At 32.5% G+C, this 57,671-nt stretch carries 60 protein-coding genes (2 of these 60 running past the window's edge); 16 read left to right on the plus strand and 44 right to left on the minus strand.

The window, feature by feature from the left end:
* A protein-coding gene (locus LQ622_RS06540; RefSeq protein ID WP_037588709.1) for a peptide MFS transporter crosses the window boundary here: on the plus strand, positions 1 to 114 show its final stretch. Its footprint begins 1,389 nt before the window's first position; the window shows 114 of its 1,503 coding nt (coding positions 1,390-1,503); the start codon falls outside the window, past its left edge; its stop codon occupies positions 112 to 114.
* A gap of 39 nt (positions 115 to 153) precedes the next feature.
* Here LQ622_RS06540 and LQ622_RS06545 read toward each other — a convergent pair whose 3' ends face one another.
* From LQ622_RS06545 to LQ622_RS06570, 6 genes are all read right to left on the minus strand, one after another.
* Positions 154 to 735 (minus strand): 5' nucleotidase, NT5C type, encoded by a 582-nt coding sequence (locus tag LQ622_RS06545; protein ID WP_025905408.1) that lies wholly within the window; start codon positions 733 to 735, stop codon positions 154 to 156.
* 64 nt (positions 736 to 799) lie between these two features.
* Positions 800 to 1,867, minus strand: coding sequence for a histidinol-phosphate transaminase (hisC, locus tag LQ622_RS06550; protein WP_126476671.1), 1,068 nt, complete (start codon positions 1,865 to 1,867; stop codon positions 800 to 802).
* Positions 1,868 to 1,969: 102 nt separating this feature from the next.
* Entirely contained in the window at positions 1,970 to 3,484 is a 1,515-nt protein-coding gene (locus tag LQ622_RS06555) for an ABC transporter permease/substrate-binding protein (protein WP_037588706.1), read from the minus strand.
* Positions 3,481 to 4,443 carry an ABC transporter ATP-binding protein gene (locus LQ622_RS06560; protein WP_191836349.1) on the minus strand — a complete coding sequence of 321 codons (963 nt, stop codon included), beginning with the start codon at positions 4,441 to 4,443 and terminating at the stop codon, positions 3,481 to 3,483. Before LQ622_RS06560 ends, LQ622_RS06555 begins: the two co-directional genes overlap by 4 nt.
* 88 nt (positions 4,444 to 4,531) lie before the next feature.
* Positions 4,532 to 6,310 (minus strand): DNA helicase RecQ, encoded by a 1,779-nt coding sequence (gene recQ, locus LQ622_RS06565; RefSeq protein WP_239774827.1) that lies wholly within the window; start codon positions 6,308 to 6,310, stop codon positions 4,532 to 4,534.
* 22 nt (positions 6,311 to 6,332) lie between these two features.
* Positions 6,333 to 8,204 carry an ABC-F family ATP-binding cassette domain-containing protein gene (locus LQ622_RS06570; RefSeq protein WP_107576943.1) on the minus strand — a complete coding sequence of 624 codons (1,872 nt, stop codon included), beginning with the start codon at positions 8,202 to 8,204 and terminating at the stop codon, positions 6,333 to 6,335.
* 85 nt (positions 8,205 to 8,289) lie between these two features.
* Between LQ622_RS06570 and LQ622_RS06575 the strand changes: the two genes are divergently transcribed.
* Positions 8,290 to 9,105 carry a ZIP family metal transporter gene (locus LQ622_RS06575; RefSeq protein ID WP_037588700.1) on the plus strand — a complete coding sequence of 272 codons (816 nt, stop codon included), beginning with the start codon at positions 8,290 to 8,292 and terminating at the stop codon, positions 9,103 to 9,105.
* 664 nt (positions 9,106 to 9,769) lie between these two features.
* On the opposite strand, the gene ltaS is transcribed toward LQ622_RS06575, so the two are convergent.
* From ltaS to LQ622_RS06605, 6 genes are all read right to left on the minus strand, one after another.
* Positions 9,770 to 11,710, minus strand: coding sequence for a polyglycerol-phosphate lipoteichoic acid synthase LtaS (gene ltaS / locus LQ622_RS06580; protein WP_025904763.1), 1,941 nt, complete (start codon positions 11,708 to 11,710; stop codon positions 9,770 to 9,772).
* Between the two features lie 200 nt (positions 11,711 to 11,910).
* Complete coding sequence (locus LQ622_RS06585) at positions 11,911 to 12,915, minus strand: 5-oxoprolinase subunit C family protein (RefSeq protein ID WP_239762206.1); 1,005 nt, start codon at positions 12,913 to 12,915, stop codon at positions 11,911 to 11,913.
* A complete protein-coding gene (locus LQ622_RS06590; protein WP_239762205.1) occupies positions 12,906 to 13,607 on the minus strand; it encodes a carboxyltransferase domain-containing protein in 702 nt (233 codons plus the stop codon). The genes LQ622_RS06585 and LQ622_RS06590 overlap by 10 nt, the downstream gene beginning before the upstream one ends.
* A 40-nt stretch (positions 13,608 to 13,647) precedes the next feature.
* A complete protein-coding gene (locus tag LQ622_RS06595; protein ID WP_025904760.1) occupies positions 13,648 to 13,860 on the minus strand; it encodes a hypothetical protein in 213 nt (70 codons plus the stop codon).
* A gap of 61 nt (positions 13,861 to 13,921) precedes the next feature.
* On the minus strand, positions 13,922 to 15,670 hold the full coding sequence (locus LQ622_RS06600; protein ID WP_239762204.1) for a bifunctional chorismate-binding protein/class IV aminotransferase: 1,749 nt from the start codon (positions 15,668 to 15,670) through the stop codon (positions 13,922 to 13,924).
* The gene (locus tag LQ622_RS06605; protein WP_204173358.1) at positions 15,648 to 16,250 is read right to left on the minus strand and encodes an anthranilate synthase component II; all 603 of its coding nucleotides are present in this window, start codon (positions 16,248 to 16,250) and stop codon (positions 15,648 to 15,650) included. The genes LQ622_RS06600 and LQ622_RS06605 overlap by 23 nt, the downstream gene beginning before the upstream one ends.
* A 203-nt stretch (positions 16,251 to 16,453) precedes the next feature.
* Between LQ622_RS06605 and queC the strand changes: the two genes are divergently transcribed.
* The 3 genes from queC to queE are packed head-to-tail and all read left to right on the plus strand — an operon-like array spanning position 16,454 to position 18,256.
* On the plus strand, positions 16,454 to 17,122 hold the full coding sequence (queC, locus tag LQ622_RS06610) for a 7-cyano-7-deazaguanine synthase QueC (RefSeq protein WP_239762203.1): 669 nt from the start codon (positions 16,454 to 16,456) through the stop codon (positions 17,120 to 17,122).
* Entirely contained in the window at positions 17,122 to 17,553 is a 432-nt protein-coding gene (gene queD / locus LQ622_RS06615; RefSeq protein WP_048539957.1) for a 6-carboxytetrahydropterin synthase QueD, read from the plus strand. The genes queC and queD overlap by 1 nt, the downstream gene beginning before the upstream one ends.
* Positions 17,546 to 18,256 (plus strand): 7-carboxy-7-deazaguanine synthase QueE, encoded by a 711-nt coding sequence (gene queE / locus LQ622_RS06620; RefSeq protein WP_119493789.1) that lies wholly within the window; start codon positions 17,546 to 17,548, stop codon positions 18,254 to 18,256. Before queD ends, queE begins: the two co-directional genes overlap by 8 nt.
* A gap of 96 nt (positions 18,257 to 18,352) precedes the next feature.
* Here queE and LQ622_RS06625 read toward each other — a convergent pair whose 3' ends face one another.
* Both LQ622_RS06625 and LQ622_RS06630 read right to left on the minus strand, forming a co-directional pair.
* Complete coding sequence (locus tag LQ622_RS06625; protein ID WP_185805776.1) at positions 18,353 to 19,021, minus strand: DUF1129 family protein; 669 nt, start codon at positions 19,019 to 19,021, stop codon at positions 18,353 to 18,355.
* Complete coding sequence (locus LQ622_RS06630; RefSeq protein ID WP_025904753.1) at positions 19,014 to 19,352, minus strand: PadR family transcriptional regulator; 339 nt, start codon at positions 19,350 to 19,352, stop codon at positions 19,014 to 19,016. The genes LQ622_RS06625 and LQ622_RS06630 overlap by 8 nt, the downstream gene beginning before the upstream one ends.
* A gap of 184 nt (positions 19,353 to 19,536) precedes the next feature.
* Between LQ622_RS06630 and LQ622_RS06635 the strand changes: the two genes are divergently transcribed.
* A complete protein-coding gene (locus LQ622_RS06635; RefSeq protein WP_037589261.1) occupies positions 19,537 to 20,178 on the plus strand; it encodes a hypothetical protein in 642 nt (213 codons plus the stop codon).
* Positions 20,179 to 20,229: 51 nt separating this feature from the next.
* The gene (locus LQ622_RS06640) at positions 20,230 to 20,478 is read left to right on the plus strand and encodes a GlsB/YeaQ/YmgE family stress response membrane protein (RefSeq protein WP_025904751.1); all 249 of its coding nucleotides are present in this window, start codon (positions 20,230 to 20,232) and stop codon (positions 20,476 to 20,478) included.
* Positions 20,479 to 20,533: 55 nt separating this feature from the next.
* Here LQ622_RS06640 and LQ622_RS06645 read toward each other — a convergent pair whose 3' ends face one another.
* The 9 genes from LQ622_RS06645 to LQ622_RS06685 form a co-directional block, all read right to left on the minus strand.
* Positions 20,534 to 21,256: a YwiC-like family protein gene (locus tag LQ622_RS06645; RefSeq protein ID WP_239774829.1), complete on the minus strand. Its 723-nt coding sequence runs from the start codon at positions 21,254 to 21,256 to the stop codon at positions 20,534 to 20,536.
* Positions 21,257 to 21,341: 85 nt separating this feature from the next.
* On the minus strand, positions 21,342 to 22,169 hold the full coding sequence (locus LQ622_RS06650; RefSeq protein ID WP_107596457.1) for an aldo/keto reductase: 828 nt from the start codon (positions 22,167 to 22,169) through the stop codon (positions 21,342 to 21,344).
* A 13-nt stretch (positions 22,170 to 22,182) separates the two neighbouring features.
* Positions 22,183 to 22,905: a pseudouridine synthase gene (locus LQ622_RS06655; protein WP_239774831.1), complete on the minus strand. Its 723-nt coding sequence runs from the start codon at positions 22,903 to 22,905 to the stop codon at positions 22,183 to 22,185.
* A 245-nt stretch (positions 22,906 to 23,150) separates the two neighbouring features.
* Positions 23,151 to 23,468 (minus strand): DUF3817 domain-containing protein, encoded by a 318-nt coding sequence (locus LQ622_RS06660; protein ID WP_025904747.1) that lies wholly within the window; start codon positions 23,466 to 23,468, stop codon positions 23,151 to 23,153.
* 3 nt (positions 23,469 to 23,471) lie between these two features.
* A complete protein-coding gene (locus LQ622_RS06665) occupies positions 23,472 to 24,818 on the minus strand; it encodes a hemolysin family protein (RefSeq protein WP_025904746.1) in 1,347 nt (448 codons plus the stop codon).
* Between the two features lie 234 nt (positions 24,819 to 25,052).
* Positions 25,053 to 25,841, minus strand: a complete 789-nt coding sequence (locus LQ622_RS06670) for an alpha/beta fold hydrolase (protein WP_239762201.1) — start codon at positions 25,839 to 25,841, stop codon at positions 25,053 to 25,055.
* Between the two features lie 203 nt (positions 25,842 to 26,044).
* Complete coding sequence (locus LQ622_RS06675) at positions 26,045 to 27,976, minus strand: PTS fructose transporter subunit IIABC (RefSeq protein WP_037589266.1); 1,932 nt, start codon at positions 27,974 to 27,976, stop codon at positions 26,045 to 26,047.
* A gap of 18 nt (positions 27,977 to 27,994) precedes the next feature.
* Positions 27,995 to 28,906, minus strand: coding sequence for a 1-phosphofructokinase (gene pfkB, locus LQ622_RS06680; RefSeq protein WP_204258764.1), 912 nt, complete (start codon positions 28,904 to 28,906; stop codon positions 27,995 to 27,997).
* Entirely contained in the window at positions 28,903 to 29,664 is a 762-nt protein-coding gene (locus tag LQ622_RS06685) for a DeoR/GlpR family DNA-binding transcription regulator (protein ID WP_126476684.1), read from the minus strand. The genes pfkB and LQ622_RS06685 overlap by 4 nt, the downstream gene beginning before the upstream one ends.
* A gap of 173 nt (positions 29,665 to 29,837) precedes the next feature.
* Between LQ622_RS06685 and LQ622_RS06690 the strand changes: the two genes are divergently transcribed.
* Complete coding sequence (locus tag LQ622_RS06690) at positions 29,838 to 31,031, plus strand: M20 metallopeptidase family protein (RefSeq protein ID WP_232193858.1); 1,194 nt, start codon at positions 29,838 to 29,840, stop codon at positions 31,029 to 31,031.
* Between the two features lie 70 nt (positions 31,032 to 31,101).
* Here the strand turns inward: LQ622_RS06690 and LQ622_RS06695 are convergent, their stop codons facing one another.
* A complete protein-coding gene (locus LQ622_RS06695; protein WP_025904740.1) occupies positions 31,102 to 32,010 on the minus strand; it encodes an aldo/keto reductase in 909 nt (302 codons plus the stop codon).
* An 11-nt stretch (positions 32,011 to 32,021) separates the two neighbouring features.
* A complete protein-coding gene (locus LQ622_RS06700; RefSeq protein ID WP_239740032.1) occupies positions 32,022 to 32,951 on the minus strand; it encodes a CobW family GTP-binding protein in 930 nt (309 codons plus the stop codon).
* A 201-nt stretch (positions 32,952 to 33,152) separates the two neighbouring features.
* On the opposite strand from LQ622_RS06700, the gene LQ622_RS06705 reads away from it, so the two are divergent.
* The gene (locus LQ622_RS06705) at positions 33,153 to 33,599 is read left to right on the plus strand and encodes a MarR family winged helix-turn-helix transcriptional regulator (protein ID WP_025904738.1); all 447 of its coding nucleotides are present in this window, start codon (positions 33,153 to 33,155) and stop codon (positions 33,597 to 33,599) included.
* 95 nt (positions 33,600 to 33,694) lie between these two features.
* Here the strand turns inward: LQ622_RS06705 and cydC are convergent, their stop codons facing one another.
* Positions 33,695 to 35,362 carry a thiol reductant ABC exporter subunit CydC gene (gene cydC, locus LQ622_RS06710; protein ID WP_239762200.1) on the minus strand — a complete coding sequence of 556 codons (1,668 nt, stop codon included), beginning with the start codon at positions 35,360 to 35,362 and terminating at the stop codon, positions 33,695 to 33,697.
* Entirely contained in the window at positions 35,359 to 36,972 is a 1,614-nt protein-coding gene (locus LQ622_RS06715; protein ID WP_239774834.1) for an ABC transporter ATP-binding protein/permease, read from the minus strand. The genes cydC and LQ622_RS06715 overlap by 4 nt, the downstream gene beginning before the upstream one ends.
* A gap of 160 nt (positions 36,973 to 37,132) precedes the next feature.
* Here LQ622_RS06715 and LQ622_RS06720 point away from each other — a divergent pair, with 160 nt between their 5' ends.
* From LQ622_RS06720 to LQ622_RS06730, 3 genes are all read left to right on the plus strand, one after another.
* The gene (locus LQ622_RS06720; RefSeq protein ID WP_025904735.1) at positions 37,133 to 37,978 is read left to right on the plus strand and encodes an undecaprenyl-diphosphate phosphatase; all 846 of its coding nucleotides are present in this window, start codon (positions 37,133 to 37,135) and stop codon (positions 37,976 to 37,978) included.
* An 84-nt stretch (positions 37,979 to 38,062) separates the two neighbouring features.
* Entirely contained in the window at positions 38,063 to 38,899 is an 837-nt protein-coding gene (locus tag LQ622_RS06725) for a hypothetical protein (protein WP_239762194.1), read from the plus strand.
* Positions 38,899 to 39,354 (plus strand): YaiI/YqxD family protein, encoded by a 456-nt coding sequence (locus tag LQ622_RS06730; RefSeq protein WP_239762241.1) that lies wholly within the window; start codon positions 38,899 to 38,901, stop codon positions 39,352 to 39,354. The genes LQ622_RS06725 and LQ622_RS06730 overlap by 1 nt, the downstream gene beginning before the upstream one ends.
* A gap of 18 nt (positions 39,355 to 39,372) precedes the next feature.
* Here LQ622_RS06730 and LQ622_RS06735 read toward each other — a convergent pair whose 3' ends face one another.
* Entirely contained in the window at positions 39,373 to 39,624 is a 252-nt protein-coding gene (locus LQ622_RS06735; protein ID WP_078099953.1) for a hypothetical protein, read from the minus strand.
* A gap of 74 nt (positions 39,625 to 39,698) precedes the next feature.
* On the opposite strand from LQ622_RS06735, the gene LQ622_RS06740 reads away from it, so the two are divergent.
* Complete coding sequence (locus LQ622_RS06740; protein ID WP_107576896.1) at positions 39,699 to 40,268, plus strand: LOG family protein; 570 nt, start codon at positions 39,699 to 39,701, stop codon at positions 40,266 to 40,268.
* Here LQ622_RS06740 and LQ622_RS06745 read toward each other — a convergent pair.
* The 10 genes from LQ622_RS06745 to LQ622_RS06790 form a co-directional block, all read right to left on the minus strand.
* Positions 40,243 to 40,713 carry a 2-thiouracil desulfurase family protein gene (locus LQ622_RS06745; protein WP_126476690.1) on the minus strand — a complete coding sequence of 157 codons (471 nt, stop codon included), beginning with the start codon at positions 40,711 to 40,713 and terminating at the stop codon, positions 40,243 to 40,245. The genes LQ622_RS06740 and LQ622_RS06745 overlap by 26 nt on opposite strands.
* A 12-nt stretch (positions 40,714 to 40,725) precedes the next feature.
* On the minus strand, positions 40,726 to 41,265 hold the full coding sequence (locus LQ622_RS06750) for a GNAT family N-acetyltransferase (RefSeq protein WP_037589273.1): 540 nt from the start codon (positions 41,263 to 41,265) through the stop codon (positions 40,726 to 40,728).
* A gap of 68 nt (positions 41,266 to 41,333) precedes the next feature.
* The gene (locus tag LQ622_RS06755) at positions 41,334 to 41,666 is read right to left on the minus strand and encodes a DUF779 domain-containing protein (protein ID WP_025904728.1); all 333 of its coding nucleotides are present in this window, start codon (positions 41,664 to 41,666) and stop codon (positions 41,334 to 41,336) included.
* Positions 41,667 to 43,187 carry an acetaldehyde dehydrogenase ExaC gene (gene exaC, locus LQ622_RS06760; RefSeq protein ID WP_103362177.1) on the minus strand — a complete coding sequence of 507 codons (1,521 nt, stop codon included), beginning with the start codon at positions 43,185 to 43,187 and terminating at the stop codon, positions 41,667 to 41,669.
* Between the two features lie 783 nt (positions 43,188 to 43,970).
* Complete coding sequence (locus tag LQ622_RS06765) at positions 43,971 to 45,542, minus strand: GldG family protein (protein ID WP_239762192.1); 1,572 nt, start codon at positions 45,540 to 45,542, stop codon at positions 43,971 to 43,973.
* Positions 45,543 to 45,628: 86 nt separating this feature from the next.
* Positions 45,629 to 45,922: a hypothetical protein gene (locus tag LQ622_RS06770; RefSeq protein WP_037589276.1), complete on the minus strand. Its 294-nt coding sequence runs from the start codon at positions 45,920 to 45,922 to the stop codon at positions 45,629 to 45,631.
* Between the two features lie 68 nt (positions 45,923 to 45,990).
* A complete protein-coding gene (locus tag LQ622_RS06775; RefSeq protein WP_239774835.1) occupies positions 45,991 to 46,842 on the minus strand; it encodes an SA0632 family lipoprotein in 852 nt (283 codons plus the stop codon).
* Between the two features lie 70 nt (positions 46,843 to 46,912).
* On the minus strand, positions 46,913 to 48,955 hold the full coding sequence (locus tag LQ622_RS06780) for a cation:proton antiporter (protein ID WP_037589278.1): 2,043 nt from the start codon (positions 48,953 to 48,955) through the stop codon (positions 46,913 to 46,915).
* Positions 48,956 to 48,973: 18 nt separating this feature from the next.
* Positions 48,974 to 49,411, minus strand: a complete 438-nt coding sequence (locus LQ622_RS06785; protein ID WP_037589279.1) for a GNAT family N-acetyltransferase — start codon at positions 49,409 to 49,411, stop codon at positions 48,974 to 48,976.
* Positions 49,412 to 49,422: 11 nt separating this feature from the next.
* Positions 49,423 to 50,175, minus strand: a complete 753-nt coding sequence (locus LQ622_RS06790) for a sulfite exporter TauE/SafE family protein (RefSeq protein ID WP_224658829.1) — start codon at positions 50,173 to 50,175, stop codon at positions 49,423 to 49,425.
* 144 nt (positions 50,176 to 50,319) lie between these two features.
* Here LQ622_RS06790 and LQ622_RS06795 point away from each other — a divergent pair, with 144 nt between their 5' ends.
* On the plus strand, positions 50,320 to 51,003 hold the full coding sequence (locus LQ622_RS06795; RefSeq protein ID WP_037589281.1) for a DUF1129 family protein: 684 nt from the start codon (positions 50,320 to 50,322) through the stop codon (positions 51,001 to 51,003).
* Between the two features lie 715 nt (positions 51,004 to 51,718).
* Here LQ622_RS06795 and LQ622_RS06800 read toward each other — a convergent pair.
* The 6 genes from LQ622_RS06800 to LQ622_RS06825 form a co-directional block, all read right to left on the minus strand.
* On the minus strand, positions 51,719 to 52,276 hold the full coding sequence (locus LQ622_RS06800) for a hypothetical protein (protein ID WP_239774837.1): 558 nt from the start codon (positions 52,274 to 52,276) through the stop codon (positions 51,719 to 51,721).
* Between the two features lie 15 nt (positions 52,277 to 52,291).
* Entirely contained in the window at positions 52,292 to 52,819 is a 528-nt protein-coding gene (locus tag LQ622_RS06805) for a GNAT family N-acetyltransferase (protein ID WP_239762188.1), read from the minus strand.
* A 115-nt stretch (positions 52,820 to 52,934) separates the two neighbouring features.
* On the minus strand, positions 52,935 to 53,639 hold the full coding sequence (locus LQ622_RS06810) for an amino acid ABC transporter permease (protein WP_235906933.1): 705 nt from the start codon (positions 53,637 to 53,639) through the stop codon (positions 52,935 to 52,937).
* 5 nt (positions 53,640 to 53,644) lie between these two features.
* Positions 53,645 to 54,340, minus strand: coding sequence for an amino acid ABC transporter permease (locus LQ622_RS06815; RefSeq protein WP_037589283.1), 696 nt, complete (start codon positions 54,338 to 54,340; stop codon positions 53,645 to 53,647).
* Between the two features lie 11 nt (positions 54,341 to 54,351).
* The gene (locus tag LQ622_RS06820) at positions 54,352 to 55,179 is read right to left on the minus strand and encodes a transporter substrate-binding domain-containing protein (RefSeq protein WP_103362169.1); all 828 of its coding nucleotides are present in this window, start codon (positions 55,177 to 55,179) and stop codon (positions 54,352 to 54,354) included.
* A 10-nt stretch (positions 55,180 to 55,189) separates the two neighbouring features.
* Positions 55,190 to 55,933 carry an amino acid ABC transporter ATP-binding protein gene (locus LQ622_RS06825; protein WP_239762187.1) on the minus strand — a complete coding sequence of 248 codons (744 nt, stop codon included), beginning with the start codon at positions 55,931 to 55,933 and terminating at the stop codon, positions 55,190 to 55,192.
* A gap of 190 nt (positions 55,934 to 56,123) precedes the next feature.
* Between LQ622_RS06825 and LQ622_RS06830 the strand changes: the two genes are divergently transcribed.
* Both LQ622_RS06830 and nfsA read left to right on the plus strand, forming a co-directional pair.
* Positions 56,124 to 57,407 carry a homocysteine synthase gene (locus tag LQ622_RS06830; protein WP_239762185.1) on the plus strand — a complete coding sequence of 428 codons (1,284 nt, stop codon included), beginning with the start codon at positions 56,124 to 56,126 and terminating at the stop codon, positions 57,405 to 57,407.
* 138 nt (positions 57,408 to 57,545) lie between these two features.
* On the plus strand, positions 57,546 to 57,671 hold the beginning of the coding sequence (gene nfsA / locus LQ622_RS06835) for an oxygen-insensitive NADPH nitroreductase (protein ID WP_239762184.1). Its footprint extends 630 nt past the window's final position; the window shows 126 of its 756 coding nt (coding positions 1-126); its start codon is at positions 57,546 to 57,548; the stop codon falls past the right edge of the window.

Here is a 57,671-nt window from a genome sequence, read left to right on the forward strand (position 1 = left end):
CCGTTAGGACAACAGAACTACTTTGGCTTAATCGGCGCAATCGCTATTGTGGTTTCACTTATTGTATTATCAATGACGCCAAAAATTAAAAAACTTATGCAAGGCATACATTAAAGTAAAAGACATCAGCTTCCCAAGCTGATGTCTTTTACTTTATTTATATGATTCTGATAAAGATTCTTGTTGTTTATTATATTCCCCGTTTTCACCTAAGAAATATGCTTCTACTTCTTTCCAGTTTTGAACTTTTGGCCATTTATCAATATCAATATTATGATCTGCTGCATACATAATTGAATGATTATTGAAGCTTTCAAGTTGTTTAGGATTATCATCAATTAAATAATCTGTATTGACGATACCTTTATCTCCACAAAATACAAAGTGTTGAGGGTCTAAGAATGGCATATGTTCTCTTAGCCAAGCGTATTTATCAGCAAATGATGTTGGTACGTCCATCGCTGCTGTAACAATATAAACGTCATAGTATTCATTTAACTTCTGTACAACTTCTACAGCGTCTGGAAATACTTCTAAGTCTCTAAAAAATCCATCTTCTCTTAAAATACTTGTCAAAATACCTTGATGTTCAGGCATCATATTACGGATTTTAGTACCTTTAAGTTCTTCCATAGTAACATTAGAAGAAGTTTCTTCATTGTAACGTCTTAAAAGTTTTTTTATTGTGTCAGCTAGCACTTCATCCATATCGATACCAATTGTTTGCTTCGTCATTATACCTTCTCCTTTATATATCAATGTCTACTAGTATACCAAAGAACGTACTGCCTTTCCTTTATTACGAACTGTGTGTTTTAAAGAATTCTTCTAATACTTGTATCATCTTATCGTTATGTTCACTAAAGCCCATCGTAATACGTACACCATTTGGGAATGGTCTCGTAATAAAGCCTTCTTTTATTAAATAATCATATAATACTTGAGGTTCGTTTGTATTAACGTATATAAAGTTCGTTTGGCTATCATAAATATGTTCTTTAAAAGATGCATTTAAGAATTTTTCAATTTCATGACGATTCTTTGTTGTAATGTCTTTTAAGTAAGCTTGATCTTTAATTGCGGCATCTGCTGCAACAGCTGAAAGTGACGTTACATTGAATGGTAATCTGACAATATCTAATTGGTCTAATAATGATTCATTAGCGATTGCATAACCAATACGTTGTGCTGCTAATCCATACGCTTTAGAAAGAGTACGTAAGACAACGACTTGATTATATTTTGAAAGTAATTCTAAACTATTTGGCATGTCTTCAGCAACAGCAAATTCTATATATGCTTCATCTATTAAAACGATAATATCATCTGGTACTTTTTGAATAAATGCTTCTATAGCATCATGAGGCAAATATGTACCTGTTGGGTTATTCGGATTACAAATCCAAATCAGTTTCGTTTTATCTGTAATTTGTTCATACATTGCATCTAAATCAAAATATCCATCTTTAATTGGTGTTGTTTTAACTTGGGCACTTTCAATAATAGCATGATGTCTATACTGTCCAAATGTCATGTCACTCGTTAAGATTTCATCATCTTTTTCAAGAACTGCTCTTGAAATAATCATAATCACTTCATCTAAACCTGAGCCAAAGAATATTTGTTCTTTCTTCACATTGAGAAATGTACTTAATGTTTCTTTCACTTCAAATTGTTTCACTTCTGGATAGTAGAATAATTCGTCTAAATTAGCTTTGATTGCTTCTTTAACATTTGGTGAAGGACCATACAAATTCTCATTTGAAGCAAGTTTGACCATGTCTCCATCTATGCCGTACTTTTCTTTTAATTGTCTCGGAGATAACCCCGGTTGGTATGCTTGTAATTCACTTAATTGTTGCTTCATTTTTAGACCTCCAAGTTGAAATATAAAAACGGTAAATCGAAATTTACCGTTTGTTAATTTATTAGTATTATAGACCTAATCATTTTCATAAATCAATGGTATTTAATCAATCAAGTCATTCTTCTGTAAATATTCTTTCGCGACTTGATAAGCATCTTCATCCTTGATTGTAACTCTATAATTCATTTCTTGCATTTCTTCATCAGATATTTTGCCTTTTAATTTATTCATAGCTTTCACCACATCTGGATGCTCTTTAATTGTTTCTTTTTTCATAAGTGGTGCACCTTGGTATGGTGGGAATAATTTTTTGTCATCTTCTAAGACAACCATGCCATATTCTTTAAGCTCTGCATCTGTTGAATATGCATCGATTAAATCAATATCATTACTTTCAAGCGCTTGATATCTTAATTTAGGTTCCATTGTTTTAACATCTTTAAAGTTTAAATCATATTTCTTTTGAATACCTTTGTAACCATCTTCACGGTCATTAAACTCTAAAGTGAAACCAGGTCGTATTTCATCTTCAACCTTACTTAAATCTGAAATAGTTTTAATATTATGCTTTTCAGCATATTCTTTTTTAACTGCTAAAGCATACGTATTATTATATTTCATCGGTTCAAGTAATTGCATATCAAACTTTTTATCAAGGCTATTATTAGCTTGATTATATACTTCTTTCTCAGTTGTTGATTTAGGTGTTTCTTTCGTTAACTCACCTAGAACTGTACCTGTGAATTCTAAATATCCATCTATTTCGTCAGACTTTAATGCATTAAATAGGAAGGAAGTCTTACCCATACCTGCTTTAACTTCAACAGTGTTGTCAGTTTCTTCTTCAATTAAAATCTTATACATATTAGTGATAACTTCTGGTTCAGATCCTAACTTACCTGCTAAAGTAATTTTATCACCTTTTTGAGCAAATAAAGGTATCGTCACAGATAATAAGAATATGACTAATATTGTTCCAAGTATAATTAAAGATTTTTTGTATGAAATTCTTTCTAAAATTCTTAAAAATACATCAAAGAAAATTGCTAAAATAGCTGCAGGAATTGCGCCTAGTAATATAAGAGATGTATTATTTCGATCAATACCTAATAATATTAAATCCCCTAGACCACCAGCACCTATTAAAGCCGCTAATGTTGCTGTACCAATAATTAATACCATAGCTGTTCGAATACCAGCCATCATAACTGGCATTGCAAGTGGTAACTCAACTTTAGACAATCTTCTACCAGTCTTCATACCTATACCACGTGCCGCTTCAATCAATGAAGGGTCTACTTCTTTAATACCGGTATATGTATTCCTTAATATCGGTAATAACGCGTATATAACAAGTGCAATAATTGCCGGTATACGCCCTATACCAAATAACGGAATCATTAAACCTAGTAAAGCAAGAGATGGTATTGTTTGTAATACAGCTGCAATGTTAATAATAACTTCGGCTAGCTTTTTAGTCTTTGTCAGCAATATACCTAACGGAACTGCGATTACGACTGCGATTAAAAGTGCAATAAATGATAATTGAATATGTTCAATTAACGTTTCTAAAAGTTGCCCTTTACGGCTTGAAAGTGTTTCGATTAAGGCATTCATGAAGAAACACCTCTATTCTTTTCTGCTAAATAACTAAACACATATTGTCTTGTCACAATATGGCTTGGTGCTGCATTTTCTGAATCCATCACAATCGCTTCGTGTTCTGCTAATAATCCATATATATCGTCAATCGTTTGATCTGGTGATACTTTAGGATATTGATCAATAGATTGCGTATTTACTTCTGAAATTGGTTGCGCAATATCACCTAACTTCACTTGTTTCAATACATGCGCATCCACATTACCAATAAATGATTTTACGAAATCATTCTTAGGGCGATGAATAAAGTCTTCTGTCGTTCCAATTTGCTCCACATGTCCTTGGTTCAATAAGCAAATACGGTCTCCCATTTTCATGGCTTCTTCAATATCATGCGTTACAAAGACGATTGTTTTTTTAATTTGCGATTGAAGTTCAAGTAAATCATCTTGTAGATTCTTTCTACTAATTGGATCTAGTGCACTAAATGGTTCATCCATTAAGACAACTGGCGGATCGGAAGCAAGTGCTCGAATAACGCCAATACGTTGTTGTTGTCCTCCAGATAGCTCACTTGGATATCTATCCCGATATGTTTCAGGATCTAAACCAACCATAGTAAGTAATTCATCTACTCTATTTGCAATATCTTTCTTTTTCCATTTCTTCATCTCTGGTACTTGCGCAATATTTTCTTTAATCGTCATATGCGGGAAAAGTGCGATTTGTTGAAGAACATACCCAATATCCCATCGCATCTCCGCAACATCATAATCACTTATTGGTTTATCGTTAAAATATATAAATCCTTCTGATAAAGGTATTAACCTGTTGATCATTTTAAGTGTTGTAGTCTTTCCGCACCCAGAAGGTCCTATAAGTACAAAAAATTCACCTTCATTAATATTAAAACTTACATTATCTACTGCTTTCTTATCCCCGTATATCTTTGAAACAGCTTCAAACTTAATCATTAATAGACACCACATTCCTCTTTTTTATCAGTGCTAGAATTTCTTCTATATTATTTACCCTAATTTCACAATAAAATGCCTATTCTTCTTAAATGGGTTGTTTATAATTTTTAATGGTTTCAATAAATATCGGACAATAGTGTTTCAATTTATAACTTCCAATACCGTCTATTAAAATCATTTCTTTTTTAGATTCAGGTAATCGTTTAGCAAATTGCTCTAAAATTTGGTCAGAAAATATAGAAAGTGGTGAAACTTCTAATTCTTTACTTAAATCTTTTCTAACTTCTATTAATCGATCAAATAAAGATCTATCAACATCTATAATCGTTTGGATATCAACTATTTCTTTCGGCTTAGATTTAAATGGCGTTGTCATAATTTCAACTTTTCCACGCAATACATCCATTGCATCTTGGTCAACACTTAATATTTCTTTATGTTCATTTAAATAGCCTTTATAACGCAATTCATCTAGTAAATGATGACATTCATTCGTCGTATAATCTTTTAAAATGCCATAAGTACTGAGTTCATCATATCCTAAAGATGTTATTTGAGGTGTTTGTTCCCCTCTTAATACTTGAATAATCATATTACGTTTTTCTTTTTGTTTTAACCTTGCGATACAACTTAATATTTTTTGTGCTTCAGTTGTCATGTTATAGGATTTTTCTGATTGTAAACAACTAGAACATCTGCCACACTCTTCTAATTTTTCATCAGGATTAAAGTAATGAATCATCATCGCTTCTAAACATTTAGTCGTCTTCGTATATTGAATCATTTGTCGAAGCTTTTCGCCTTGCTTTTCTTTGTATTCATCGTCTGCCGAACTTGAAGAAATGAAGAATTTTTGAAGGTCTATATCACGGTCTGAGAATAATAAGATACATTCACTGTCTAACTGATCACGACCAGCACGACCAGCCTCTTGATAATATGATTCGATATCTTGAGGCATATTATAATGAATCACGAATCTAACGTTTGATTTATCAATCCCCATACCAAAAGCATTTGTTGCAATTGCTAATTTGATATCATCTTCAATGAATTTACGTTGTGCACGTTCTCTTTCATCTTTTGGTAATCCTGCATGATACATCACATTTTTAATTTCTAAATCATCAAATGTTTCACTTAATTGTTCAACTTGTTTTCTAGTAGAACAATAAATAATTCCTGATTGATGAATATTTTTCTTCACATAATCTTTAACAAAATTAAGTCTCTGATATGTATTGTTCACTTTAAACGTTAAGTTCTCACGTTTAATAGACGTTTCAACAATATCACTTTCAGCAATTCCTAATTTTTGAGAAATATCTTCTTGTACTTCTTTAGTAGCTGTTGCTGTTAATGCCACCAATCTAAAATGATGAGGCAAGCTCATAACATGTGTGATCACTTCTTGATAACTTGGTCTAAAATCATGTCCCCACTTCGAAATACAATGTGCTTCATCAAATGCGATGAGCTGTACATTACATTTGTTCAACATTTGTATAAACTGTGGTTGATTAAATCTTTCAGGTGCAATATATAGAAATTTCAACTGTCCTGAGACAAGTTCATTCTCTACTCTTTTTTTCTCTTTGGCTGTTAAAGTACTGTTTAAAAATTCAGCTTTGATACCCATCGATCTCAAGCTATCAACTTGGTCTTTCATTAATGAAATCAATGGACTAATCACAATCGTTAATCCATCTAAATATAGACCTGGTACTTGATAACAAATCGATTTACCGCCACCTGTTGGCATAACACCTAAAGTGGGACGATGATCAATAACTTTATCAATAATTTCTTTCTGTCCATCTCTAAATTGTTGATATCCGAAATACTCTTTTAAAATATTTTGCATCTATATATACACCTCTATACGCTTATAATCTGTCTGATAAGGATGACCAACGCATATAATCTTCTTCATATTGCGTTTCAATTGATGTCTTTTCATTTGCGAGTTCATTTAATTTTTCATAATTTGTAGCATGTTCAACCATTTCTTGGTCAATTTCTTCTAATCTTGTTTCTATATATTCGATATTTTTCTCGAGTTGTTCTAGTTCACGCTTTTCTTTGAACGATAATCTAGCAGAAGTCTTAGGTTTCGTTTCTGTTTTTTGAACTTCTTTATGTTGTTGTGTTGCTTTTTTCTCAAGCTCTCTTTTATATTCTAAATAGTCTTCAAATGTACCTAGCATAGGTTCGATTTGTTGATCATGGATATACCAATATTTATTGGCCACTTTATTTAAGAAGTATCTATCGTGACTTACCGTTATAACTGTTCCACCGAACTCATTAATATAAGCTTCTAATATTGTTAAAGTTTCAGTATCTAAATCGTTTGTTGGCTCATCAAGAATTAATACATTTGGTTCGTGAACTAATAGTTTTAATAAATATAAACGTTTTTGTTCTCCACCTGATAATTTATTAATTTGAGTGCCATGCGTTTGACTTGGGAATAGAAATCTTTCTAACAACTGCGTAACAGATACAACTGTGCCATCTTTTTCTTTAGCAACCTCACTTTCTTCTCTTAGATAATCAATCATTCTCTTATCTGAAGTTAAACTTTCATCTTGCTGTTTAAAATAAGCAATTTTTACAGTTTGACCAGTAATGAGATTACCTTCAAAAGTTTGATCTAACCCACTAATAATATTGAGTAATGTTGTTTTACCTGCACCGTTTTCTCCAACAATACCAATTCTATCGCCTTTTTGAATAATCGTTGTAAAGTGTTCAAATAACTTTCTATCTCCAACAGATTTAGAAATATCGTCTAACTCAAATACTTGTTTACCAAGGCGTGAATGGGCTAAATTTAAACTTGCTTCACCTTGTGTTTTTCTATTTGATAAATCTTCTTCTAACGTATTAAACCTTTGAATTCTCGCTTGTTGTTTCGTTGATCTAGCTTTAGCACCTTGTCTCATCCAATGCAATTCTTGTTTATACAGCGCTTTCTTTTTAACATGTTGTTGTGCTTCAATTTCTTCTTTTTCAGCTCTTGCTTCAATATACGCTTCATAATTACCTGGATAACTTGTGAGTTTACCATTTGAAAGTTCAACAATTCTTGTAGAAACTTGATTTAAGAAATGACGATCATGTGTAACAAACATGATTGTATGGGGATATTGTTTAATATAGTTAACAAGCCATTCAATTCCTTCAATGTCTAAATGGTTTGTCGGTTCATCTAATAATAATAAATCTGGTTTACGTATTAATTCTTTTGCTAGTGCAACTCTTTTTTTCTGTCCACCACTTAATGTAGCTATTTTTTTAAGATAGTCATTTATACCTAGTTTTGATAGAATAGTTTTAACGTCTGCACTGTAATCCCATGCATTTAATCTATCCATATCAGATTGATATTTCATCATAAGATCTAAATCTTTAGATTCACCAGTCTGTTGATATTGATTTAAAGCATTTTCATATTTAGAAATCACTTTCGTCATTTCAGTTTCGTTATTTAATACTTCATCGATTACAGTTAAAGATTCATCAAGTTCAGGCTTTTGGCTTGCATATGCAATTTGATATTGGTTAGGATAAGATGTCTTCGCATCATAATCATCATCAATATTTGCAATAACTTTAAGCAAAGTACTTTTCCCTGTTCCATTGATTCCAACTAAACCAATGCGTTCTTTGTAAGAAATGGATAAATCTAAATCATCAAAAATAATTTTGTCACCATATTGCTTATTAAGTTTTTCAATTTTATATGCTTCCATGAATTAACATCCTTTAGTATTCTCAGTTTTCAATTAATATATTATACACTTTTTTTCACACAAAAGATATGAAGGAGCAAAAACTATGCAACAGATTTTTACAGAACTACCACCATACTTGCAAGCATTATTCGCAGGTATCATCACATGGCTGTTAACAGCATTCGGTGCATCGTTCGTTTACTTGTTCAAAAATATAGACACAAAAGTTATCAATACAATGCAAGGATTTGCTGCAGGTGTCATGATTGCAGCTAGTTTTTGGTCTTTATTACAACCTTCTATAGAACAAAGTTCACATTCAGCAATGCCTTGGTTACCAGCAGCAATCGGCTTTCTTTTAGGCGGATTGTTTATTAGACTATTAGACTTTGTCATACCTCACGCACACCAAAATGCAGTTGATAAAAGTCAGCGAGTAGAAGGACCAGATACTAAATTAGGAAAAAACACTTTGCTGTTTTTAGCAATCACATTGCATAACATTCCAGAAGGTATGGCTATCGGTGTTGCTTTCGGAGGTGTTGCAACTGGAAATGAAGGCGCAACATTATTAGGCGCACTTGGATTAGCAATCGGTATCGGTATACAAAACATTCCAGAAGGCGCAGCACTCTCGATGCCAATCCGTGCATCAGGTTTATCAAGATGGAAGTCATTTAACTATGGTCAAGCTTCCGCTTTAGTAGAACCTGTATTCGCAATGTTAGGTGCATTACTAGTTGTCATTGCAACACCAGTATTACCATATGCATTAGCATTCGCAGCCGGCGCAATGATATTTGTCGTTGTAGAAGAACTCATCCCCGAATCACAGTCAGGTAATAACACTGACTTAGCAACATTAGGATTAATGGGTGGATTCACAATAATGATGATACTAGACGTCGCTTTAGGTTAGATAGAATAGAAATCCCAATCGTGAGGACGATTGGGATTTTTTCATTGTTTAATGTGTTGGTGTGCGAGTGTTGTGGGATATGTGGGGGTTGTGGATATGTGGGGGTTGTGGATATTGGATAAATTGGAGCTGTTGATGATTTTGGAGATGTCGATGTTGGGAATCTCTTGGCTTAAGTTGGAGTTAAGCTACGACTTGGGCTATCTCTTGGCTTTATTAGAAAGTTAAGCTACGACTTGGACCATCTCTTGGCTTAAGTTAGGCGTTAAGCCATGACTTGCGCTATCTCTTGGCTTTATTAGGAAGTTAAGCTACGACTTAGGCTATCTCTTGGCTTTATTAGGAAGTTAAGCTACGACTTGGGCTATCTCTTGGCTTTATTCAGGCGTTAAGCTATGACTTGGAGTTTTTTAAATAATCAAAAGTGTTCATTTCTATATAATCATTTTATATTTTTGAAAAGATGTGGGTTTACTACCTCTTAAACTCACATCTCCTACTAAATCATACTTCTCCACCCTATATCCTGTATCGCCCACATCATCTTCTATCTCATAATCCATATTAAAAAGTACTTTTCCCAGTCACCACCCCACAACCCCCATTTCCAACACAAAAAAGTACCACAAAATCTCATGATTTTGTGGTACTCATATACTCATAATTATTTTTCTTGATAGCCGTTACCGGATTTGTATTCATAGTTTGATGGCTTAACTTTCTTGAAGTCAGGGTTATCATAGAATCTGAATAAGTCTCCGTGTAATAACTGATCTGATAATTCGAGTTCTTTTTCGACGTTATTTTTATTTTCTTCTAAATCTTTAGGTTTCGTCTTCATAGGTTTATTAGTCTTATTATCGTACACAGTGCTACCGATTGATTTATATTCTGGCGTTATAAAATCACCATTTCTAAATGCAACTGTTTGATCGTGTCCTTTAGCTAATAAGTCTGTACCAAACATAATGTAGTTGTTTGATTTAATACCTAATACATCTAATAGTGTAGGCATTACATCAGTTTGGCCACCGTATGTTTCATCGACGCCACCTTTAAGACCTGGCACTTTCATAAAGAATGGTGTTCTGTTTAAGTCCATGAATTTAGCTGGTGTGATTTCATCTTCACCAAGTAAATTAGCCATTGCTTTATTATGGTTTTCAGAAATACCATAGTGGTCTCCGTAAATGATGATTACTGAATCATCATATAAACCTTCTTTTTTAAGTTCTGTCATGAATTTTTCTAATGATTCATCTAAATAACGAGCTGTTTGAATGTATCCATCTAGAGTTGCACTACCTGTATCTGGTTTCTCTATCGTTGCGTCTTCTTTACTCAATGTGAATGGGTAATGGTTAGTCAACGTAATTAAATGAGAATAGAATGGTTCTTTTTGTTCTTTTAGATGTGCAATGGATTCATCAAAGAATACTTCATCTTTTAAGCCTAAGTTTTCAAGATTTTTTTGTTGCATATCATAATAAGTTGCATCATAGAACTTATCTACACCAAAATGCTTGTACACTTGATCTCTGTTCCAGAATGTTTTGTAATCACCATGCATAACTGATGTTTCATAGCCGCCTTGTTGATTTAAAATTGCTGGTAGTGATTGATAAGTGTTGTCACCTTTTAACGAGAATGCTGAACCTTGTGGTAAACCGAAAATACTATTATCCATCGTTAATTCTGAATCGGCTGTTTTACCTTGTCCCGTTTGATGGAAGAAGTTTGGATAGTATTTGTAACCTTTATCACCTTTAGCTAAAGAGTTTAAATAAGGCGTTACTTCTTCACCATTAACTTTGAAGTCAATTAAGAAAGATTGGAAACTTTCTAAGTGAATTTTAATAACGTTCTTGTCTTTAGCGATACCAAATGTTTCTTTGTTAGGTTCTTGATACTTCTGTTTTGTATAATTTTTAACTTGTGTTAAATCATCTTCACTTGCTAATGCTTTTTGTGAATTATTTTGAATCGTTTTAACCCCGTCGTAAACTGTAAAGTTATATGGTCCTAAATATTTAACTAAATATTTATGGTCAAATGTACGTGTTAATAATTCTGGTCTATCTGATTCAGCAAATGCTAAGTTTAAGAAAAACAGTGCTACAGCTACACCCATAACAACTGGGACAAATTTCTTAGGAAATGCTTTAACTGATAAATTATTTCTCTTAAAGATCAACACAAATAAGAAAATAATCGTATCTGTGAAATATATAAAATCGTACCAAGAGAATGAACTATATACTGCACCAGACATTGATTCTACGTTACTTACTTGATTCAAAGTACTAAATGTTAAGAAATCTGAAAAGAATCTAAAGTACACGACGTTCGCATATAGTAAGAACGATAGTACAAATCCAGCGATAAAAATAAACCAGAACGACTTTCTTCCCTTAAAGAATAAGAATACGCTCAATATTAGCGCAATCAAGCTGTATGGGTTCATTAATAAAATTAAATTCTGTACGAGTCCCTTAACCCCGAGTGACAAATCTACATAATAGGCAAAATAAGTCTTTAGTGAAATTGCTAAAATCGTTAGCAAGAAGAATGTAAAGACGCCTATCTTCCTATTTTTAGTTTTCATACTGTTCCTCCGTATCTCAACTCATATCAATTTTCATTATTATTTCATTACATATTATTGAAGGTTGTAATATTCTTGTAATATTTAATGTACAGTATTATAATTTATACTATTTTACAATAAATTTCAACTAAAAACCTAAAATAGAAATAAGAAATGTGTAAAAAGTGCACACAATAGACACAATTCACACATGTAATTTATTTGTTTAATTCTTCATTTAATTTATATCTAATGCCGGTTTTTATTTGTTTAACGAATTGAGCATGTTTTCTCATATTGCGTTCCGCTTCTTGTATTGTTAATTTCTTAAAGATGAGTTTTGAACCTTGCTTTTTTTGTGCTAATTTATCGATATGATAAGAAGCAATTGTTCCAATTTGAGGATAGCTCGATAATGATTGATGATCATTCAACATTACGACCGGTTGATTCCCTTCATTTAATAGAACAGTACCTTTTTTAACACTTAAAAATGATTGATCGACGATTCTACGATTAATAACGGAGTTCCCTTCTAATGTTAATCCTGTTCGGTTAAAGCGATTAGATACTTTATAAACTTGACTCTCTAGATGTTTGATTTCCGCTTCATTAAAGTGTGTCATACCTTCTCCCGATATAACATGGAATATATCTGTTAAATAATTTAACGCTAATGTATATTGGTCAACGCCCCATGAAGCTGTTTTGCTATCTTCTAGATTTTCAAATAGCTTTTTTTGTAAAGGTGTGTAGTTACGGCACATTTCAATTTCATCGCCTGCTTGTAAAGTACGACCGTGGTAGCCACCCATTTCTAAACGGATACTTGTAGATTTTGAACCTAACCATTCTTCAGCAACAATACCACCTGCAATTGCTAAATAACCTCTCGTACCTTTTGAAGCTTCAGCAAACTTTAATACTTCACCTTTATCCAGCAAATGAATTTTATATGGTGCTATTTTCTTACCATCTACAAATGCTGGGAAGTTAGCTCCTGTAAATGCGATTAAAGTTGGTTCTGTAAATTGGATAGACGGCAACTTAATCGTCATTTCGATTAAAGCTTCGCCTTCTTCATTACCTACAAGCATATTAGCGAGTCTATGGTTTAATTGATCGATTGAACCATTTTTAACAATGCCAATATGTTGTTGTTTTTGCCTTCCTAAATCTTGAATCGAAGAGTATAGTCCAGCTTCTCGAATAATTAATGACATGGCTTATACCCTCCATCCTTGCTTTGTAGTTGATCTACAATATTTAAGATGACATCATCACCAAAATTAAGCTTACAAATATTATTTTGTCTATCGTATATTTCAACATTCGTCCAACCAATGACTGGCCACTCACCACTTGTATCAGTTGTCGTAATAAATAATTTATCTCTTTCAATACACAATGATCCTTTAGGGATAAATTGTTTGAACTGTGCATTACCTGAATGCAATCGATGACTTAAACCAGATAAATAAGGACATCCTGGAGTATGACCTATCATTGAAACAAAATACGTTCTAGATTCTAACACTTGTCTTTGTTCTTCTTCAGACAAGTCCGTTAACGTATCAAAATCCGGACCATATTCGCCACCTACAATGACATCTATCATAATCGATTCCTTTGTAACTTCTCTATCATTAATGTCTTGCTTTTTCTGATAAATAATACGTTCTACAAATTCAGTCATATATTTAAATGGCTCATTGATATCATGGTTCATCATCATGCTATAAGGATGATACACAACCATTAAACTATTTTCACTAGGTATAACCTCATCTATAAAAGGCATATCTTGACCCAATATTTCTAATCTAAATTCATTAATTTCATGCGTTAACTGTCTCGAAGGTTCACGATCGCTCATTACAGTTAATGCAGAATCGCCCTTAGGATATATGCGCATTTAAGACACCTCATTCTATTCTGCTATATATAAAGCATCATTATTTACGATAAAATACATCTGTTAAATCAATAAATACATGTGTTAATTGATTTACAAATAAGCCTACAAAAACAATTGCAACGGCAAATCCAATATATAAATACGCAAAACTTTGCTTATTTTTTTCTTTTCTCAATTCACTTAAAACGATGCGCTTTAAGTAGAATGCAATAACAATCACTATTACTAAATATAATAATGTTAAGAACATCTATTTTCACCCGTCCTTATATGATGTTTACTATTTTACTATTTGTATCTTTATATTACCATCATAATTTTAAATCTATTTTTGTCCATTCTCGCAAACTATTAATCATGTATATTTCACAATTTGAATTTTCGATATCTTTGATTAACTTTTCCACAGTAATATTTTTTTCTTCGATAAGGTTATCTTCTAATAACGCTTGCCTCATACAACCATTTAAAAATTGTCCATGATATGGAGGTGTGATATATGCATCACCTATTTTAATAACGACATTACCAATATCAAATTCTGTTATTTCATTCTCTCCATTATAATACAATATGACATCTGTATCATGATTATGTTGAAAATGATGACGTTCAGTTGTTTTGTGTATCGTATAAATAGAAGAAACTGGTGTACTCGGTAACAACTGAGCTGTTAAAGATTGAGTTGAATCGACTATTGGTGAAGTTTCAGCATTAAATGTACCATCCGAATTTAATTCAACTCTTAATTTATATGTGCCATCCACATAAGTATTAACCATGTCGTTAAGCATAGTTTCCCATTCGTCTTTATTAAATCGAATATTTAACGCTTTAGCACTCGTAGAAATTCTGTGCGTATGTTCGTGACGTCTTTGGACTTTTCCATTTTCTAATCTCATCGTTTCAATAAGATTTACATGTCTGCTTTCTAATATTTTAGATTTCATTTTGAATTCCTCAATTTCAGCTTCAGCATTTGAATCTATTGTGATACCAGCTCCAACGCCATAAACTGCTCTTTCTGAATTTGAATGTATCGTTCTGATTGGAACATTAAAAATCATTCTGTTATCAGGTAACAACAAACCTATCGTTCCACAATATATGCCTCTTGGTCTATTCTCTAGTCGTTTGATAATGGCCATCGTTGATTCTTTTGGAGCACCTGTTATCGAACCACATGGGAACAATGCTTGAAGTATATGAAATAATGATTGTTGTGATTTCAATTGACTTCGAATCGTGCTAGTCATTTGATATACCGTTTGATAAGGTTCGATTTTAAATAAATCAATGGCATTAACCGTACCAACTTCAGAAATTTTACTCAAATCATTTCTAAGTAAATCTACAATCATGACATTTTCTGCTCTATCTTTTTGAGAATGCTTTAGTCGTTCATAATTTGCTTGATCTTCTGCTTTATGATTCCCTCTCGAAATTGTACCTTTCATAGGTTTCGTTAATACTATATTTGGCATCTGTTGATAAGGACCATATTGAAAGAAAAGTTCTGGTGAAATGGATATAATCGTTTCATCTTCAAGTTCAATATATGCTTGATAATCTCCATTAGCATCCTCTGTAAGTGATTGGTAATATTCATATCCATGACGAATCGGTTCTGATTCAAGTTGTGTCGTATAATTAACTTGATACGTATTTCCTAGTCTAATTTCATCTTGAATAGCATGTATATTGTTTGCTAAACGTTCATCTGAATCTGTTCTTCGCCATTCAATATGTTCATTTATATATGTATGTTGCGTTTTATCATTAAAGTGTGAGACAGGTTGTTCGAATACTTGAATATTTCCATAATGATGTAACGCTTTATAAACATTTAACGCTGAATCAAAAGCTGCTGCACTTTCATATGGTAAAGTCATGACAACATAGTATCCTTCTTTTTGATAGCGCTCCGCTTCATGCACAAGCTCTGATACTTCTTCAATCGTTCTTGCATATTTAATGACAATTGGATTCTCAAATTTATAATCTAATTTCTCTTCTTTTTGACTGTCTGAAATATACTTAAATTGTATATGTGTCTTCAATCTCTACACCTGCCTTTACTAAGAAATTCGCAATTTGTTCTAATCCATATTCACTTAATATTGCTTCCGGATGATACTGAACCGCTTCAATAGGTAAATGTTGATGTCGTATAGCCATTGGAATACCTTCTTCTAACCATGCTGAAACCGTAAACCCTTCAGGTATATGGTGTTTATCTGCTATTAAAGAATGATATCTTGCCACTTCAAATGATTCAGGCAATCCTTCAAAAATACCTTTCCCATCATGTTTAATCGTTGCTGTATGCCCATGAACAGGACGTGGACCTTTTACGACTTTGCCACCAAAAGTAGATATCAATAATTGAAAGCCAAGACATACACCTAATATGGGTATATCTGTATAAATAGATTGAAGAAACGCCTTTAACTGTACATAATCATCTGGATGACCAGGGCCAGGTGAAATGATCATAGCATCTGGATTGATTGCACGTACAACATCACAATTTGCCTCTTCAGATTTCAATATTTTTATTTGTTCATTTTTTGTCAGTATATTAATATACTCGATAATGTTATATGTAAAAGAATCGTGGTTATCTATCATTATAATCATATGTTTATTCGCTCTTCTTTCGTTAATTTCATGTCAATCATACCATATACTAAACTTGCTTTTACAATTTGATTATATTATCATTTGTATATTCAATAAACTAAGAGGTTACTAGCTTACACCCTCTATAAAAAACTAGACACCTACGTCTACCTTTTTATAGAAGGCAGGCTTTTTTTATGCCTTTATAAAGGAGAAACACTATGTCAGAAACATTAAAGAATGAAAAAGCAGTTGTTGTGTTCAGTGGCGGACAAGATAGTACAACATGCTTATTCTACGCGAAAGAACATTTTAAAGAAGTAGAATTAGTGACGTTTCAATATGGCCAACGCCATGATTTAGAAATTAAAGTTGCTGAAGATATCGCTAAAGAACAAGGATTAAAGCATCATATTCTAGATATGTCATTACTTTCACAACTATCCCCTAATGCATTAACAGACCATTCAATGCAAATAGAAAATGATGAAAACGGCATACCTAATACATTTGTGCCAGCACGTAATTTACTATTCTTATCATTTGCAGGTGCATTAGCATACCAAATTGGTGCTAAACATATTATTACAGGTGTTTGCGAAACAGACTTTAGCGGGTATCCAGATTGTAGAGATAGCTTTATTAAATCTATGAACTTATCCCTTAACTTATCGATGGACAAAGATTTCGTCATTCATACACCGCTCATGTGGATGAATAAAAAAGAAACTTGGGCACTAAGTGATCAATTAGGTGCATTAGACTATGTTAGAGAAAAAACATTAACATGTTATAACGGTGTGATGAGTGATGGTTGCGGTGAATGTCCTGCTTGTAAATTAAGAAAACAAGGATTAGACCAATACCTAGAAACGAAAGGAAGTTTATAATGTTACAACAAATCTATCCGAGCGTTCAACACCCTTATGCTTTCGAACTAAATAAAGACTTTAATTTTTCAAGTGCACATTATATTCCACACGAAGAAGCCGGTAAATGTATGAATGTACATGGACACACATATTTTGTTAATTTAACAATTGCTGGAGACGAATTAGATAAAATGGGATTTTTAGTGAACTTTAGCGAATTAAAATCATTAATTCATAAACGTTATGATCATCAACTTTTAAATGACTTTGAAGAATTTAAAGATCATAGTCCTTCAACTGAACAAGTTGCTCAAACTATTTATAATATCGTTCAAGCATCTCTAGATAAACGTGATAATCAACCTAAATGTGTACAAGTATTTGTGAGAGAAACACCTACAAGTTACGTCGTTTATCGTCCAACTAAGAAAGGTGACAACAATGCCTAAAATACCAGTGTTAGAAATCTTCGGTCCAACGATTCAAGGTGAAGGTGCAGTCATTGGTCAAAAAACGATGTTTGTTAGAACAAGTGGTTGTGATTATAGATGTAGTTGGTGCGATTCAAGTTTTACATGGGATGGCTCTGCTAAAGATGATATTCGATTACTTGAACCAGAAGATATTATTTCAGAATTAGATCAACTCGCTCCAAATAAATATCAACACGTTACGATATCAGGTGGTAACCCTGCTCTGATAAAAAATATCGGACCTTTTGTAGAAGCACTTAAAGCAAGAAATATAAAGACCGCACTTGAAACTCAAGGCTCTAAATTCCAAGAATGGATGACACTAATCGATGACTTAACGATTAGTCCTAAGCCACCAAGTTCTGGTATGAAACCTAATTTAACAATACTAGATGAAGTTATCGCACAATGTGTAGAAGAAAGTCTTTCACTCAAAGTTGTGATTTTCGACGAAGCAGACTATCAATTTGCTAAAGATATACACAAACGATATCCTTCTATCCCATTCTATTTACAAGTAGGTAATCCATATCTAGACGATAGCGTTTCAAACCATACTGAAAAATTACTCGAAAAATATGAACAACTGATCGATAAAGTAATGAATGATACTTTAAATGATATTTTTGTTCTACCTCAGCTACATACACTGTTATGGAGCAATAAAAAAGGTGTTTAATATTTCCTAGGAAATAGCATACACAATATAAAATAAGCACATCACTTACTTGAAAATGCTCATTAAGTGATGTGCTTATTTATTTTAGTCTATTATTTATACAGCTTTTGGCTGTCTTTTCATAACTTTATATATAACATAAATCGCAATCCCTAATATAAGGAAGATCCACCAAGGAATATAAACTTTCATCATATCTTTAAATACAAGATTAGGTACTAATATTAGAATTGCTGGTATAACACCAACTAATAGTCCAGCATATGCTGATTCTTTTATTTTCTTATATTTAGATTTATCAAAGATATATCTTTGGATAATATTGAATAATGCTTTAACAATAAAGAATCCACCTATTGGTACAATAAGTAATAGGAAAAGTGTAGATATAAGTGGTGTCTTATAATCAACAAATATACCTACGATACCTGTAATAACAAAATATATACTATAGAAGTAAGCTACACCCATTCCTACCATTTTTAAAATTGCTTTATTAGATTCATTCGGTAGTTCGTTTAATATATCATCGGCATGACCTTTAACATCATGACCGAAAAATTCAATTGCAGTTGTGCCATTTGAAACAGCTTCTAATAAATGATCAAGAACATCCATTAATATGACTTCTGATTCATGTTCATTTACGCGCAAGTCTGTTCTAACATATAACAAGAAATCTTCATAAACTTCTAAATCCGTTTCATTTAGCTGCTTTCTCTTCTCGTTGTTTTCTTTGATGAGTTGTTTAGTAGTTCTAGACATCTTCATTGCTCCCTTTTAACAATTTAGTAATAGGATCCTTAATTTCAAGCCATTCTTTTCGTACGATTTCTAATTCTTCGCGACCTTTATCTGTAATATAATAATATTTTCTTTTAGGTCCTTGTTCACTATGCTTAAACTCACTATAAATAAAATCCTTCTTCAATAATCTAAGTAAAATAGGATATATCGTTCCTTCACTTACATCGGTAAATTGATGTTCATTTAATTTGCGAGATAATTCATAACCATATACTGGTTGAGATTGTATGATAGATAAAATACAAGCATCTAATAACCCTTTTCTCATCTGTGTCTTAATTGTCGACATCTTAATAACCTCTTCCAATTTTTACAGCTATTTTGTATTACAAGATAGCTTACTTTTATACTATTAAAGTTTCATTCATTTGTCAAAGGGTCTTTAATTTTTTCACAAAACATATATTTAGTGATTATATGTTTAGAAATTGTTATAATTCTTAGATGAGACTATTTTAAGGCAGGAGACAGATATGGCATTCCTCGTTTCAATTAATATCATTCTGTGTATCGTCTTGATGTCATATAACTTTGTAGTAATGAATAAGAAATCGCGTATCAATCATTACGCTATTTCAATCACAATTGCTTTGAATGGTTTAATATCCTTTATAATCATCAAAGAAATCAACTTCATCACGATTGCAGTAACGACTATGTTACTTATATGGGCATTTTTACATACATGGATTCAAATTAAATACGTTCCAAACTACATTGAAAATCAATATTTCGTACTTTATATCATTACGATTGTATTTAGTATGTCTTTAAACATTGTTTATTTAGATAGTACACTTTCAATTTATCAATCTGTACCTTATTTAGGTGTCAGTTTATTTATATTTGGCCAAATCATTGCTTATTTATCGTTATTCACAGAACCTATTGAATCAGACGGTAAAAGGCTCGCAAAAATTTACCAAAATGGTATATATCGATACTTTATTCATCCACGTTTAGTTGGTGAGATATTATCGATTGTGGCGTTAATATGTATGATTGTCCTTACGCCCCATTGGTTTCTATTAATACCAGTGTTCCTTTTTTATATTATGTTTATTTTATGGCAAAAGTTATTCAAAACTTCTTATTATGTTTCACATAGTGAATAACAGGGTACTTAAATATAGAAATAAGAAATATAAATAAGGAGGTACACTCAAATGGGCTTTATATTAATGTTAATCGTAGGTGGCCTAATAGGTTGGCTAGCAGGTGTTATATTAGGTAAAGATATACCTGGCGGCATAGTCGGTAATATTATTGCCGGTTTAATTGGTTCAGCGATTGGTGGTTCTTTACTAGGAGATTTAGGTCCAGTATGGGGTGGCGTCGCAATCATACCAGCACTAATCGGTTCAATTATTTTAATTCTTGTATTATCATTTATTTTGAAATTAATCAAAAAATAATTAATCTTCAATTAATAGATAAAGTTAAAGCAACCATCCGCGGATGGTTGCTTTTTTAATGTAAAAATATCGATCCAACTACTAATACAAATACTGAATTAGCTATTTCAATTAAACCTACATGCATAATTTTTATTTTCTTACCATATAGAACGACTGATCGTATTAAACTCGGTATATACATCAACATAACTAATGGATGTATAAAGAATCCTACAACAACTATACATAAATGATAAATCCAAGATGACCATTTATATTTTACGGATTTTTTCTCTCTAATCATCGTCTTAACGTATAAAATTGTACCAAAGAAATATAAGAAACTTAAAATAAAGACTGGTAACCAAGATTGTACATCTGTTATAGATACATTTAATAAAGCGCTGATCACACCAAATAAACAGAATATCAAGACAGCTATTAAATCATTAGTAAATGCTCTTTCATTTTTCTTTTTAGCAAAATAGGCATTTAATAGTGATAAAGGTACCATCAGTAGAAAAATCCATATCGTAACGGGTTTATGTAATACGATTGGTACAAATGATATGACGACAATCAAAGCAAATATGCCTGCCGTATAAATATAACCTATTATTTTCTTCCTTTTCTTTAAGTAGAAGAAAATTTGGTCACTCATGAAATAAGATGCCAGTACACCTAAATACAATAATAAATGAAAGTATGTAAATCCAGTTGCTGCAATTCCGAATGCGATTGGTAGTACAATCATTGACCATACGCCATGTTGATTTGGTTTTTTAAATTTAAACAAATAAAACACCTCCACAGTTTTATTTTACTAAAAGATGCATATGAAATACATCTTAATTCAAACAAATCTGTGAAGGTTCTATATTTTACTTCATATCTCCAATTTTAACTTCATCTGGATCTCTAAATTGTCGTTCATCTGTATTTAATTGGTCGATTTTGGCTAAATCTTCATCACTCAATTCAAAATCAAATACATCAAAATTCTCTCTGATTCTATTATCATTTTGAGATTTTGGAATAACGAGTCTACCTTGTTGTAAATGCCATTTAATAATAACTTGGGCAACAGTCTTGTTATACTGATCTGCTATACTTTGTAAATCTGCGTTATTTAACCATTCCCCACCTCTCATTAGAGGACTCCATGCCATTAATTTAATTCCTTTACTTTCGCAATATGCTTGTAATGCTTTTTGATTAAATAACGGATGAAACTCAACTTGGTTAACTGCAGGGACAACTTCAGTTTCAGCTAATAATTGATCTAAATGATGTTCTTTAAAATTACATACACCAATTGCTTTAATTTTGCCTTCTTTATATAACGTTTCTAATGCTTTATACGTTTCAATAAATAATCCGTCTGCAGGACATGGCCAATGAATTAAATACATATCGATATACGTAAGTTGCAATGATTCTAATGAGTCATTAAACGCTTTAATAGTCGCATCATACCCTTGGAAGTCATTCCATAATTTAGTTGTAATAAATAAATCTTCTCGCTTAATATTAACTGTTTTTAAAGCCTCGCCTAATGCTTTTTCATTTTTATAAAACCAAGCTGTATCTATCGCACGATATCCTGCATCAATTGCAGTGTGGACGACTCTCTCAACATCTGCATCTTCAATTTTGTATACGCCTAAACCTAATTCTGGTATCTCTACATTGTTATTTAATTTAACCATTTTATTATCCCCTTTATTTAGATGTCATACGGTCTCTTTTAGGTGTATAAGCGAGCGAACGTGTCAGTTCTTCAAATTCTTCTTTCGTTAAATCACGCCATTCACCATATTTAATACCATCAAGCTTAATATTCATAATGCGAATTCTTTTTAATTTTTTTACATTATATCCTAACGTTTCACACATACGTCTAATTTGACGATTCAAACCTTGTGTTAAAACAATTTTAAATGTTCTATCATTAATTTGCGATACTTTCGCTGGAAGTGTCTTTTGATTTAAAATTTCAACACCATCAGACATTTGCTTTAAGAAGTCTTTCGTTAAAGGCTTATCTACTGAAACGACATATTCTTTTTCATGATGATTTTCAGCACGCAAGATTTCATTAACGATATCTCCATCACTAGTAAGGAGTAATAATCCTTCTGAATCTTTATCTAATCTACCAATATGAAAAATTCTTTCATGGTGATTGACGTAGTCTACAACATTACCTTTAACATGTCTCTCAGTAGTAGATGTAATACCACGCGGTTTATTGAGTGCTATATAAACATAACCTTTATCAATTGTAATGACTTCACCATCAACCTTCACAACATCCGTACTTTCAACTTGAGACCCTAGTGTCGCATATTCGTCATTAATTTGAACGCGATTAGCACTTATCCATTTATCAGCACCTCTCCTCGAACATACACCAGCTTCACTTAGAAATTTATTAATTCTCATAAAAATGATTCCTCTCTCAATCTATCTACTATATTCCCTATTTTACATGATGATCTTCATTAAAACAAAACAGTGTGTGTCTATTTTGGACTTCTGACGACTTTTGTATAGGCTGTCTTAGTTACACTTCCACCGACTTTTGTTACTAACGGCCTCCTTAGTTACACTTCCGACGACTTTTGTAATTGATACAATAAAAAAAGAGCACAGGATCCAAATGTTTGTCCCATGCTCTTCGTATCAATTTATGATTGCGTTATCTTTTCATAAGATTTGCCATTTATAAAGAAATGATCAAATATAAATGTTCCAAAAGGAATAAAAGCTGTTATAAAAGCAATGACTGGCCACTTTATATGAATTCTAACAATCAGTGCCATTACCAATATCATAATGACATACATTGAAAATAATCCACCATGTATCATGCCTAATACTGAAACTACATTTGGATTACTCAACATATACTTGATAGGCATTGCTATAAATACTAATAACAGTAATGATCCACCTTCTAAATATCCTGTAAACCTAAATAATGATGTTAATGTAGTTTTGCTCACGTTTTAATCCTCGTCTTCTTCGTCTTCGTCAAAGATACTTTTTCTTTCTTTTATAAAATCTTTGTGTAAAGCAACTGTCTTAATTTGGTGATTTTCAACATCAATGACAACCCATTTATCATATTCTGTATCGACATAGTCGTCTTTTTCAATTTCTGGGTTATGTGCTTGTAACCAACCACCGATTGTATCAATATCGTCTGAATCTACAAATTCAATTCCGAATTTTTCTTCTAGTTCTGATAAAGTTACACGTCCATTAATTTGGTAAGTATCTTCACCAGTTTGAATGATATCATTTACTTCATCATCATCAAATTCATCACGAATTTCACCAACGATTTCTTCTAATATATCTTCCATCGTGATGACACCAGCTGTACCACCATATTCATCAATAACTAACGCCATATGAACATGATCTTTTTGCATTTTTACTAATGCATCACTAATTCTTGTAACTTCGTGAATAAGTGGTAAGTCATGTACGTAGTTATTAATTTTAATTTGTTCACCTGAAGCGTATTCTGTTAAAAATTCTTTAACATTGATAAAGCCTTTAATATGGTCTTTATCGCCATCTTCAGTAATTGGGTAACGTGTGTAATGATGTTCATTTATAATTTCTAATAATTCTTCAATATTAAATGGTTCTGTTAATGTAACCATTTGTGTTCTAGGTACCATGATATCTTTTGCTAATCTTTCATCGAATGAGAAAATATTTTGCATATAAGCTAATTCAGTGTGGTTGATTTCACCACTTTGATAGCTTTGAGTCATGATAAGCTTTAATTCTTCTTCTGACATTGCTTGTTCTTCGTTAGTAGGTTGAATACCTATTGCTCTAACTAGAATACGTGCTGCGCCATTCATTGACCAAATTAACGGTTTCATAACGATACCGAAATAATATAATGGTCGGCCGAAGACAAGTGTAAGTCTTTCTGCCTGTTGAATTGCTACCGTTTTTGGTGCTAATTCACCAACTACTACATGGATAAACGTTACAATTAAGAAACTGATCGCTATGGAGAAAGTTGTAGTTAATGCGTCTGGCAAGTTAAAGAAGTCTAATACAGGATGTATTAAAACTTCAAATGTCGGTTCACCAATCCAACCTAATCCAAGTGATGTTACAGTAATACCAAGCTGACATGCAGATAAATAATAATCTAGTTCTTTGATCATTTTATGTACAATTTTAGCTGATTTACTTCCTTCAGAAATTAATTGTTCAATTCTAGTTATACGCACCTTTACAAGCGCGAATTCAGATCCTACAAATACCATTGTAAATGCAATTAATATAAAGAATACAATAAAGTTTATTATGGTCGAAATTTCCAATTAGTTCCCTATTTCTAGGGATTCACCTCCAAATATTTTGCGGTGACGCTATGGCCACCTTTGTATGATTTTGTTCAATAAGTTTATTTATGATATACGTTTTCAAAACTAAATCCTTCCCATTTAGCGTCACCTCCCCCGATATTAGCATATTATTTTTAGTGTACCATATTTTTATCTCAATTTAAATGATATAAGAAAGAATGTAAATGTAGAAGTCTACACATACATTCTTTATATAGTCGTCGTTCCAACGTGTTGCATGATAAATTTAGAACTAATTTTATTAAAAGCTTCTGGTTGATCAATATTACATACGTGACCAGCTTGCTCTATTATTTCTATTGAAAAGTTTTCATTTTCTTTAACGAGTCTTTCTACTGGTGGCATAAATAAATAGTCTTCTTCTCCCATGATAAAGAGCGTTGGAATATCTCTTGTTGCAACTTGTAAATGTGCTAAATAAGGATTCACAAGCTTCGTTAATTTAACCCATTTAATAAATTGTTTTTGAGACACTTTCTTAGCTTCATTCACAAATCTTAATCTTGATTCTTCATGAGCTTTCCTAGGCATAATAATGTATGCAAATAATTTATAAAGCAACATATACGGCACAAAATTCATAATTGTACGGCCGATTGCTAACAAGAATTTAGTCCTTAAATTCACATTAATGATGGCCCCACCTAAAACCAATGTCGTTATTCTCTCCGGATATGATTGCGCCATTGTTTGACCAACAATTGTGCCAAGGCTCATACCAATAATATGTGTCTTGTCTATATTTAAATAATCCAATACATCTACAACTTCTTTTGCTAAATGTTCAAATGAATCATTTTTCTTCCATTCTTTATTCGCAGACTTCCCATGTCCTCTTAAATCTACGAGTAATATATTAAAATGTTTCCTATAATATCTCATTTGTTTAAACCAAATCGAAGAACTACCACCAGCTCCGTGTATCAACGTAACCCATTCTGCGTCATTTGATTTAATAATTGTCTTGTAATATAACATTGTTCACATCTTTCCCTATGTTTACCATTTTCTACATATTATAATAATTTAATTTAATCATATAAAAATTTCCCCAACTTTTCAATTTTAAACATGTTAAATCAGCATCATACTTTTGGCCGAGGATTTAAGGTAATGATTAAAAAAGCTGTCTACAAAGTCACAACTCTGTAGACAGCTTATAATTTAATACGATATATTGATTATTCTACTTCTTCAGCGATTTCAAGTTGCTCTTTCGTTAATTTAGGTTTAATAACACCATAAATAATTGCTGCAACTAATGCACCGATAACTACTGCTAGTAATGTTTGTAATACATGACCGAAGTCAGTTGCAAATATAACAAAGATACCGCCATGTGGTGCTTGAATTCTTGAACCTAATCCTAAAGCTAACGCTCCGCCAATACCTGAACCAACCATCATTGATGGAATGACACGTAATGGATCTGCTGCTGCAAATGGAATAGCACCTTCTGTAATGAATGATAATCCCATCACATAGTTTGGAATAATAGAACCTTTTTGTGCTTTAGTAAATTTCTTTCTAAAGATTAACATCGCTGTTGCAATTGCTATTGGTGGAATCATACCACCAACCATAGCTGCCGTAATTGCTGCTGCATTTCCTTCTGTTAACGCTGCTGTCGCAAATACATATGCCGCTTTATTAAATGGACCACCCATATCTATTGCCATCATTGCACCAATTACTAAACCTAATAACATAATATTAGAACCAGATAAGTTATTTAATCCATCTAATAATAAATTGTTTAACCATGCTGTTGGTGGATTCACCACGTACACCATAAGTAATCCAGTAAGTGATACTGATAAAATTGGATAAATTAATGTAGGTTTTAAACCTTCAAACATTTGAGGTAAGTTCTTAAATACATATTTGATACCTTCTGTTAAATAACCTGCAAGGAAACCAGCGATAATACCACCTAAGAACCCTGAACCACCTGCTACTGCTAACATACCGCCGACTAAACCAGATGCGAAACCAGGTTTATCTGCAATACTTCTAGCGATGAAACCTGCTAAAATAGGCACGATTAATTTAAATGCACTTTCGCTACCAATCGACCATAAATTAGCTGCAAATTCGTTATATTGTCCACTCTTTGGATCAAATGAGTTTTCACCAAATAAGAATACGATTGCCATCAAGATACCACCAGATATAACGAGTGGTAACATATTAGAAACACCATTCATTAAGTGTTTATATATCGTCTTAGATACACTTTGTTTTTCATTGCTAGCAGCACTACTTTGTTTCGTACCTTTAGCTACGAATGGTTTACGTGATGTGTCTTGCGCCATATTGATTAATTCTTCTGGGCGTTTAATACCATCAGCAACCGGAACTTGAATTACATTTTTACCATCGAAACGATCTGTTTCAACATGCACATCCGCAGCTACAATGATACCTGATGCTTTTTCAATTTCTTCATCTGTTAAGTGATTTTTAATACCGCCTGAACCATTTGTTTCAACTTTAATAGGTACACCCATTTTTTTAGCTTGATTTTTCAACGCATCCGCAGCCATATAAGTATGTGCAATACCTGTAGGACATGCTGTTACAGCTAATACAAGTCCTTTTTCTGAATCCGCTTCTGCATTCGTTACAGCTGCTTCTTCTGAAGTTTCATCTGAAGCTTCATCATCATGCTTATTAATGATATTTAATACTTCTTCTTTACTTTTCGCTTGTAATAACTCTGCTCTTACATCTTCATCCATCAAAATACCTGAAAGTTTAGCAAGGGCATCTAAATGTGTTTGTGCACCACCAGCTGGCGCAGCAATCATAAAGAATAAATGAGCTGGTTGCATATCTAATGATTGATAATCTACACCTTCAACAGATTTACCAAAAGCAATCGCTGCAGACTGTACAGCATCTGTTTTAGCATGAGGAATCGCAATCCCTTCACCAATTCCTGTTGTACTTTGTGACTCTCTTGCATGAATCGCTTCTTTAAAAGTTGCTTCATCGCTTAATTTCCCAGCGCTGTTTAATTGTGCAACTAACTCATCAATGACTTGATCTTTACTTGTTGCAGAAAGATCCATTGCAATGGTTTCCTTCGTTAATAGTTCTGTAATTCTCATTTTAATAACCTCCCTATTTTAAACATGTTTAATGATTACTTTAGAAATTATTTTTTCTATATCTTCTTTATTAGCTAAATCCGCATTAAATGCTGTTGCTGTACCACAGCTTACTGCCAATTTAAATGCTGATTCTATGTCTTTGCCGACTTCTAATCCTGCTACCATACCAGCAACAGTACTGTCACCTGAACCAACTGTATTCACAACTTGACCACTTGGTACGATAGCTTTTAATCGTGTTTGTTGATCCACATAAATAGCACCTTCTCCACCGAGTGAAACGATGACTGCTTGAGCACCTTCATTCAATAATTGCTCAGCACATTCAATAACTTCTTGATCTGTTTCAATTTGTTTATCAAATATTTCTTCTAATTCATGTTTATTTGGTTTAACAAATTTCGGATTATACGCTAGTACTGATTTCATCAAATCTTTCTCAGCATCAACGATTAAATTTGCACCAGTTTGTTTAAGTATTTCTGCTACTTCTTGATAGACTGGATTTTGTAATGAACTTGGCACACTGCCCGCAATTATAACCGTATCTTCTGATTGCGTATTTTTCATTTTCGTTAAAAATTCTTCATAGTTATGTGGTTCAATATTTGGTCCCGGACCATTGATTTCAGTTTCTAAACCAGATTTTAATTTCACATTGATTCTTGTATCATCTTTAACCTCTACGAAGTCAGTTAAGATGTTTGCTTGATTAAGTGCATCTTTAATAAAATCTCCAGGAAATCCACCTATAAAACCTGTTGCTGTACTTTTGATATCTAATGTTTGAAGTACTCGAGAAACATTGATACCTTTTCCACCAGCAAACTTGTTTGTTTCATGTGCTCTGTTTAATTCACCTACTTCAAATTGATTGGTAAACATTACATAATCAATTGATGGATTAAACGTAACTGTATATATCATTTTTGTCCTCCGTTAATGTTATATTTTTCTTTAAATTGATTTAAATTATTTAATGTTTGAATCGCTTTTTGTGAAGTTAGTATCTCTATTGATTTATCATATGTTACTTCCGCAAACGATACTTCATTAAATTTAGAATGATCTAACAAGACATATACTTGAGATGCTAAATGAATGGCCGTTTCTTTCATTTCTGATTCGTAAGGGTCTGGTGTCGTTAACCCATAGTTCAAATCAATGCCATTCATACCAATAAAAGCTTTGTCAAAACGATATCTTTCAAGGGATTTAACTGCATTTACGCCTATATTCGCAAATGTCGTTGCCTTTACTTCTCCACCTGTCATATAAACAGAAATGCCTTTTTCTAATAACGGTCTTACATGTGTTAAACCATTTGTCACAACGATAATATCTTGTTGTGTAATGAACGGAATCATTTCTAAAGTAGTTGTCCCAGCATCTAAATATATCGTATCTCCATCTGAAATTTGACTGACAGCTAATCGTGCAATCTCTCGTTTTTCATCTTGATGTCGCGATTCTTTATCTGTCATATTACGCTCTTCATGGCGCTTTGTTATTTGAGTTGCACCACCATGAACTCTTTTGAGCATACCTCTTTCTTCAAGTTGAGATAAATCTCTCCTAATTGTTGATGTACTTGAATTCGTCAAATTAATAAGTTCTTGTAGAGATACTGTTTCCCGTAGATTAATCTCTTCTAATATTAATTGATGTCTTTCAGTCGTTAACATACAATCTCCCCTATTCCTCTACATAATAAAACGTTTTCATTTCATTGTCAATCACTTTCGTTCACAATCAACCAAAATCAACCAAAATTTTTTAGTTGTTTTATAAGTGCAATCATTTTATACAGTAAAAGATTACTGTTATACTTTTCTAGTATAATTTTAGGAGGTAAATCATGAATAATTTAAAAGAAAAGCTTTTTAACCTAATTGAAAAGAAAGAAAGTGCCATGATTGATATTAGAAGGCATTTGCATCAACACCCAGAACTATCATTTGAAGAAACGCAAACTGCTGAATATATTAAATCATTTTACGAAGGCAAAGATGTTAAAGTAACACAACCTTTAGAAAAAGAACATGCTATTATTGTAGAAATTAAAGGTGGTCAAGAAGGTAGAACGATTGGTTTAAGAGCTGACTTTGATGCTTTACCTATAACAGAAGAAACAGATGTTCCTTTCAAATCACAAAATGAAGGTGTTATGCATGCTTGTGGTCATGATGCTCATACTGCTTATTTAATGGGGCTTGCAGATGCACTTATTGAAATTAAAGAAGAATTACCTGGCACAGTTAAAATCATTCATCAACATGCTGAGGAGAAACCTCCTGGTGGTGCTAAAGCACTTGTAGAATCTGGTGTACTTGACGATTTAGATGAAGTTTATGGTATCCACATCGTTCCAGTAGCTGGACCAGAATTTATTGGTTACAATAAAGGACCTTCATTCTCAGGAAGTTCAACATTCAAGTTGACGATTAATGGTTTAGGCGGACATGCAGCAAGTCCACACAAAACACATGACGCATTAGTTGCTGGGACAAACTTTGTAAATGCTATTCAAACGATTGTATCAAGACGTATTGATCCATTAGATATGGGTGTCGTTACGATTGGCGCATTCGAAGCACCAGGTGGATACAACGTTATTCAAGATAGCGTTACAATCAAAGGTACTGCTAGATATTTAAACCCTGAATTAGAAGAAACAATGTATCAAGAAATCAAAAAAATTGCAGATAGTGTTGCAGTGGGCTTCGATATTGAATATGACTTAGATTATCAATTTGGTTATCCTGTACTTTACAACCACCCAGAACAAACTGATAAAGTAGCAGAAATATTATCAAATAGTAAAGGCGACTATTTCCAACAATTAGTTGAAATACCTCAAGTTACAGGTTCAGAAGACTTCGCATACTATCTACAAAAAATTCCTGGTTCATTCTACATTGTAGGAAGTAAACCTGAAGGAGTAACAGAACCATATATGAATCATCACCCTAAATTTGATGTGAATGAAGATTGCTTGCAAGTTGCAGCAAAATCTTTAGGAGAAATTACATTAAACAGACTAGAAAAATAAATATTAATCTAAAAAAATGAGGCTGAAACCTGTATATTGGTTCTAGCCTCATTTTTATATCATTATCATACTATAATATATCTTCACCACGTGATGCGACATAAATATCGAACCACTCTTGATCTGTTAATTGTAATTTCGTAGCATTTACAGCTTCGTCAACTCTTTCTATCTTACTTGAACCTACAATTGGCATTACTTTTGATGGCAATCTGAGTAACCAACTGTAAATCACTGTGCTCACTGATACGTTATATTTTTCTGCTAATGGTTGTATAACTGCCATAATGCGTCTTGCTTTTTCATCATTTTGATCAAATAATTTACCGCCAGCTAATGGACTCCATGCCATTACTTTAACATCATGTTGCAACATTCTATTTAATGTACAATCTTCAATATTTTCGAGTTGATATGGCGATACTTCAACTTGATTGACTGAGATATGCGACATTTCTTTCTTCAAACTCTCATTTAACAATTCATATTGATTACATTTAAAGTTTGAAACACCAAATGCTTTTATTTTTCCTTGCTCAACTAAATGCATCACTGCACGCGTTACTTCATCTGGATCCATTAATGGAGATGGACGATGAATCAGTAGCGTATCGATGTAATCCGTCTTAAGATTTAATAGCGATTTATCAACTGATTCAATAATATGATCATAACTTTGATCATATCGATGACCAGTATTTTTAGCGATTTGATCATTCGGTAAAATAATACCGCATTTTGTGACGATTTCAATTTTCTCTCTTAAATTAGGTGTTAATGCTAATGCATCACCAAATAATGATTCACATGTATAATTACCATATATATCCGCATGATCCATTGTTGTAATGCCTCTATCAACTATTTCATGTATGAAATCATTTAATTGTTGATTGTTATAACCCCATTCATTCAATCTCCAAAAACCATGTACAATTCTAGAATAACTAACATGTTTATTTATACGAATTCTTTCCATCCCATCATCTCCTAAGAAAAATTCAACATATCTAACTTGTTACGAATACTTGCTTTATCTATAGATTCACCTATTATGACAATTGTTAAAGGCATATTCATTATTTCTGGTTCATATTGAGGTACCCCAAATGCATATTGAAATAAATAAGTTTGTTCTGGTTCTTCTCTAAATTTAACAAATCCTTTAATTCTAAGAATCGAATCAGGTAATTGTCTTAAGAAATTCATTAATAATTCCATTTCTATCGGACCACTAAATGTATAATTTATGGATTGAATACCGTGATGATGACTATGTTTAGCTTGAAGTGACAAAGCCTCATTTACAGGTATTTCAACACCATCAATATTTGAAAACTGCGTAAAGTGTAGGATTGGTTGATGCTTAATCGTTTGTAATGACGTTTCTAATGATGCTTTTTCTTCAGTAGATAATTCATCAGACTTATTAATAATAATCAAATGTGAATATAACATTTGTTCTTCCATTAATTGTTTCGTCTGAACGGTATATCTCGATCTTTCTAAATATCTTTTCCCGTCCATTACACCAATAATTGTTGGCATTTCAACTTTATCTACTAATGAAGGGTTTTGACATGCATCCACTACTTCTACAGGATGCGCAATACCAGTTGCTTCAATTAATACAAGATCAGGCTGGTCTTTATGATATAAATTATGTAATACAACTTCAATATCATCTTTCAATGAGCAGCATATACAACCATTTAATAAACTTTGAGTAGAGACATCATCACCTAACAAATTGCTATCAACATCAAAAGAACCAAATTCATTCATAATGATTGCGACCTTCTGGCCAGATTCCTTTGCCTTCATGATGAGTCTTTGAAGTAATGTTGTTTTACCACTACCTAAAAAACCTGTCAAAATTGTTACTGCCATTTTATTTTTATTCTTCATACTTTGACTCATATTCAAACCACCTTTCTGTAATTATATGATATAAGTTCAGAAACTACAAAGACTTAAAGTTTATCTTATAACTTATACTTTAAATATTTATAAATTACACACCACTAAAATATTTACAAAATAAAATTATTCATTATATAATGAATTAGGAGATTTCAAAAAATTAATGAACCATTGCATTTGTAGTTTGGGGGAAAGATTATGCCGGATAAATTAGATATCCAAAACCAATTGTGTTTTAATTTGTATAATGCGCAACGACAAGTTAACCGCTATTATTCAAACAAAATTTTCAAGACGTACAATATTACATATCCACAATATTTAGTATTAACGATTTTATGGGAAACCGCACCGGTCAATGTCAAAAAGCTTGTAACAGACTTAGCCCTAGATACAGGTACTGTATCCCCTTTATTAAAAAGAATGGAAAATTTAGATTTAATTAAACGTGTACGTTCTGAATTAGATCAAAGAGAAGTGTTTGTTCATCTAACAGAAAAAAGTGAACAAATGAAACCACATTTACACCAAGCTTCACATTTAATTCAAGATGTATCAGAGTTAAATGATGAAGAAACTAATCAATTAAACAACTTATTACAAAAATTGATCAATAATGTAGATAAAATCAATCAAGAAAAATAATACAGCAAGCATCTATCATCTTGCTCAAAATAAATAAGCATATCACGCAACTGAATGCTCAGTTTAAAGTGATATGCTTATTTTTTGTTTGTTAGTTATTCTAATTGTTCATTATATTGAATAACTTTATATAAATAACCTTGTTCTTTAATGAGTTGAGAATAACTACCTTGTTCAATGATATGTCCTTCATTCATGACGATTATATGATCGAAGTTTTGTAAATATTTCAAGTTATGCGTCACAATCACAATTGTATCATCTTTATTTAATAAGAGATTCATAACATTTTCTTCATTTTCTTCATCTAATGAAGCTGTTGGTTCATCAAGCAACCATATTTGTGCTTTTCTTAATAATAATCTTGCTAATGATAAACGTTGACGTTCCCCACCTGAAATATTCTCAGCGTTTTTAGTTAGCTGCTGATCTAAGTTTAAATGATTTAAATTTACGGCGGCAAGAACGTTTGTCATCAGCTCATCTTCTACTTCAATTAATAAATTCTCTCTTACTGTGCCTTCGAAATAATGATTATGTTGCAACATTGTATTGATTTCATTCACATAATCTTCTTGAATCACATGAGACAACTGTTCATTTTTATAGGATAAAGTACCCTCGTTCACACTATATAATCCCATTAATATATTAAGCATCGTTGTCTTACCTGAACCTGAAGGACCTATAATAGCTACATGATCCCCTTTATTTATTTCAAAGTTAATTTGAGATAACGTTTCTCTTTCTTGAAAATCATATTTAAACATTACATTCTCTGCTTTATACAATGCATGATTTTGAACTGAACGTTCTTGAGGCAATTCAAATGATTGATTGATGACTTCTTCTATATTTTTAAGACTTCGCTCTGTATCCGCTTTGTAAAAAGCAACATTAGTCATCGGGATAGCTTGTTCAAATAACGTAATTGTAATCATTAATATACTCGCAAAGAATACAGCGTTTAATACACCTTCTTGAATTTGCCAAATACATAAGATCGTCATACACCAAATACTCACCATCGATGATAAATTCAGCATAAAGTCATAAGAACTTAAAAATTTCTGTTCTTTATATTTTTTATCTTCATATTGATATTGTTTATTTAACACTTTCTCTTTAAATGCACGATATTGTTGAAATCTTTTTAATTCTGAACGTCCTTTTTCAAAATCAAAATATTCAGCAACATATGCTTCTTCACTTTGTTGAACAGCTTCAGCCAAACTTTCAGCTCTTTTAGCTGATAAATAAGGGATGATGATGACTGACATCAACATTGAAAGTCCTATAATCACACCTGCATATATATTGAAATTAATCATCACGAGTATTGTTATAAATGTTGTTATAATAATAACAATTGGTGGATAATATACTCTGAGTAAAATATTTTGTAATCGTTCAACGTGGTTTACCATTTGCGTTAATAAATCGCTCGAACGGTATCTTCTAAATACGTTTGGAACGATTGGAATGAGTTGATTAAACAAGCTAACACGTATATCTCTCAACATTGTAAATGTAGAACGATGCGAATATAATCTTTCGAAATATCTAGTTATTGCACGAACAAAACCGAATAACTTAATAGATACAATTAAAATCATTAATGCATATAAAGGTGTTCCAAGCGCACTTTTAGATATCATATATCCACTTAAAGCAAACATTCCAAGTGCAGTTAGCATGCCAAATACGCCTATTACAATAGAAAGATAGAAGTCTTTATCAAATTTAATTTTTAATTTTTTCATGACGTAGCACCACCTTTTTGAGATGCGTCATATGATTGAACTGTTCCATTATGAATTTCTATATAATCAGTGGCATATCTCAACACTTCTTTTCGATGTGCGATTGTGAGAATAGTCTTTTGATGCGCAAATTGGTTAACAGTTTGCACGATAAGTTGTTCGGTTTCAATATCTAATCCAGTTGTCGGTTCATCAAAAATAACCACATCTGGATCAAGTAATAGTAATCTGGCTAGTTCTATTCTTCTCATTTCTCCACCAGACAACATTTCATAACCATCACCAATCATAGTATGCATACCTTTAGATAATTGTTTTACTTTTTCAAGTAAACCCACTTCAGTTAACACTTCACTAACACGATTTTCATCATAATTTTGGAACATCGTGACATTTTCATACAAAGATGCACTGAAAATATAAGGTCTTTGGGATAGATACCCCATTTTGAGTGGTTTTTTATAAATAATCTTACCTTCATTGGGATTCAATTCATTTAACATAAGTTTGATTAATGTCGATTTACCTGCACCACTCGGTCCAATAATTGCAGTATGATGATTTTCTTTTATACTTAAATTGATTTGATCAAATGCAAAATCTTTACGATCTGGGTAAGTGAATGATACATGATCAAATTGAATGATATCTTCATCATTCATATTTGAATCAATATGAATGTTTGAAGCTTGTATAGATGCTTCATTATTCATATCTCCAATCAATTCAATATAACCTTCACTTTGTTTACCCGTATGGAAAGCTTGTCCTAGGTCTTTAATCGCATTATAAAATTCTGGTGCTAATAATAAAGTAATAATGGCAACTACAAAAGATACATCGTGAAATACGATTAATCTCAAGCCCACTTCTAGCGCAACTATACCTATTCCAAGCATCGAGATAAATTCCAACATTAAGCCTGATAAGAAGGCACTTTTCAAAATTTCCATTGTTAAATCTCTAAATGACGTACTAGATTTATAGATTTTTTCAGTCGTTTCATGTGTTCGATTGAAAAGTTTTAACGATACGAGACCTTTTATTAAATCTATAAATTCTGCTGCAAATTGATCTAACGATTGCATTTGGTCTTTCGCTTTATCACGAGTTCTCAGCCCAAATACAATATAGAACAGTGGAATAAACGGCGCTGTAATCATCATAATTAACGCAGCTGGCCAATGAATAAAGAGTAATGTAACGATAATCGATACTGGGATAATGGTTGATTTGAAGACTTGAGGCAAATATGATTCATAAAAAGGATGTATACCCTCAACCACTTCAGTAATCATTGTTATTTTAGTTCTATCTGTTTCATTATTTATCAATTGATGTCTAACATCTCTTTTAACTTTATATGAAAGTTTTTGTCCTGATAATTGATTAAGGTAGTTAAAGCATGCTCTTAAAAGCAATACAATGAGCAAGATTGCTAGCCATAAATAAAGTTGTTGTCCATTTGATTTTACGACGAGCATTTGGTTAATAATTTTTCCTAAATATATATTTTGAAATACGACTGTTAAACTTAATAAAAACGAAGCGAGAAACATAAATATTTGCAACGTTTTATAATGCATACTATACTTTGTTAAATCTTTCACAATCTCACCACCTTGTTCCATTATAACGCCTTTACGAAAAAAATAAACTAAAATGTATTATTAAATATTAGCATATTACAATGTAATATTTGGTACAATGATGATACGGTGATTGTCTCTAGATAACCACAGACTTTCATAAAAACAGAGGAGCAAAGCTATGTTTATATTAGAATTAATAAAAGCCATTATATTAGGTATTGTTGAAGGTTTAACAGAATTCGCACCTGTTTCATCTACAGGTCATCAAATTTTAGTAGATGATATGTGGTTAAAATCTAAAGCCTTTCTTGGAAGCGAATCAGCATTCACATTTAAAGTTGTGATCCAATTAGGTTCGATCCTTGCAGCTGCATGGATATTTAGAAATCGATATTTTGAAATGTTACATATTAAACAAAATGAACAGCAAAAAAGAAAATTAAAATTGTCACATATTATTGTCGGGCTTGTACCAGCTGGTATTCTCGGACTATTATTTGATGATTTCATTGAAGAACATTTATTTAGTGTCCCAACTGTATTAATCGGTTTATTACTTGGAGCTATATATATGATTGGTGCGGATATGTATTCTAAACGCGTCACAAATCCACACAAAGTAGATGATATGAACTATCCAAAAGCATTTGTAATTGGCCTATCTCAAGCAATTGCATTATGGCCAGGATTTAGTCGTTCAGGTTCAACTATTTCAACAGGTGTCTTCTTAAAGTTAGATCACAAGGCAGCTTCTGACTTTACATTTATTATGGCAGTACCTATTATGTTTGCAGCAAGTGCAAAAGCGTTACTTGGAAATCTACAATTTATAACATTAGATCAAATACCTTTCTATATTGTAGGGTTTATCGCATCATTTATATTTGGACTGATTTCAATCAAATTATTCTTAAAACTGATTAATAGAGTAAAATTAATACCTTTTGCGATTTATCGTATTATTTTAGTTATTATTATTGCTATTGCATATTTCGGTTTTGGAATTGGTCAGAATATCGGCTAACACATCGTACCAATCGTTTGAAGATTATGATATAGGGTATTGGAGTAAGATATATTATAAGAAATAACTACGGAGGAATGACTCATGAATGATAAAGTTAAATTAATTGTTAACACATTACCACTTGTATTAGTACCATTAATTAGAGAACGCAAAAAAATAAAAGAACATCCAGATGTTAAACATGTAACTGAGACGACTGTTGATTTTTCACATAAAGTAAAAGATAAAACAATCGAAACGAAAGATAAAGTTGCAGAAAAAACACAACCTGTAAAATCATATGTCGTTCAAAAGAAACGTTTATATGAGTACAACAAACAAATGAAACAACCTTTTAAAGAAGAACAAAAAGAAGCAAAACAACAACAAAAAGAAATTGTTCATTTAGATAAAAAACTTCAAAAAAATATCGATGCTCGTAAAAAAGAAGAAGAAAAAGCACAAAAAGAAAATAAAAAAGCGCGTATTAAAGAACTCACACACTACCAAAAGCTTGAAGAACAACAAGCTAAAAAAGGTGAAAAACTTCAAAAAGAAAACGAAAAAGATGTATCTAAGTTAGATAAAAAGTTACAAAGTAATATCGAAGCACGTGAACAAGAAGAACAAAAATTAGAGCAACAAAACAAAGAAGAACGCATTAAAGAAATAAAGAAATATGAGGGACATCAAATGAACACAGCAACTACACAAAGCAGTCATGCAAAATCAATCAACGACGTAAGCTCTAAACAAGCAAAACCAAACATTCAAGAATTAGTCAATGAAAGAGTTAGAAATGAGAAAGAAGAAAAATCTAGTCATCTTCTATTTAATCAACATAGATCGTCTATGTCTCAACATATCAGTCAATTTCCATATGATGAACATACATCTGAACATAAAAAATCTAAAAAAAGATTTCGTCGCAATAAATGATTAACAGAATTATTATAGATGGAGATGCTTGTCCAGTTACGGATGATATCATTCGCTTAACTCAACATACAGGCATCTCTGTTCTTATTATTAGAAGTGTTAACCATTTTTCACTAACAGAATATCCCGATTATGTTTCAACAATATATGTTGATCATGGTGCTGATAGTGCAGACTTTAGAATTGTCAAATTGACGCAACCAGATGATATCGTTGTAACGCAAGATTACGGACTAGCGAGTCTTCTATTAAATAAAGCCCTTCACGTTATCCACCATAAAGGTTACGAGTATACATCTCAAAATATTGAACAACTGTTAACGCAAAGACATATTTCTGCTAAAGTACGTCAACAAGGTGGTAGAACGAAAGGTCCTAAAAAACTCACACAAGAAGACCATAAAGTTTTTTCAGAATTTCTATCAAAATTAATAAAAAAACATTCTGGACAATGATAATCGTCCAGAATGTTATTATTCTATCATTTGTTTTTTAGCTTTTTCTAAATTAACTTTATCTGTTTCTTTCATTTGTTCTAATTCTAAACGCATCTTATCTGTTTCTAATAAGTAGTTCTCATGCTTTAATTTTTCAAGTTCTAATTCATCTTTAACACGTTGGGATTTAATTTTTTCTATTCTAACCGTTTTACTTTGATGGTTTTTTATAAGACCCGCTACTGATGAAATAAGCACAATAAGCACGACCATTAAAAATATATTCACAGTTATACCCCCTTCTTAAATAATAGAAGTATCTTTTAAGTTATTATACTACATATGTGAGAGGAGTAATATATATGAAGAAAATTGCTGTTTTCTGTGGTGCAAGTAAGGGAAATGACCCAATTTATACAGAACAAGCTTATGCGTTAGGTAAATATTTAGCCGAAAATAAATATGAATTAGTATATGGTGCCGGATCAACTGGCATGATGGGAGCAGTAGCCAATGGTGTCATTGACCATGATGGTATTGCTATTGGCGTAATGCCAAGATTTTTAGGAGAACGTGAAATCGCTCATGAAAATTTATCAGAATATCATGTTGTCGAAACAATGCATGAAAGAAAACAAATGATGTCTGATATGGCTGATGCATTCATTATGTTACCTGGTGGTGCTGGTTCTTTAGAGGAATTCTTTGAAATTTATACATGGTCTCAAATAGGACTACATCATAAACCAATTGGTGCATTAAATACTAAACAATTTTTCAATCCATTAAGTTTAATGATTGATCATTTAATATCGACTGAATTTATCAGTTCAGATTATAAAAATTTAGCGATTATTAAAGAAAATATCGATGATTTATTTAGTGCTATGAAAATGGCACAACCCGTTAAACTTCGTGATTATCAAAAATAGTTAAAAATGTTTTTTCATCATAGACATTAATATCATTTAATGTAAAGAGGGCTGTCGTGACACCGACACCTTCTTTTTTATTTCCCGTAAATGTACCATCGTATATAACAGTACTACCACATGAAGGACTGTCACTTTTCAGAATAACTGTATCGGCATTTAAATCTTTAATAATAGAGAGTGCACGTTTAGCGCCTTCTTTAAATTGTATTGTGACATCACGACCTGTAACAGTCATGACCTTTGCTTGGTCATTCCACACATCATAACCATCTCCTCCGATGATTTCTGCTGGTTCTCTTGGAACTTGTAAGCCACCTAATATTTCAGGACAAATACTAATCGCTTTCTTCTCATCTATTAAATTCTTATAGAATAAATCCAACTTATGGTTGCCATCATACCTTACTTTTTCTCCAACTAAACATGCACTAATAACGATCATATCATCTACTCCTTACAATACTTTATGATATAAAACATGTGCTGCTAAATCATCATCATGTATGACTTTTGGATGTAAGAAATTCCTAATATGGTTCATTTCTAATTTTTCCATGACTCTTCTGGAAGGTTTATTAATTTCCGACGTAAAACTATACACTTCATCGATACCTTTTGATTTAGCATACGTTAATACCGCTTCCGCCGCTTCTGTTGCTAACCCATTACCCCATACATCCTTATCCATGCGCCAACCTATTTCATAAAAAGGTAATTCTGGGAAACTTAATTCGCTACCTTCTGGAATATAATTCAAACCTACCATACCGATAAAGCTTTTAGTTTCTTTTAATTCCACAGCAAATAAACCAATTTCATGTTGATCGATGACTGATTTCATTTGGTTAATCGTATTTTCAGTCGCACGATAGCTCAATATATCTGGAAAGTATCTTCTTACTTCAGGACTTGCATTCATACTTTGAAATAATGCAACATCCTCGTCTTTCCAATTTCTAAGTATTAAACGTTTTGTTTCAATGTAATGTTTCATTTCATTCACCCAACCTTTATCATATTCAAAAAAGGATGTACTAATATTTTAGCACATCCTTCAAAAAATTATGATCTTACTGAACTCCTAATGTGAAACCTCTTCCCAGTTGGGCCTTCTATACTAAACATACCGCCTCTTCCATCGACAACATCGACTTCTAAATTCGTATGTTTCCAATATTCATATTGCTTATTATTCATATAGAATGGGACACCTTCAATTTCACCTAATTTCACATCTACATCTCCAATAATTAATGTTCCTTCAACAAATAACATTGGAGAGCTACCATCACAACATCCACCTGATTGATGAAAAATAAGGTTTTCACCATGTGTTTTCTTTAATTCTCTAATGAGTGATTTGGCTTTTTCAGTAGCAGTGACTTGTTCAGTCATTTAGAACAGTCCTGCAGGCTTCTCGTCATAACTCACGAGTAAGTTTTTAGTTTGTTGATAATGTTCTAACATCATCTTATGGTTCTCACGGCCAATACCACTCATTTTGTAACCACCGAAAGCAGCGTGAGCTGGATAAGTATGGTAGTTATTCACCCATACACGACCTGCTTGGATACCTCTACCAAAGCGATATGCTTTATTTTGGTTTCTAGTCCAAATACCTGCACCTAAACCGTATAAAGTATCATTCGCCATTTCTAAAGCTTCTTCATCATCTTTAAATGTTGCTAATGATAATACTGGTCCAAAGATTTCTTCTTGGAATATTCTCATATTTTGTGTGCCTTTAAATATCGTTGGTTCAATATAGAAACCATTTTCTAATTCTCCAGCTTCTTCTCTTACATTACCACCAACTAATACTTCTGCACCTTCTTGTTTACCAATGTCTAAATAGCTCTTAATTTTTTCAGCTTGTTCTTGTGAAGTTTGTGCACCAAGCATTGTTTCTGGATCTAGAGGATTACCTGTCTTAATTTGTTTTACACGTTCGATACATTTTTCGATGAATTTATCATAAATATCTTCATGTACCAATGCTCTTGATGGACATGTACATACTTCACCTTGGTTAAGTGCGAACATAACCAACCCTTCAACAGCTTTATCTAAGAAGTCATCATCTTCATCCATAATATCTTTGAAGAAGATATTTGGTGATTTACCACCTAATTCAAGTGTTACTGGAATTAAGTTTTGACTCGCATTTTGCATGATGATACGACCAGTAGTTGTTTCACCTGTAAATGCAACTTTATTAATATTTTCATGTGTTGCTAAAGCTTGTCCTGCTTCTGCACCAAAACCATTTACAACATTAATCAAGCCTTCTGGTAATAAGTCTTGAATCAGTTCAATAAGATGTAAAATAGATACAGGCGTTTGTTCTGCTGGTTTAAGTACAACAGCATTACCTGTAACGATTGCTGGCGCTAATTTCCAAGTAGCCATTAATAATGGGAAGTTCCATGGAATAATTTGACCTACAACCCCAATAGGTTCCTTAAAGTGATACGCTACTGTATTGTCGTCAATTTGAGAGATTGCCCCTTCTTCTGCTCTGACCACACCAGCAAAGTATCTAAAATGATCCACAACTAATGGTAAATCAGCTGCTAGACATTCTCTAATAGGTTTACCATTATCAAATGTTTCAATAACTGCTAATTCTTCTAAATTTTCTTCAATACGATCTGCTATATCTAAGAGTAATTGCGAATGTTCAGCTGGCGATTTTTTCGCCCACTCAACTTGTGCTTTATGCGCTGCTTTAACTGCTTCATCTATGTCTTCTTTTGTAGAACGAGGAATTTTTGCATATACTTCACCAGTAACTGGTGATCCATTATCAAAGAATTCTCCATTTTTAGGATCCACCCATTTACCACCGATAAAGTTCTGATACTTGTCTTTAACTTTGTATTTTGCATTTGCTGCAGTTGGATATTCAAAAGCCATATTAAAACGCCTCCCTTAAATTAATTACACTTTAATTTTAATCTAGGAAAACGCTTACATCAAATAAAATGCATTTTACATTATTAATAAAAATTTAAATAAAAAGTTACAAATATCTATATATAAAAAGCGTCTGGAGCATAAACATATGCCCAGACGCTTTATTATCTTATTGAGAGAGTGTGCTAACTGTCAGAATTCCGAATTCTGGTAATTAGAATGCTGTAACTTCCATTATTTCGAATTCTGGTAGTTAGACTGCTGTAACTATCATTATTCCGGATTCTGGTAATTAGAATGCTGTAACTTCCATTATTTCGAATTCTGGTAATTAGAACGTGCTAACTTCCATTATTTCGAATTCTGGTAGTTAGACTGCTGTAACTTCCATTATTTCGAATTCTGGTAGTTAGACTGCTGTAACTATCATTATTCCGGGTTCTGGTAGTTAGGTGGGTGCTCTCTTACGGACATTTCTCAGAATTCTGTCCCTAACGACACCTCTTATGGACACTTCTCAGAATTCTGTCCCTAACAACGACTCTTACGGACATTTCTCAGGATTCTGTCCCTAACAGCACCCTTACGGACATTTCTCGGAATTATGTCCCTAACGACACCTCTTAGAGACATTTCTCGGAATTATGTCCCTAACGACACTTCTTACGGACATTTCTCGGAATTATGTCCCTAACGACACCTCTTAGAGACATTTCTCGGAATTATGTCCCTAACAACCACTCTTACGGACATTTCTCAGAATTCTGTCCCTAACAGCACCCGTTATTGTACGTTCAATGTTGTTTTAGCTATCACGTTGCCGCCTGATAAGACTTCAACTTCTACTTCGTTATCTGCTTCGTTTGCTATTTTGGATTTAAAATACCAATCGGTTACACCGTTTTTAATTTTTGGTGATACTGAACTTGAAACACCTGGTGCTTGTCCGTCGAACATACCTACTTCTTGTCCGTCTTTATTTTTGATCGACAACTGGAATTTATGATTTACTAATTTCGATTCATCGACATGGACTGTTATTTGAAATTTCTCTTGTTTCTGAACGGATGATGGCATTTCAAATGCACCTTGGTCACTGTTAGATGATTGATTATTATTTTGTTCTTTTGAACGAGACGTCGTTGATTGATCAGCTTTCTTATTTTTACTTTCTGAGTTTGCACCATAACTTCCAGATGCATAAGTTGATGAATCATACCATTTATATCCTTGTTTAGGTGTTCCCCAAGGTTCTTTTTCATTTTCTCTACTGTTCTCTGGTTGTTCAAAATTTAACAACTGTGTTTTTTCATCAAGTTGAACATTCATAGATAATAAATCTTGTTGGTCATCTTTTTTATTTAACCATTCTACAATTTGCATAATCATTTTTTGGTTATCTTCTTCTTTAAATCCATCATAAGTCTTTTTAGTTTCACCGTTGTCTTCACGTTTATACTTTGGTGACTTATCTTCTACCATTGAAGAATCACCTATAAATGCGCCTTTACCTTTAGATACTTTACTCACAGCAATATATGGACCTTCATTGCGGCCACCACCATTGTATATACCTTGGTCTACAGCATGATTCCATGCATCATCTGTTGATAATTTAGGAACAAAAGCGACACCTTTTGCTTTATTAGGATCTGTAATGGCGATTGTTGAACCGGCATGCATCGATACTGCTTTAACACCTTTAGTAATTCCAAAGCTATCTTTTTCATCCGCTAAATCATCTACTTTAATGTTACCTAATGCATTGTATCTAAATCTTAAGCCAAACACTTCGTTTAAGAAATCTCTACTTTGAACATTTTTCATCTTATCTGACGAGCTTTCCTCAGCGTTCATGCCTTTTGTAGGATTATCAAAAGCACCTCTTCTATAACCGTTCATCACTTCTGAAGAATCATATCGATTAAAGTTTCTATCGGCATTATAATGATCACTAATCATTAATATACTTCCACCAGACTTCACATACTGCTCTATAGCGTCTTGTTCACTCGCTTTAAGTGGATTATTAGCCTCTGGAATAACAACGACTTCATATTTTTTCATCTTGTCATAATCTAATAATTGGTTATACCCTAAATCTGTTACTTCATAGTTTTCTTTAGTTAATGCATCAGCAAAATCAGAAAAGCCACCATTGATGACCCAATCTGCACTGCCCGCTGTTTGACCATGTGCACTATCAAACAAGACTTTCCCTTTAATGTCATCACTTTTAGGTGATAATATAATTTTTCCATCTTTGCCTTCTTTCTCAGTTGCGTCATTTGAACAACCCGCAATAACAAAGACAATCAGTGTTATTAAACTCAATATCGACAGTTTAGACTTCATTATATTTCTCCTTATGTATAAAATATGGAGCGAGTGAGAAATCTTTTAAACTTAAAAGATTTCATCATCCCGCTCCGTTATGTGTACTATGCTTTTCTAATATATGTTAGCAGTTTAATTGTTACAGGATCAGTATCATAATTTTTAAAGCCTCTAGGAACTTCAATCGTTGCATCAATCAAATCGTTAACATCATTAAAACGATATGTGACTTGATTAATATTAGATTTGCGATTAAAATTTACTGCTTCTGATGGCCAACTTCTAACCTCACCTGTTGTTGATTGTAATGTTCGACCTGTGATTGTTTCGATTTCATGACCTAATTCTAATAATGTCATTTTTCCGCCTTCAATCAGAACAAATTCTTTTTCGTGCACGATGACATCCCTCTTTTCAAATAATCCTTTGTTGTTTATTCCCTAATACAATTCAGTCTAAACGCGACTTATAAATCTAATTTAAATGATTTTACTTTATCAGTTGCATCATCAAATGTAGCTGATTTACTTACACCACCGTGTATATTAAAAGTAGCACGGTTTTTTTTAAGCGCATCATAAGCTTCATGGGAAATTGGAATAGATTTTAAACTTTTTGTCTTTTCACCAGGCTGATATTCATCTGTATTTTCTTTAGACTTTTTCATGTACTTTTCATTGTGAGAGTCTGGTATAAATGATGCATAATCAGATCGTTGTTTATGACTGCCATCTTGAATAGATGCCGTATTATCATAGTATAACTTATGATTAGAAGTATTTTCAGTTAATACTTCATACATCACGACATAACCATTTTTCGCACCGTTAAACAGTAAGACCTGTCCTTCAGGCATGTTATGCACTTGGAAAATTTGCAAATGATCAATATTGACTTTCATGCCACTATCTTCAAATTGAAAATGTTTATCTTTAAGATTATGAATGAGTTCAACATCTCCATTTGTTGACGTTCGAATTGTATTAGGAAATGGCTTTTTTACTGAGTCCTCTTTACTTTCAGCACTTGAAGTTTCTTTTTTGTCTGAAGAATCTTCTTTGCTATCTTTAGATTCTTCTGTATCTGATTGATTACTTTTCACTTCATCTTCAAGTTTTTTTAATTGTTCTTCTTTATCTTTAATACTTTCTTTTAACTTTTCATTTTCTTTTTCTAAAGACTTTTTATCTTTTTGATAATCTTTAGTCGATTTCTCTAAAGATTTAATTTCTTGTTCTAGATTTTTCTGTTCATCATCATTGCCACACGCTGCTAGAATAATTGATGAGCTCACCATAAGTAAAAGTGCCTTCTTCATAGGTGTCGCCTCCTATATATAGTCTTAAACATTTTACCACACAACATGTAAGCTATCTATTGAAAACAAACTATATGCTGTTACCGAGAACAATCATTTCATCATAATTAACAGATTCTCTTAGTTTGATTGCCATAGAACGACTGACTTTACCTTCTTCTGTTAACTGATTAATCATTTCTCTTTGAATTCTTAATGCGTAAATTTCCATTTCTGTATATACAGCAGTGTGATTACCTTTAAAGTAATCAGGCGTTAATCTTTCAACTTTGTTTAAGTAAGAATCACATACAATACTAATTTCAAATTCATTGTTGTCATTCATTTCTTCGGTTAATCTTTTAACAACATTGAAATGCACTTCTTTACTGATAAATCTCATTTCTTTAATGTTACTTTCAATTGAAAGTGAACTTGTAGCATTGATGAATGTTTTAATTTTTCTACGTCTAACAAATAATTTCAACATTAATTTCACTTTTGTATATAATGAAGCATTTTTAAATGTTGATGAACGTTCAGTAATTTGTCTGTAGTTATCAAATGTACTTTGAGATATTTTATTTTCTTTAATAAGTTTATCCAACGTATTGAATTCTGTATCAATCGCAATGCGTTGCATACGTTCTAACTCTTTAATATCTTCGTCTTTTTCTTCATTTTCTCTTAAGAATGATAATTGCATATGATAACTACGTGTGATTTTACCGTAAATATAGCTTGTTTCTTTACTGTAAAATTCTTGTAGATTTTCTAATGCACTTTCAATTAATAAAATTTTCGCTTCGTTAAATGTTAATAAACTTTGATCTTTCGGTTTAGCTTTTGGTGTAACGAGCGGCAATATTAATTGCGCGAGCACAAGACTGATTAAAATAACACCAGTTGCGATAAACAATAGATGATCGCGATAAATAAAATCAGTGTGTTCTGACAATTTAAATGGCAACATCAATGCGATTGCTAATGAAATGGTACCGTGAACACCACAAATCGTCATAATAAATGCATATTTAAAACGATTTGGTTTATCTATTTCTGACTCTGGCGCAATATCTTTACCCGTATTTAACATTTTAGAAAATCGACTTTCTGGTAAATAGAAATATGGATATGAAATAAGCACCCAAATGTATCTAAATAGATACACTAATGCAGCTACAAATAGTGTAATACCAATAACATGCATAATTTCATGTTGTGGTTCTTCTAATATATTAATCATGACCTCAGGTATTAAGAAACCTAATAAAATGAATACAAAACCGTTTAATAAATAACTCAATAAATCCCATGTATGATTATATGTTACTTGCTCTTTCGTCGTTGCTTGAGCAATTCTGTCTTTTTCAACACCGTGAATTAAACCTGCAACAACTGCAGCAATAATACCTGATGAATGGAATGTTTCAGCAATAATATAAACTAGAAACGGCGTAATAACCTGGATGAACGTCAACATATTACCGTTATTAATCCCATTTCGAGTTAAATAAACACGTAACTGTACAACACCATAACCAATGATAAGACCAACAATTGCGCCTCCGATTGCAGTTATGAAGAACTGGCCAACTGCACCAGTTAATGAGAATGAACCACCTACTAATGCGGCTAATGCAATCTTAAATGATAAGATACCTGCAGCATCATTTAGTAAAGATTCACCTTCTAATATAGTCATAGAACCTTTAGGCAATAATTTACCTTTCGCAATAGCTTGAACGGCTACCGCATCTGTAGGTGACACGATTGCACCAATTGCAAAACATGCAGCTAATGGTAATTCTGGCCAGATAATATGTAATAAGAAGCCTAGACCAATAACTGTTGAGAATACAAGCACTAATGCCATAGACATAACGGGTTTCAAATATCTCGCTAAATGGAAACGTGATACCGAAATACCTTCTAAAAATAGCAATGGTGCGATAATTCCTACCATAAATACTTCTGACTCAAAGTTTAATTCAACTGGAATTGGAGATAAGAATATAACAAAACCAATTATGATTTGAACAAAACTTAAAGGTATCTTAGAAATATAATGATGTATGATTGAACTTAGGATGATACCCATGATGAACCATAAGAAACCTTCAAATATGGCCATAAAATTCCTCTCTTCTGTTTAAAATAACTTTTTACGCATAATAACTTTTTCAACTTCGTAGTCCATTGATTCATTTATTTGAATCATTGTTTTATTGTGAGCATGGACTGTTGAAACGATGGTATACGCACCCATTTCTTTCGCCCACTTTTCTATTTCTCGTTTCAAAGCGGTTGCTATACCTTTATTTCTATGACTTTTCTCAACGAGAAGGTTGTATATCTTAACCTCTCGATCATGAACATTATATTTCGCCCATATAAAACCGATGCATTCATCTTGAATTAAAGCACCTTTCAAAACACTCTTCTCATATTCAAGAGATCGCTTTATCGCTTCATATTCCAATGATGTAGCAAGTCTCAAGCTTTGATTTTCATCTTTAAATGATGAAGCAGCCATTTCACTAATGCTATATATCGTTGCGTCATCTTCTATATTTTTTATGACAAACATTTTTACCCTACCTAATTATTCTCGATTAATAATTTAATTGCTAAAATAAATATAATAATAAACATTATGATTTTTAGTTTCTTTTCAGGTAAAGAAACTGTTAAACGACCACCTATAAAACCACCTAATCCTGAACCAAGTGCTAAACTTATGGCAAATGGCCAATTAACATAACCTTGAAAAATAAAAACAAAAGTAGATAATGATAAGTAAATCGTTATAACTAACGTCTTCATACACTGAACTTCAGCATAAGTCAGTCTTGGCATAATTAAATTTAAAGCTATAATAAATAAAAATCCTACAGCAGCTTGAACAATGCCACCATAAATACCAAGTGCTAGAAAAACAATAATGAGAAGTACAATTCTAAAGACAGATAATTTTTCAGATTGTTTTTGTGAATCTTTCCATCTGGTAGGAATAATCATTACGATTAAAACGAGAAGCATAATAATACCTAACATGCGGTTAAAGACAGCATCCGGGAGATTTATAGCGAAATGAACGCCAATAAAAGAGCCAATTATAGCAGGCACACTTAACATTAAACTCAACTTAACATTTTTCATGCCTTTTATATAAAACACATATAACGCTAATAAATTTTGAACTAAAATCGCAACCCTGTTCGATGCGTTCGCAACAGTAGTTGGTAGTCCAAAAAATATAAGTAATGGCAAAACAATTAATGAGCCACCAGCAGATACGATATTAATCGTTCCTGCAAAAACCCCTACTAAAAAGATAATAAATAATGTCATGATCTCCAAGACTACACCACCTGTTACATTTAATAATATCGAAAAATGAATCATCTGTAAAAAGTATAAACCTCAAATTTGTAATGTTTTTATTAGAAAATACTTGTTAAAATAAAATTATTGATAACAGAAAGGAAAACGCTGATGAAAAAATCAACACGCGACCTTATAATTGAAAATAACGTAAAACGATTAAGACTCAATAGTCACGATAGAGAAGTTTACGAAAATTATATAACATACGTACGTGCAAATTTGAGCATCAATGAATATGACTCAGAGAAAATGTTGCTCAATATACTTAATCATTTATTAAGCGCCGAAAAAGACGGCATGCATGCCATGGAATTTTTTGACCACGATCCAAAAAAACATGCCGACACGATGATTAGAAATATGCCAAATAGAACATTCCAGAATATATTTAAATTTATCGGATTACACATCCTTATTTTGTTAGGTGTATTTTCATTCATAAGAGGGTTCACAGGATTCTTCACACAAGTTGAATTCACATATCTTTATACATTCCTCATCACCTTTGTAACAGGATTTACGATGATTTTTATATTTATATGGATGATATTTAAAGTCGTTCAAATACGAATATATAGCGAATCCAATTGGACAACCATGATTACTAATATATTGATATTCGGGACATTAGTTGTAACGATACTAGCCTTTTATTTACCAGGCGTCTATTTACAATTAGGACCTAAAATATATACATCAAATTGGGCATATATCATACTTTCATTCATACTAACACCACTCGGATTATATATAGATCACCATAGAAAAATAGACCAACCCGATTCAAGGTAGATAGGACAAGCGGAGCAGGACAATAGAGCAGAACAAGCGGAACCATCATTGATTATGGTTCCGCTTGTTTCATTTTATGTGGTATTAGGAAATTGGGAGCGGGACAGAAATCTAATTTGTATAAAAAGATTTCGTAGTCCCGCCCCGGCAAGGATGACTAGAGTTGAAAAAAGCTTGGTACAAGCGCATTTTCAATTCAGTCATCTACTGCCAAGATACTATAAGAGGCTAAGACATTACATTATGTCCCAGCCTCAATCTCATTTTCGGGTCGATATTTTATTTTATCGGCCCGTAAATCCTGTTTTCGGGTCGCTATTTTTATTTATCGGCCTGCAAATCTCGTTTTCGGGTCGATATTTATTTTTATCGGCCTGGAAATCTCGTTTTCGGGTCGATAATTTTATTTATCGACCTGCAAATCCTGTTTTCGGGTCGATAATTTATTTTATCGGCCTGGTAATCTCATTTTCGGGTCGATATTTATTTTTATCGGCCTGCAAATCCCATTTTCGGGCCGATATTTTTATTTATCGGCCTGCAAATCTCATTTTCGGGTCGATATTTATTTTTATCGGCCTGGTAATCCTGTTTTCGGGTCGATAATTTTATTTATCGGCCTGCAAATCCCATTTTCGGGTCGATATTTATTTTTATCGGTCCATATTTCTCGTTTATGGACCGGTAATTTATTTTATCGGTCCAGAAAGTCACCTCATATAACAAAAGTTCCTATATATAGAATTAAAAATATCAGTAGCGTTTCAATATTTATAAAAATTACATTTGGTCTAATACCTTTCTTGTGTCTTGTTACATAATTTATAAGGATGCCAATATAATAGACAATCGTTATGCCCCATATTAGAACTAATAATCCTATTCCATAGTCGTTGTTTTGAATTAAATGTATGCCTAATAGTAATAACCATACTGATTTCATTACATTACCAGCTACCTCAAATGGATCAGATACAATTTTGAACATTTTATCTATGGTTTCTGTTCTAAACAAATTCGTATAAGATGTTAAATCACAAATCACTTGTAGGAACATCGATACACTCATCAGTATTGTAGATATCAATCCTAATATCAATACAATGCCATTTAAGTCCCCTTCAAGTTTTGCATAATAAATTAAAGGAATTTGGCTAAAACAAATAAAGATTACTGTAAACATCGTATGAATAATATAGAATTTTTCATTTTTAATTAAGTTATTAGCCAATAATAACAAACATATATAAACACCCAGCCCTACTACCACCATGCTACTCACCTGTCTTTAATAGTTTTCATTTACGATGGCATATAGGTAATGGTCTTTCCATTCGCCATTGATTCTTACGTTAGATCTGTTTAGTCCTTCGCGTGTCATGCCTGCTTTTTCTAATACTCTAACTGAACCGATATTTGTTGGTTGAACGCCTGCTTCAACTCTATGAAATCCTAATTCATTAAATGCGATACGAATGACTTCTTTTGCTGCCAATGTTGTAATACCTTTTCCGTTATATGCTTCGTCTAATGCATAACCCATCATACAGCTCTGAATATTGTGTCTAACGACTGCAAATAAATCTATCGTTCCGATTACTTTATTATCTTCTTTATGTACAATGACATAGTGATAACCCTTATCTTCAGTCATATCTTGTAAATGTTTATCGATAATTTTTCTGTAATTATAAAGTTGGTAGTCTGAATCTTTTCTATCTGCTGCTGAATATGATTCAAATAGTGCTCTATTACGTACATCTATATCTAATAATTCACTTGCGTCTGTCATTTCTACTGGTCGGATTTCAATCATGTTGCACCCCCGATATTTATTTATCTATTAGTATACACTTATACGATGTAAAGTTATAAAAAAACAAGGTCATAGTTAAAATTTCCTAGGAAATGATAATCTATGACCTTGCGCTTTATGTTTGATATAAATATTTTCCAACTCTGTTTTCCATCTTGCCAAAAATCCATTCGAAAAAGATAGCCATAATCCAATATATTGCACTAGCTATAATATATACTTCAACAAAACGATAACCATCGTTAGCAATAATTTGGCTGATTGCAAGTATTTCTGTTACTTGCACGACAAACGCGATAGCTGTTCCTTTAATTAATGCAATAAATTGATTACCTAAGTTCGGAATTGCATAACCTAAAGCTTGAGGTATCACAATTCTCATAAGTATATGTCGCTTTCTAAGTCCAACAGTAAGTGCCGCTTCTATTTGTTTATCATCAACACTTCGTAAACCACCACGCATCACTTCTGTTAAATAAGCAGCTGAATGTAATGTAAATACAAATAATACGATTGCTAAAGGATTTATACCATCAGGATTAATGTTCAACTGCCACATTTTGTTTAACCACTCTATGACTACAGGCGTCCCATAATAAAAAGCAAACAACTGAACGATGAGTGGAGTCGATCTGAAGAATGAAACAAATATGACAATGAGTTGATTAATAACTGGATACTTAGCTTGTCTTATTAATGCAAAAGCAGTACCTATCACTAAACCAATTACCATACTGACAACTGCTATTAATAACGTTGTTGGTACACCTTTTAAAATATCTCCAACATGTTCATACATAAAAGGAAAATCTATCGTCAAATTGCTCACCTCATTTGTTCAGTTTGATATGGAATATTGTATTTCTTTTCTAAAAGCATCACGATAAATTCGACTATGATACAGATAACCCAGTAAATTATGCAAATCGCGACATATACGGGAAACATACCTAGTCCGTAGTTATTACCGATAATTAAATTTACTTGTCCCATCATGTCGATTAAACCGATTGTAAACGCTAATGATGTGTCTTTAATCAGCTCTATAACTTGATTGCCGATGTTTGGTAAACTATTTCTAAATCCTTGTGGAATAATAATTCTTAATAAAATCGTACGATCATTAAGTCCGACTGTTTTCCCTGCTTCAATTTGACCTTTATCAACAGAGTTATATCCAGCTCTCATCACTTCTGATAAATATGAACCAGTATGTAGCGTGAATGTCAAAATCACAAAGAAAAGTCTACTAAAATGATTAATATCAATGTAAATCCACTGCAATATGATTGGTAACGCAAAATATACTAAAAATAGTTGTAATATAAGTGGCGTACTTCTAACAAAGGATACATATAATTTTACGATTTGGGATAGTGCAGGTACTTTTTTGATTCTAATAACTGCTAATACTAGCCCTAATATCATCGCAAATAAAAGAGAAAGAACGGTTATTAACAATGTTATTGGTAGTTTATCCAGTATTTGCACAAACAAATCTGGCCAAGTAGTTGTTCCCATATGTCTCCTCCTTATAAGCGGTCTTTAATATCATTTAATGACTCTTTATCATCAAATATATTAAATCCAAACCATTTTTTAGATAATTCCTCTAGCGTACCGTCTTCTTTTAATTCTTTAGTCGCTTTGTCTATATCTTTTTGTAATTGCGTATTTTTCTTGTTATATAAAATATGAACAGATTCTTTTGAAACAACGCCACCAACTTTTACATCAGCATTGAGCTCTTTTTGAATCGCTTGGTAAGTTGTTAAGTTTAAGAACATGGCATCTCTTCTTTTAGATTCAATCATTTTGAAATTCTCACCATTTGAAACTTTATGAATTTCATCAATGTCGATTTGATTTTTATGTGTCTTGTTGTAACCAGTTAAGATTGAATATAAGCCGCCACTCGGTGACATAGGCGTCAGCCTTTTATGTTGTAAGTCATCTAAAGTTTCAATATCATTTGTATCATTATGTACAATAAGCGTTGTTAAAGAATAAACATAAGGTTCTTTCTGATATAAGAATTTCTGCTCTCTTTCAGGCGTTTTGAAGAACCAATTAATACCCATATCAAATTTACCAACACCAATACCGACAACGTTAGATTCTTCTTCTCCGAATTCATATTGAAAATCATACTGCGGTAATTTCTTTTCAAGTTCTTTCATGTAATCCATATCGTATCCGACTGGTTTATTATCACTATCTGTATATAAATAAGGTGGATTAACTTCTGCAGATAAAGCTACTTTAACTACTTTTTTACCGTTATTTTCTTTCGTGATTGTGCCGCAACCAGATAAAGAAATGATGAGCATCATCAAAATCAATAATTTAATATACTTCATTCTTTACCTCCTACAATCCGACTGGTGTTAAACGACTTAAGAATCTTCTCGTACGTTCAGACGCTGGATTATCAATAACGGCTTCTGGTGTCCCACTTTCAATAATTTCACCTTTATCCATAAACACAACTTGATCAGATACTTCTTTCGCAAATTGGATTTCATGGGTTACAATAACCATCGTTCTACCTTCGCTTGCGATTTCTTGAATAATATTTAACACACCTTGTACAGATTCCGGATCAAGTGCTGAAGTCGGTTCATCTAATAACAATACTTCAGGTTCGATACTGAGTGCTCTCACGATACCAACTCGTTGCTGTTGTCCACCTGACAATTGAACAGGATAAACATCTGCTTTATCATCTAAAGATACTTTCTTAAGATACTTCATAGCTTTTTCTTTAGCATCTTTCTTCTTCATTCCTTGTCCGTATATTAAACCTTCTGTAATGTTTTCTAAAATCGTACGGTTTTTAAACAAATTATAGTGTTGAAAGACCATTGCAGATTGACTTCTTAAGCGTGTAACATCCTGTTTTTGATAATTTTCTACATCGAACTTACAATTCCCTAGTTCGATCAATCCTTTATATGGTGTTTCAAGCATATTTAAACTTCTTAGTAGCGTCGTCTTCCCCGATCCACTTGGTCCAATAATTGTTGTGACGGTACCTTTTTCTTGTTCAAAATTTATATTCTTCAAAATTTCTTGTGTACTAAATTTATGATACAACCCTTCAACTTTAAGCAAGTCATTCACTCCCGAACGTAATAATATTTTGAATTTATCACAACTATTCTTATAAGTAAAGTCGGTTTTAATCTAAAATTGCATTTTAAAAGGCTTAATGAAATTTTCTTATCTTTTAACTCGGATTTAATTGAATTTTTTAAATTATCTGACTATAATGACATATATAACTTTAGGAGGGATTATTTTTATGACACAAGAAAATTGGAATAAAGAAACTTTAGCCATTCATGGTGGACAAGTACCTGATCCTGTAACAGGTTCTACAGCTGTACCTATTCATCAAACAACTTCATATACGTTTAAATCTACTGAACATGCGAAGAACTTATTCGCTTTAGCTGAAGAAGGTAATATATATTCTCGAATCATGAACCCAACGAATGATGTATTCGAGAAACGTATCGCTTTATTAGAAGGCGGACTAGCAGCATTAAGTGTTGGTAGCGGTCAAGCAGCCATTACGTTGAGTATATTAAATATTGCAGAAAGTGGCTCTGAAGTAGTCGCATCTACCAACCTATATGGTGGTACATATAATTTATTTGCTGTAACTTTAAAGAAATTTGGCATTAAAGTTCACTTTGTAGATCCAGATGATCCAGCAAATTTTGAAGCAGCAATCAATGAAAATACGAAACTTATTTTCGCTGAAACAATTGGTAACCCACGTATAGATGTATTAGATATTGAAGCTGTTGCTAAAGTTGCACACGATAATGGTATTCCATTAATCGTCGATAATACATTTGCTACACCTCACCTACTACAACCAATTAAATTTGGTGCTGACATCGTTGTCCATTCTGCGACTAAATTTATTGGTGGTCACGGTACATCAATTGGTGGTGTGATTGTAGATAGTGGTCAATTTAACTGGGATAATGGCAAATTCCCCGGATTAGTCGAACCTGATCCAAGTTATCATGGTGTATCTTATGTCAATGATGTTGGTGCAGCTGCATACATTACGAAAGCACGTGTACAATTATTGCGAGACATTGGACCGGCACTTTCTCCATTTAATGCACAACAATTCCTAATCGGACTTGAAACTTTACATTTAAGAACAGAACGTCATTCTGAAAATGCTCAAAAAGTTGCAGAGTTTCTAGAAAAACATGAAAAAGTAAGCTGGGTTAATTATCCTGGTCTTAAATCTAATCAATATCACGAACTCGCAACTAAATACTTACCTAATGGCCAAGGTGCTATCTTAACATTTGGTGTTAAAGGTGATTCAGAAGCTATTCCCGAATTTGTAGAAGCCCTGAATTTATTCTCTTTATTAGCAAACGTTGGTGATTCTAAATCACTTATCATACATCCAGCAAGTACAACACACCAACAATTAACAGACGAAGAACAACTAGCATCAGGTGTTACAAAAGACTTAGTCCGCTTATCAGTAGGTACAGAATCTAGCGAAGACATTATTAAAGATTTAGAACAAGCGTTAAATAAAATTAAATAAGTTTCACTTAAAAAGCGTTTAGGATTTCATTTGATATCCTAAACGTTTATTTTTTATTTAAAGCACGTTATATGAATATTTTTAATATTTTTGATAACATTTATATATCATAAGTATTATAAAGGAGCACTGAACACAATGAATCAAAGCGTATTTGACTTAACACAACAGCACCGATCTGTTAGACAGTTTAAAGATGAACCTCTTTCTAAAGAGACTGTAGAAAAATTAGTAAAAGCAGGACAAATGGCTTCAACTTCAAGT

The organism is Mammaliicoccus sp. N-M50 (assembly GCF_022386995.1).
Taxonomy (GTDB): domain Bacteria; phylum Bacillota; class Bacilli; order Staphylococcales; family Staphylococcaceae; genus Mammaliicoccus; species Mammaliicoccus sciuri_A.

Bases quoted from the DNA above. Each gene is read 5' to 3' on its own strand.
- LQ622_RS06545 (WP_025905408.1), bottom strand. From the start codon at position 735: ATGACGAAGCAAACAATTGGTATCGATATGGATGAAGTGCTAGCTGAC.
- hisC (WP_126476671.1), bottom strand. From the start codon at position 1,867: ATGAAGCAACAATTAAGTGAATTACAAGCATACCAACCGGGGTTATCT.
- LQ622_RS06555 (WP_037588706.1), bottom strand. From the start codon at position 3,484: ATGAATGCCTTAATCGAAACACTTTCAAGCCGTAAAGGGCAACTTTTA.
- LQ622_RS06560 (WP_191836349.1), bottom strand. From the start codon at position 4,443: ATGATTAAGTTTGAAGCTGTTTCAAAGATATACGGGGATAAGAAAGCA.
- recQ (WP_239774827.1), bottom strand. From the start codon at position 6,310: ATGCAAAATATTTTAAAAGAGTATTTCGGATATCAACAATTTAGAGAT.
- LQ622_RS06570 (WP_107576943.1), bottom strand. From the start codon at position 8,204: ATGGAAGCATATAAAATTGAAAAACTTAATAAGCAATATGGTGACAAA.
- LQ622_RS06575 (WP_037588700.1), top strand. From the start codon at position 8,290: ATGCAACAGATTTTTACAGAACTACCACCATACTTGCAAGCATTATTC.
- ltaS (WP_025904763.1), bottom strand. From the start codon at position 11,710: ATGAAAACTAAAAATAGGAAGATAGGCGTCTTTACATTCTTCTTGCTA.
- LQ622_RS06585 (WP_239762206.1), bottom strand. From the start codon at position 12,915: ATGTCATTAATTATTCGAGAAGCTGGACTATACTCTTCGATTCAAGAT.
- LQ622_RS06590 (WP_239762205.1), bottom strand. From the start codon at position 13,607: ATGCGCATATATCCTAAGGGCGATTCTGCATTAACTGTAATGAGCGAT.
- LQ622_RS06595 (WP_025904760.1), bottom strand. From the start codon at position 13,860: ATGTTCTTAACATTATTATATTTAGTAATAGTGATTGTTATTGCATTC.
- LQ622_RS06605 (WP_204173358.1), bottom strand. From the start codon at position 16,250: ATGATTATAATGATAGATAACCACGATTCTTTTACATATAACATTATC.
- queC (WP_239762203.1), top strand. From the start codon at position 16,454: ATGTCAGAAACATTAAAGAATGAAAAAGCAGTTGTTGTGTTCAGTGGC.
- queD (WP_048539957.1), top strand. From the start codon at position 17,122: ATGTTACAACAAATCTATCCGAGCGTTCAACACCCTTATGCTTTCGAA.
- queE (WP_119493789.1), top strand. From the start codon at position 17,546: ATGCCTAAAATACCAGTGTTAGAAATCTTCGGTCCAACGATTCAAGGT.
- LQ622_RS06625 (WP_185805776.1), bottom strand. From the start codon at position 19,021: ATGTCTAGAACTACTAAACAACTCATCAAAGAAAACAACGAGAAGAGA.
- LQ622_RS06630 (WP_025904753.1), bottom strand. From the start codon at position 19,352: ATGTCGACAATTAAGACACAGATGAGAAAAGGGTTATTAGATGCTTGT.
- LQ622_RS06635 (WP_037589261.1), top strand. From the start codon at position 19,537: ATGGCATTCCTCGTTTCAATTAATATCATTCTGTGTATCGTCTTGATG.
- LQ622_RS06640 (WP_025904751.1), top strand. From the start codon at position 20,230: ATGGGCTTTATATTAATGTTAATCGTAGGTGGCCTAATAGGTTGGCTA.
- LQ622_RS06650 (WP_107596457.1), bottom strand. From the start codon at position 22,169: ATGGTTAAATTAAATAACAATGTAGAGATACCAGAATTAGGTTTAGGC.
- LQ622_RS06655 (WP_239774831.1), bottom strand. From the start codon at position 22,905: ATGAGAATTAATAAATTTCTAAGTGAAGCTGGTGTATGTTCGAGGAGA.
- LQ622_RS06670 (WP_239762201.1), bottom strand. From the start codon at position 25,841: ATGTTATATTACAAGACAATTATTAAATCAAATGACGCAGAATGGGTT.
- LQ622_RS06675 (WP_037589266.1), bottom strand. From the start codon at position 27,976: ATGAGAATTACAGAACTATTAACGAAGGAAACCATTGCAATGGATCTT.
- pfkB (WP_204258764.1), bottom strand. From the start codon at position 28,906: ATGATATATACAGTTACGTTTAATCCATCAATTGATTATGTAATGTTT.
- LQ622_RS06685 (WP_126476684.1), bottom strand. From the start codon at position 29,664: ATGTTAACGACTGAAAGACATCAATTAATATTAGAAGAGATTAATCTA.
- LQ622_RS06690 (WP_232193858.1), top strand. From the start codon at position 29,838: ATGAATAATTTAAAAGAAAAGCTTTTTAACCTAATTGAAAAGAAAGAA.
- LQ622_RS06695 (WP_025904740.1), bottom strand. From the start codon at position 32,010: ATGGAAAGAATTCGTATAAATAAACATGTTAGTTATTCTAGAATTGTA.
- LQ622_RS06700 (WP_239740032.1), bottom strand. From the start codon at position 32,951: ATGAGTCAAAGTATGAAGAATAAAAATAAAATGGCAGTAACAATTTTG.
- LQ622_RS06705 (WP_025904738.1), top strand. From the start codon at position 33,153: ATGCCGGATAAATTAGATATCCAAAACCAATTGTGTTTTAATTTGTAT.
- cydC (WP_239762200.1), bottom strand. From the start codon at position 35,362: ATGAAAAAATTAAAAATTAAATTTGATAAAGACTTCTATCTTTCTATT.
- LQ622_RS06720 (WP_025904735.1), top strand. From the start codon at position 37,133: ATGTTTATATTAGAATTAATAAAAGCCATTATATTAGGTATTGTTGAA.
- LQ622_RS06725 (WP_239762194.1), top strand. From the start codon at position 38,063: ATGAATGATAAAGTTAAATTAATTGTTAACACATTACCACTTGTATTA.
- LQ622_RS06740 (WP_107576896.1), top strand. From the start codon at position 39,699: ATGAAGAAAATTGCTGTTTTCTGTGGTGCAAGTAAGGGAAATGACCCA.
- LQ622_RS06745 (WP_126476690.1), bottom strand. From the start codon at position 40,713: ATGATCGTTATTAGTGCATGTTTAGTTGGAGAAAAAGTAAGGTATGAT.
- LQ622_RS06750 (WP_037589273.1), bottom strand. From the start codon at position 41,265: ATGAAACATTACATTGAAACAAAACGTTTAATACTTAGAAATTGGAAA.
- LQ622_RS06755 (WP_025904728.1), bottom strand. From the start codon at position 41,666: ATGACTGAACAAGTCACTGCTACTGAAAAAGCCAAATCACTCATTAGA.
- exaC (WP_103362177.1), bottom strand. From the start codon at position 43,187: ATGGCTTTTGAATATCCAACTGCAGCAAATGCAAAATACAAAGTTAAA.
- LQ622_RS06765 (WP_239762192.1), bottom strand. From the start codon at position 45,542: ATGAAGTCTAAACTGTCGATATTGAGTTTAATAACACTGATTGTCTTT.
- LQ622_RS06775 (WP_239774835.1), bottom strand. From the start codon at position 46,842: ATGAAGAAGGCACTTTTACTTATGGTGAGCTCATCAATTATTCTAGCA.
- LQ622_RS06780 (WP_037589278.1), bottom strand. From the start codon at position 48,955: ATGGCCATATTTGAAGGTTTCTTATGGTTCATCATGGGTATCATCCTA.
- LQ622_RS06785 (WP_037589279.1), bottom strand. From the start codon at position 49,411: ATGTTTGTCATAAAAAATATAGAAGATGACGCAACGATATATAGCATT.
- LQ622_RS06790 (WP_224658829.1), bottom strand. From the start codon at position 50,175: ATGACATTATTTATTATCTTTTTAGTAGGGGTTTTTGCAGGAACGATT.
- LQ622_RS06795 (WP_037589281.1), top strand. From the start codon at position 50,320: ATGAAAAAATCAACACGCGACCTTATAATTGAAAATAACGTAAAACGA.
- LQ622_RS06800 (WP_239774837.1), bottom strand. From the start codon at position 52,276: ATGGTGGTAGTAGGGCTGGGTGTTTATATATGTTTGTTATTATTGGCT.
- LQ622_RS06805 (WP_239762188.1), bottom strand. From the start codon at position 52,819: ATGATTGAAATCCGACCAGTAGAAATGACAGACGCAAGTGAATTATTA.
- LQ622_RS06815 (WP_037589283.1), bottom strand. From the start codon at position 54,340: ATGGGAACAACTACTTGGCCAGATTTGTTTGTGCAAATACTGGATAAA.
- LQ622_RS06820 (WP_103362169.1), bottom strand. From the start codon at position 55,179: ATGAAGTATATTAAATTATTGATTTTGATGATGCTCATCATTTCTTTA.
- LQ622_RS06830 (WP_239762185.1), top strand. From the start codon at position 56,124: ATGACACAAGAAAATTGGAATAAAGAAACTTTAGCCATTCATGGTGGA.